Origin of the sequence: Leclercia sp. LSNIH1 (assembly GCF_002902985.1) — a bacterium.
Lineage (GTDB): Bacteria > Pseudomonadota > Gammaproteobacteria > Enterobacterales > Enterobacteriaceae > Enterobacter.
Window position 1 is genome coordinate 3,137,915 of the sequence record NZ_CP026167.1, and the last position, 54,341, is coordinate 3,192,255.

The following is a 54,341-nucleotide window of genomic DNA, read 5'->3' on the forward strand; positions in this document are numbered from 1 at the left end:
GAAATGATGGGCCTGATGAAAGCCCAGGATGCCACTGCCCTTAATGCGATGGCGGCAGCGTCCGGCACCGATCTGACGGGCTATCAGGCGCAGCTGAAAACCACCCACCTGTTCTACACCCCGCAGGAGAACCTGGCGTTTGTCACCTCACCGGAGCTGGCAAAAACCATGCAGCGCGTGGCGGCCTTCTCCTTTGATAAAGGGCTACTGGGTGAGGGGGCGCAGAGCGCCGATTTCATCGGGATGCGTTTCCCGGGGGACGTTACCCAGGGCGATGCGGGCAACGTAAAGCTGCGCTTTGATGACAGCTTCGTGAAAATGGCCGCCGCAGGCCAGCTGTGATGAGTGACGGAGTTTCCATGCGACAGATTAATCGCCATCCCACCTCCGGCATGCGGCTGATGCTTGTGATGTTGCCGTTTGTCCTGCTGCTGGCGGCCTACTTTTTCGGCTCAGCGGTGCGGCTGGACGCCAACCCACACGACAAGCTGCTGCCCGGCCTGCAACAGATGCTGGATGCGATCTCCCGGATGGCCTTCACCCCGGACAAGCGCAGCGGCGAGTACCTGTTCTGGGTCGATACCCTGGTGAGCCTGGCCCGGCTGCTGGTGGGGCTGGCGATTGCGTCGCTTATTGGCCTCTGCATTGGCGTCACCGCCGGGGTCTTCCCCATGTGGCGCGCCTCGCTCTCGCCGCTGATGACGGTGCTGTCGATGATCCCGCCTCTGGCGATTTTGCCGGTGCTGTTTATCGTCTTCGGCCTGGATGAGCTGTCGAAAATCATGCTGATTGTGATCGGCATTACCCCGATGCTGGCCCGGGATCTGGAGCACCGCGCCTGTGAAATCCCACCGGAAATTCTGATCAAAGCCCAGACGCTGGGGGCCAACAGCTGGACCCTGGTGCTGCGGGTGGTACTGCCGCAGCTGCTCTCGCGCCTGCTCACCTCCCTGCGCCTGCTGCTCGGTTCCGCGTGGTTATTCCTTATCTCAGCGGAGGCCATCTCTTCGACTGCCGGGCTGGGATACCGCATTTTCCTCGTGCGCCGCTATATGGCCATGGATGTGATTATCCCTTACGTCCTGTGGATCACGCTGCTGGCCTGGCTGATGGATCTGGCCCTGCGCCAGCTGCACAAGCGCTGTTTCCCGTGGGCAGAAGGAGGCAAAGCATGAGTTTTATCACCATCAACAATATCTGGCAGGAGTATGGCGACCACGTGGTGCTGGAGCGTCTGAATCTGCAGATCAAAGAGGGCGAGTTCTGCTCGATGGTCGGCGCGTCCGGCTGCGGGAAATCGACCTTTCTGCGCCTGCTCCTCGGCCAGGAAAAACCGAGCCGGGGCACTATCACCCTCGACGGTAAACGCCTGGTCGCCGAGCCGGACAGTCACCGGGGCGTGGTGTTCCAGCGTTACTCCGTCTTTCCGCACCTCAGCGTGCTGGATAATGTCGCCATCGGCCTCGAACTGCCGCAATCTCCGCTGCTCGGACGGCTGTTTGGTGCGAAAAAACGCGCTGCGCGGGAACAGGCGGCAGAGATGCTGAAAAAAGTGGGGCTTGGTCATGCGCTGGATAAATATCCGGCGCAGCTCTCCGGCGGGATGCAGCAGCGCCTCGCCATCGCCCAGGCTTTTATCATGCAACCCCGCGTACTGCTGCTTGATGAGCCCTTTGGCGCGCTCGATCCGGGCATCCGCAAAGAGATGCATGCGCTGCTGCTGCAGCTGTGGGGCGAAACCCGCATGACGGTCTTTATGGTCACCCACGATCTCTCCGAAGGCTTCAACCTCGGCACCCGCCTGCTGGTATTCGACAAAGTGCGCCTCGATCCGCAGGCCCCGAATGCCTACGGGGCGCGCATTACCTACGATATTCCGCTCAACGAGACACGGCTCTCCAGCCTGAGCGGTTCAACTCCCGACAACGTTTATGCCTTAAGGGGTTAATGCTATGACGACGACTTTACGTGAAGAGATCCTGCCGGGCGGCGGCCACCTCTCCTTTGTGCTTAAGCGCGGGCAGATCCTGCGCATGACCGACCCCGACGGCGGGGCGAACGTCAGCCTGATGATGCTCAACGCCCATGAGAAGAGCGAGCGCCTGAACCTGCCGGACACCCTGAAAGGCCAGCACACCGCGCGCCTGACCGCCGGGCACAGCTTCTACTCCGACATGGGCCGCGTCCTGGCGGGCATTACCGCCGATACCTGCGGCTGGCACGACCCGTTTGGCGGCGTACTCAATGCCGCCGAAGCCACCGAGAAATATGGCCAGGGGCGCTATCAGGAGCTGCGCAACGGCTTCTTTCGCAACGGCACCGACAACCTGCTGGTGGAGATGGGCAAGTGGGATCTCAATCTCGAAGATCTGCTGATGGTGGTCAACTTCTTCAGCAAGGTGACGGTGGACGACCACGGCCAGTTCAGCTTCCACAGCGGCCATTCACAGCCGGGCAGCTACGTGGAGCTGTTCGCCCCGATGGACACCCTGGTGGTGATGACCGCGCTGCAACATCCGATGGACCCGTCCAGAGAGTACGCCCCGCGTCCGGTGCAGCTGAGCTGGCGGCAGGCGGAAGATGAAGACGCGGCGATAAACGCGCTGCTGACGCGCCCTGAAAACGGCCGCGCCATCACCAATACCCAACTTTTCGCCCTGTAAGGAGCCTCATGATGACAGTCGCCAGCGAAAAAGATGTGCAACATGCCAGCTTCCGCCATGTGATCCCGGCGGGGGAGCCCTACCTGTTTGAAGTGAAAAAAGGCCAGACCCTGCGCCTGCTGGATCTGGAGGGCAACCAGGCGGTGGATACGCTGTTCTATAACGCCGATAACCCGCGGGAGCGCTACGATGCCCAGCGCACCCTGCGCCGGCAGAACAACGCGTATCTGACCACCGGGAGCATACTCTACTCCAACCTCGGCAACCCGCTGCTGACCATCGTGGCGGATACCTGCGGACGGCACGACACCCTCGGCGGCGCCTGCGCCCAGGAGAGCAACACCGTGCGTTACGCCCTCGACAAGCGCCATATGCACAGCTGCCGGGATAACTTCCTCTGCGCCTGTCTGCACGATGGCCGCCTGCAAAAGCGCGATATCGGGGCCAACATCAACTTCTTTATGAACGTGCCGGTGACCCCCGAGGGCGGGCTGACCTTTGCCGACGGCATCTCCGCACCGGGTAAATATGTTGAGCTGAAGGCGGAGTGCAACGTCATCGTGCTGATCTCCAACTGCCCGCAGCTGAACAACCCCTGCAACGGCTGGAACCCGACCCCTGCGGAGGTACTGATATGGAACTGACGCCGACACGCTGGCAGCGCCTGCGCCAGACGATCTATCGCCTGTTTGAACTGCGTGCCGGACGGATCCTGCCGTAAACCTTTTTCCCCGTGGACGACCATGCGGTGAGCCAGTTTTCGGCGGGACGACCCGCCACCATTGAGTCTTTACTATGTTGACGAAACTCCTGATTGCCAACCGCGGGGCGATTGCCTGCCGCATTCTGCGCACGCTGCGCGCCATGAAGATCGGCGGCGTGGCGGTCTATTCCGAGGCGGATATCAGCAGCCTGCATATCCGCGAGGCCGACGAAGCCCTGAGCCTGGGCGATGGCCCGGCGGCGAATACCTATCTGGTGAGCGAAAAAATCATCGCTGCGGCGAAAGCGAGCGGTGCCCAGGCGATCCATCCGGGCTACGGTTTTCTCTCAGAGAACGCCGCCTTTGCCGAGGCCTGCGAAGCGGCGGGCATTGCTTTTGTCGGCCCTACGCCGGAGCAGCTGCGCCTCTTTGGCCTGAAACATACTGCCCGCGCCCTGGCGAAAGAACATGGTGTGCCGATGCTGGAAGGCACCGAACTGCTGGCGGATGTGAACGCGGCGCTGGAGGCGGCGGAGCAGGTCGGCTACCCGGTGATGCTGAAAAGCACCGCTGGCGGGGGCGGGATCGGTATGCGCGTCTGCTATACCGCAGCGGAACTTTTTGAGGCCTTCGACGCGGTGGTGCGGCTGGGGAAAAATAACTTCAGCGATGCGGGCGTCTTTATTGAGAAATACATTGAGCGGGCGCGTCATCTGGAAGTCCAGCTCTTCGGCGACGGCAGGGGGGAGGTGATCGCCCTCGGCGTGCGTGACTGCTCGGTGCAGCGGCGTAACCAGAAGGTGCTGGAGGAGACCCCGGCGCCCAACCTGCCGGAGGGCATGGCGGATGCGCTGTGTGAGGCGGCGATTAAGCTGGGCAAAGCGGTCCACTACCGCAGCGCGGGCACGGTGGAGTTCGTCTACGACAGCGACGCCGCCCGGTTCTACTTCCTTGAAGTGAATACCCGGTTGCAGGTGGAGCACGGCGTCACCGAGCAGGTGTGGGGTGTCGATCTGGTACGCTGGATGATTGAACTGGCGGCAGGCACCCTGCCTCCGCTGGCGGCGCTGCGTGATGGCCTGACCCCTGAAGGGCACGCCATCCAGGCGCGGGTTTATGCCGAAGATCCGGGCCGTCAGTTCCAGCCATCGCCCGGCCTGCTTACCGAAGTGGTTTTTCCGGAAGATAACCGCCGCACGCTGCGCATCGACAGCTGGGTGGAATCCGGCTGCGAGGTGCCGCCCTTTTTTGATCCGATGCTGGCAAAAATTATCGCCTGGCAGCCGACGCGTGACGCCGCCATTGAGGCCTTGCATGCGGCGCTGGGAGAGACCCGGCTGTATGGGGTGGAAACCAACCGCAGCTACCTGCAGCAAATTTTAACCTTCACGCCGTTCGCCAGCGGCGAGCCCTGGACCCGTTGCCTGGAAGGGCTGGACTATCACGCCGTCACGCTTGAGGTACTCAGCGCCGGGACGCAAACCACGGTGCAGGACTATCCGGGGCGTACCGGCTACTGGGCGGTAGGGGTACCGCCATCAGGACCGATGGACAGTCGCGCGCTGCGTCTTGGCAACCGGCTGCTCGGCAACGACGAAGGGGCCGCCGGGCTGGAGATCACCCTCAGCGGCCCGACGCTGAAGTTCAACTGCGATGCCCAGCTGGCGGTGACCGGGGCGGAGATCGCCCTTACCCTGGATGGCGAACCCCTTGAGACCAACCGGATCTACCGGGTGCAGAGCGGCATGACCCTGCGGATGGGGGATATTCGCGGTGACGGCGTGCGCAGCTATCTCTGCCTGCGCGGCGGATTTAACGTGCCGGACTATCTCGGCAGCAAAAGCACCTTTACCCTGGGGCAGTTTGGCGGCCACGCCGGGCGCGCGCTGCGTACCGGTGACGTGCTGCACATTTCGCCCTTAACCGCCCCATGCCCGGCGCAGACGCTGCCCCCGGCGCTCTGCACCACGCTTGAGCCTGTGCGTACCCTGCGGGTGATCTATGGCCCGCACGGCGCGCCGGAGTATTTCACCCCGGCTTACATGACCACCTTCTTCGCCACCGACTGGGAAGTGCACTTCAACTCCAGCCGTACCGGGGTGCGCCTGATCGGGCCTAAGCCTGAGTGGGTGCGCGAGAGCGGCGGCGAGGCGGGACTGCATCCGTCGAACATCCACGACAACCCCTATGCTATCGGCGCGGTGGACTTTACCGGGGATATGCCGGTGATCCTCGGCCCGGATGGCCCAAGCCTGGGCGGGTTTGTCTGCCCGGTCACCATCATCGAAGCCGATCTGCACGCCATCGGGCAGCTGAAAGCGGGGGATAAGGTGCGCTTTGTTCCCGTGGATATCGCCACCGCCCGGCAGCTTGCCCAGGCGCAGGCGGCCCAGATCGCCAGCCTGCACCCACTGGATGTGGCGTGGCAGCCCTCCGAACCCGCCTCGCCGGTGGTGCTGGAGCAGGGGCAGGCTGATAAACGGCTGGTGGCGCGGCTCTCCGGTGATACACACCTGCTGCTGGAGATTGGCGATCCGGAGCTGGATCTGGTCCTGCGTTTTCGCGCCCACGCCCTGATGCAGGCTCTGGAGGCGCGGGCGCTGGATGGGGTTATCGACCTGACGCCAGGCATCCGCTCCCTGCAAATTCACTACCAGCCGGAGGCGCTGAGCCTGGCGAGCCTGCTGGATACCGTGGCCGGGCTGTGGCAGGCGGTGTGCGAGCAGGATGCGCTTGAGGTGCCGTCGCGCATCGTCTGGCTGCCGCTCTCCTGGGACGATCCGGCCTGTCAGAAAGCCATCGACAAATACATGACCACCGTGCGCCGGGATGCGCCCTGGTGTCCAAGTAACCTGGAGTTTATCCGCCGCATTAACGATCTGGCGAACGTCGATGAGGTCTATAAAACGGTATTCGACGCCAGCTATCTGGTGATGGGCCTGGGGGATGTCTATCTCGGCGCCCCGGTGGCGACCCCGCTCGATCCGCGTCATCGTCTGGTCACCACCAAGTACAACCCGGCCCGCACCTGGACGGCGGAAAACTCGGTGGGGATCGGCGGGGCCTATCTCTGTGTCTACGGCATGGAGGGGCCGGGCGGATATCAGTTTGTCGGGCGCACCTTGCAGATGTGGAGCCGCTATCACGCCGTAGAGGATTTCGGCGGCAAGCCCTGGCTGCTGCGCTTCTTTGACCAGATCCGCTTCTATCCGGTCTCTGCCGACGAGCTGCTCACCATCCGCCGCGATTTCCCGCTGGGGCGCTACCCGCTGCGCATTGAGCACACCAGCCTGAAGCTGGCGGAGTATCAGCAGTTTCTCGCTGACGAAGCGCAGGAGATTGACGCGTTTCGCGCCCATCAGCAGGAGGCCTTTAACGCTGAGCGCGAGCGCTGGATCGCCAACGGCCAGGCGCATTTCGACAGCAGCGATCTGCTGGCGGATGAGGGCGATGATGCCCCGCTGCAGCCGGGTCAGGCGGGCATCGACAGCCCGGTCTCCGGCAACCTGTGGCAGGTGAGCGTGGAGGTGGGCAAGGCGGTCCGCGAGGGGGATGTGCTGGTGGTGCTGGAGTCGATGAAGATGGAGATCCCGCTCCTTGCCACCCAGGACGGAATTGTCAGTCAGGTGCGCGTCCAGCCGGGCTCCCCGGTACGGGCGGGTCAGTGTGTGGTGGTCCTGGAGAAAACAGCATGACACATCCATTTGATTTACGTCTCGATGTACTGACGCAGGCTTACCGCGAGGGCCGCCTCACTCCGCGGGAGGTGATTAACACCCTGCGCGAGCGGGCGCTGGCGCTAAACCCTGAGTTCAACGCCTTTATCTATCTGCTCACCTCCGAGGAGCTGGAGCCGTATCTGGCCGCGCTTGAGGATCAATCCCCGCAGACGCTGCCCCTCTACGGCGTGCCCTTTGCTATTAAAGACAATATCGATCTGGCGGGCATCGTCACCACCGCCGCCTGCCCGGCGTTTGCATACCGGGCTGAGCAGGATGCCACTATCGTCGGCCAGCTGATCGCCCTGGGGGCAATCCCGCTGGGGAAAACCAACCTCGATCAGTTCGCTACCGGCTTAAACGGCACACGCTCGCCGTATGGCCCATGTCGTAACAGTGTCAATGCGGATTATCCATCCGGGGGCTCCAGCGCGGGGTCGTCGCTGGCGGTGGCGCTGGGGCTGGCGAGTTTTGCTCTCGGCACCGACACGGCCGGGAGCGGGCGCGTGCCCGCCGCGCTGAATAATCTGGTCGGGCTTAAGGCCACCAAAGGGTTACTCTCCACCGCCGGGGTGGTGCCTGCCTGCCGCACCCTGGACTGCGTGACCTTCTTTACCGCCACGGCGGAAGAGGCCAGCCAGCTGCTGGCGCTGACGGCGGTGAAAGATCCGCGGGACGACTACAGCCGCGCCAATCCAGCCTGGAACGGCGCCCAGGCTTTTGGTCTGCCTGAGGCCGGGTTCCGCTTCGGCGTACCGGATCGGCTGGAGTTCCTTGGCTGCACCGAGAGCGAAGCGCTGTATCACGCCGCAAAAGCGCGGTTGATCGCCCTCGGTGGCGTGCCGGTGACCATCGACTTTTCGCCGTTTCTGGCGGCAGCGACGCTGCTCTATAACGGCCCGTGGGTGGCGGAGCGCTATCACGTGGCGGGGGCGCTGATTGCGCAGCAACCGAATGCAGTGCTGCCGGTGATCCGCGATGTGCTGAGCAAAGCGCCCGGTACCGATGCGGTCGCGGCCTTTGACGCCCAGTATCAGCTTCAGCATTTCAAACGCTTGTGCGATGAGGTCATGGCGACGCTTGACTGCGTGCTCACGCCCACCTATCCACGCCCGGTGACGCTGGCCGAGCTGGCGGAGGAGCCGGTAAAGCGCAATTCCGAGCTGGGGATTTATACCAACTTTATGAACCTGCTGGACTATGCCGCCGTGGCGGTGCCTGCCGGGTTCATGGCGAATGGCCTGCCCTCAGGCGTGACGCTGTTTGGCCGGGCCTTTACCGACCAGTATCTGCTGAGCCTTGCCGGGGCGTTACAACGTTACCAGAATCTGCTGTTACCCGGCGATCGTGCGTTACAGGCGACGGCACCCACGACCACGGCCAGCCACGATCGCCTGCCGGTGGTGGTTTGCGGGGCTCATCTGGACGGGCTGGCGCTGAATCACCAGCTGCGCCAGCGCGGGGCAACCTTACGTGAAACCACCCGCAGCGCACCGCACTATCGCCTTTTTGCCCTCGCCGACGGGAAACGGCCTGGCATGGTGCGCGACCGCGAACAGGGGGCAGCGATTGCCTTGGAAGTGTGGGATCTGCCCCATGCCGAGGTGGGATCGTTTCTGGCGGGCATCCCGGCTCCGCTGGGACTGGGGAAAGTAGAGCTGGAGGACGGGCGCTGGTTAACCGGGTTTATCTGTGAGGAGTACGGCTTGCAGGGGGCAGAGGATATTACCGCTTTCGGCGGCTGGAGAGCCTGGCTTACTCACCAGCAGTAAGCCAGGGGAGGATTAACGGAAAAGTGGTTTTTCGGCGACCGGGGTCAGCAGGCCGGATTGCCACTCAGCCAGCGTCAACTGTGCTAGTTTGCCCAGCGCGCGGTAGAACGGGTGGCCTGCGTTTTCGACAAACACGGAAAGAAAGCGCGTGCTCCAGGGCAGCAGATGCCAGGCCAGCAGTTGGTCGAGCTCTGCATCCCGGCCCGTTTCTGCCAGCCATGCCGCCATCAGCAGCAGGGTGCCAAAGTGATCTTCCGGCTCGTTGTTCGCCATCTCAAACACGATGCCGTTTTCCCGCATCCACTGGCGCAGCGCCAGGGTGGAATCCCCGAACAGCACGCTCTCTCGATCCAGCCAGACCGAGCCCCAAGGCGGCGCGGGCAGCGCCCACGGACCCAGAAACAGCCGTTGCCAGGCGGTACGCAAGGGTTCATCGGCAGGCTGGCAAAGCTCGTCGGCAATGGGGGCCAACAGGCACTCATCCAGCGGCCAGTCCTGCTGCCAGTCGTTGTGGGTTAAGGCCGTGACCAGCGGCGCGGCTTCGGGGCTATCCGGAGCGTAGTAAAACAGCGCGCCCAACACACGGGCAGTAAAGGCAAACGACTCTCTCATGACTTCATCCTTCATTTGCGCGGGTTGCCCCGCGCTGACACAGTAATTGGCTACGCCTTTTCAATTTGCACCAGATTGGTGTGCTGCGGATTGCCCTTCGCCAGAGGAGACGGACGATGGGTGGTCAGCGTGTTGATGCATGAGCCGTGGTCAATGCGATCCCCGGTCATGTTGGCATCGTGCCAGGCACCCTGGCCCATTGCGCTGACGCCCGGCATAATGCGCGGCGTGACTTTCGCCGGAATACGCAACTCACCGCGGGCATTATAAACCCGCACCATGTCGCCGTTTTTGATCCCACGCGTTTTGGCATCCACCGGATTGAGCCACACCTCCTGACGGCAGGCGGCCTGCAGCACATCGACGTTGCCGTAGCTGGAGTGGGTGCGGGCTTTGAAGTGGAAGCCAAACAGCTGTAACGGAAACTGGCTGCGGTCAGGATCGTCCCAGCCTTCGAAGGTGGAGGCGTAGATCGGCAGCGGACTGATGATTTCATCTTTTTCCAGCTGCCAGGTGCGGGCAATATCGGCCAGCCTGCTGGAGTAGATCTCGATTTTGCCTGACGGCGTTTTAAGCGGATTAGCCGCCGGATCGTCGCGGAATTTTTTATAGGCGACGAAATGCCCGTTCGGATCTTTACGCTTGTAGATGCCCATCGCTTTTAATTCCTCATAAGAGGGAAGCTGCGGATCTTTCGCCACCATCTTCGCGTAGAGATATTGTAACCATTCGGCCTGGGTCCGGCCTTCGGTAAAGCGCTGATAGACATCCGGACCGAGGCGCTTCGCCACCTCGCTCATGATCCAGTAGATAGGCTTACGTTCGAATTTTGGCGCGGTCACCGGCTGGAGGAAGATGAGATAACCCATGTTCCCGGCATAGTCGTTGGGAATGATATCCTCCTGCTCGACGGTCATCAGATCCGGCAGCAGCAGATCGGCATATTTCGCCGACGAGGTCATAAAATTGTCAATGACTACAATCATTTCGCATTTACTTTCATCCTGCAAAATGTCGTGGGTTTTATTGATGTCCGAATGCTGGTTAATGAGGGTGTTACCGGCATAGTTCCAGATGAACTTGATCGGCACGTCGAGCTTATCTTTGCCGCGCACCCCGTCGCGGGTGGCGGTCATCTCCGGCCCGCGGGCGATGGCGTCGGTCCAGCTGAAGCAGGAGATTTGCGTTTTGACCGGATTCTCCGGGAGCGGCATCCGCTCAATGGTGATGGTGTAGGTGGATTCACGCGCGCCGCTGTTGCCGCCATTTATGCCGACGTTGCCGGTGAGGATAGGGAGCATGGCGATGGCCCGGGAGGTAAGCTCGCCGTTGGCCTGGCGCTGCGGCCCCCAGCCCTGGCAGATATATGCCGGTTTCGCGGTGCTAATTTCCCGGGCCAGCTTAATGATACGATCGGCGGGAATGCCGGTGATGCGCGAGGCCCACTCCGGGGTTTTGGCGGTGGCATCGTCGCCCTCACCAAGGATATAGGCCTTATAGTGGCCGTTGGCAGGCGCGCCTTCCGGCAGGGTGGTTTCGTCGTAACCGACGCAGTATTTATCGAGGAAGGGCTGGTCGACGAGATTTTCGTTAATCAGCACCCAGGCGATGCCCGCCACCAGCGCGGCATCGGTTCCCGGACGAATCGGGATCCACTCATCCTCACGCCCGGCGGCGGTGTCGGTGTAGCGGGGATCGATGACGATCATGCGCGCATTCGAACGTTCGCGCGCCTGTTCGAGGTAATAGGTGATCCCCCCGCCGCTCATGCGAGTTTCCGCCGGGTTATTGCCAAACATCACCACCAGCTTGCTGTTTTCGATATCCGAGGTGCTGTTGCCCTCGTTGCTGCCGTAGGTGTAGGGCATCGCGCAGGCGATCTGCGCCGTGCTGTAGGTACCATAATGGCTCAAAAAACCGCCATAGCAGTTCATCAGTCGGGCCACCAGAGAGGCGTAAGGCGAGGAGCGGGTGATATTGCCGCCGACAATACCGGAAGAGTAATTAATGTAGACCGCTTCGTTGCCGTATTTAGCGACCACGTCGCGCAGGCTGGTGGTGAGCAGATCCAGAGCGTCATCCCAGGAGATGCGTTCAAATTTCCCTTCACCGCGTTTGCCCACGCGTTTCATGGGATAGTTCAGGCGATCGGGATGATTGATGCGTCGACGAATCGAGCGTCCGCGCAGGCAGGCGCGCACCTGATGGTTGCCATAGGTGTCGTCGCCGGTGTTGTCCGTTTCAACCCAGTACACTTCATCGTCACGCACGTGCAGCCGCAGCGCGCAGCGGCTGCCGCAGTTGACCGAGCAAGCGCCCCAGACCACTTTATCTGCGCGTGTCTGCTGTACTGCCGCGGCTGCGGGGCGTAAACCAAAGGGTAATGACAGGCCGCCTGCGGCAAGCGCAAGGGATCCGATGGCGGTCGATTTGACGAGGGTACGGCGGCTGATCCCGCCGCTATGCTCACTATCTGACATGACTCACTCCATTACGTTCGTCGTTTGAAAACTGATTTCAGCCGTGATGACGATCGGGCTAATGAAAGTGAGTGTTACCCATTAAGGGGGAGGTAATATTAATGTACATCAAAACAAACGAAATTCCCCCGCGCAAACGGGGGGGAATATTCACTGTGGCTCGCGCGGTGCAGGGGCCTGATTACCGCCTCCGCTTACCGGAAAGTTGCCGCTGCTGGTGCGGGTATAGAGGATTTTAAGGGTGTCATTGGCGCAGTGGCCTACCACTTCGGCGTCGGGTTTGTCGGCCTGATCGTTTGGCACAATGTTCAGCATAAAACCGCTCTCCGGCACGCCATTATTGATGATCCGCTGCTGAATATCGCTTTTGATGCGCTCGCAGTTATCGGGTGCCGCCAGCGCGGCCGGGGCAATGCCCGCCAGCAAAAGTGCAGTAATCCAGGGTAACCGTTTCATATCTGCCTCCTTACGACTGTGTGTGACTATAATAGTAGCAGGGATAGTGTAAACGTTTGTATTTGCTACACTGCCCGGGATCCTCTTCTGCTATTGGTAGGTCATGTGAATAAACACGCGCTTATGGTTCTCCTGGCGGCTCTGTTGACGGGGTGTGATAACACCGCCGCGCCGCTGTCGTTTACGCCAGAGATGGCGAGCTTTTCTAACGAATTTGATTTTGATCCCCTGCGCGGGCCGGTGAAAGATTTCAGCCAGACGCTCTTCAATGATAAAGGGGAAGTGGCCAAGCGCGTCAGCGGCACGCTCTCTACGGAAGGCTGCTTCGACAGCCTGGAGCTGCACGATCTGGAGGCGAACACCGGCATCGCCCTGGTGCTGGACGCCAACTACTATCTGGATGCGCAAACCCAGCAGAAAAAGCTGCGGCTACAGGGCAAATGCCAGCTGGCGGAACTGCCCGCATCGGGGATTTCATGGGATACCGATGACAACGGTTTTATCGTCAGCGCCCACGGCAAAGATATGGAAGTGAGCTATCGCTACGATGCAGAGGGTTATCCACTCGGTAAAACCACCGTCTCCGGGGAGCAGCAGCTCTCCATTACGGCCACACCGGCGGCGGACAAGCGCAAGAAACTGGACTACACCTCGGTGAGCCAGCTAAATGATAAGCGGCTGGGCAAGGTGAAACAGACCTGCGATTACGATCGCCACGACAACCCGGTGGCGTGCGAGCTGGTAGTGGTCGATGAGAGCGTCAAGCCGGCAGTCTCGCGCAAGTACACCATCAAAAACACGATTGAGTACTATTAAACACCGCGCAGGAGGCTGCGCGGTGCTTTCAGGCAGAATCAGGGGGCCAGGGCGCGGCCAGTGCGGCGGTCAAGGCAGCGCAGGGTGTTGGGCTCCCAGTAGGCGTTCACATTGGCGCTCTGCTGGCATTTATCCCGGGCGTCAAAAGCGACATCCTCTTTATCCCACTCTTTTTCCACGCGGCTGTTCACCTTATGGCGCAGGCTGCGGGTATCGTTCCACTGCTCTTTATCCATGGCGGCATTTTGACGGCTCTGGGCGCTGTCGCCGGATTCAATAATCAGTTTGCTGGTGTTGGCGGATACTGGCGCGATGAAAACAGCAGCCAGCAGGGCAGCCAGGCAGAGGCGTGTGCTCATTTTACGCATAGCGATTTCCTTGTAGACGGTGGACGTTCGACGACTCCACCGGAGTTTTTACATCAGTCCATTTTGAGGGCATACCCACATCAGGCGTGTGGAAGGGTTCCTTTCACATTCGGGTATGATACCTCATCACACATCAGACAACGTTAAATATGTTTAAAACAACTTTGCTCTTTTTTGCCACCGCGCTCTGCGAAATTCTCGGCTGTTTTCTGCCGTGGCTCTGGCTGAAGAAAGGCGCCTCGGTGCTGCTGTTGATTCCCGCGGGCGCTGCCTTGGTGCTGTTTGTCTGGTTACTCACCCTGCATCCCGCAGCAAGCGGGCGCGTCTATGCCGCTTATGGCGGCGTCTATGTCTGCACAGCGCTGTTGTGGTTGCGGGTGGTCGATGGCGTAAAACTAAGCCTCTACGACTGGGTTGGGGCGCTGGTGGCGCTGTGCGGCATGCTCATTATCGTGGCAGGTTGGGGGCGCGCATGAGCGTCCAATATGTGATCCAGCGACGGTTTTTTGATCTTTATACTTGTATGGTAGTAGGGTAATTGCGTAGATTTCCGGCATCACAATAAAAGATGTAAGGAACCGGAAAATGAAGATTGTAGGGGCTGAAGTATTTGTCACCTGTCCAGGGCGTAACTTTGTCACGCTGAAAATTACCACCGACGAGGGGATTGTCGGCCTGGGTGACGCTACCCTCAATGGCCGCGAGCTTTCTGTCGCGTCATATCTGAAAGATCATCTCTGTCCGCAGCTGATTGGCCGGGATGCCCATCGTATCGAAGATATCTGGCAGTTCTTCTATAAAGGCGCGTACTGGCGTCGCGGTCCGGTCACCATGTCGGCGATTTCAGCCATCGACATGGCGCTGTGGGACATCAAAGCCAAAGCCGCCAATATGCCGCTGTATCAGCTGCTGGGCGGCGCCTCCCGTGAAGGGGTGATGGTCTATTGCCATACCACCGGTCACACCATTGATGATGTACTGGAAGATTACGCCCGCCATAAAGAGATGGGATTCAAGGCCATCCGCGTACAGTGCGGCGTGCCGGGAATGAAAACCACCTACGGCATGTCAAAAGGGAAGGGGCTGGCGTATGAACCCGCCACCAAAGGCAACTGGCCGGAAGAGCAGCTCTGGTCAACAGAAAAGTACCTCGATTTTACGCCAAAACTGTTTGACGCCGTGCGCAACAAATATGGTTTTAATGAACATCTGCTGCACGACATGCACCACCGCCTGACGCCGATCGAAGCCGCGCGTTTCGGTAAGAGCATTGAGCAGTACCGCATGTTCTGGATGGAAGACCCAACCCCGGCAGAGAACCAGGAGTGCTTCCGTCTGATTCGTCAGCACACCGTCACTCCGATTGCGGTGGGCGAAGTGTTCAACAGCATCTGGGACTGCAAGCAGCTGATCGAAGAGCAGCTGATCGACTATATCCGCACCACCATCACCCATGCGGGCGGTATTACCGGAATGCGTCGGATCGCCGATTTTGCCTCGCTCTATCAGGTACGCACCGGCTCTCACGGTCCTTCCGATCTGTCGCCGATTTGCCACGCGGCGGCGCTGCACTTCGACCTGTGGGTACCCAACTTTGGCGTACAAGAGTACATGGGCTATTCCGAGCAGATGCTGGAGGTTTTTAACACCAACTGGACCTTTGAAGACGGCTATATGCATCCGGGCGATAAGCCGGGCCTGGGCATTGAGTTTGATGAAAAACGGGCAGCGAAATATCCCTACGATCCCGCTTATCTGCCCGTTGCACGTCTTGAAGATGGCACGCTGTGGAACTGGTAAAGGAGCAAAAAATGAAAAGTATCGTTATTCAACAACCGAATTCTCTGGCTCTCGAAGAGCGTCCGTTACCCGCCCCTGCGGCAGGCGAAGTACGCGTCAAAGTGAAGCTGGCCGGGATCTGCGGTTCCGACAGCCATATCTATCGCGGCCACAATCCTTTCGCCAAATATCCCCGGGTGATCGGCCATGAGTTCTTCGGCGTCATCGATGCTGTCGGCGAGGGCGTCGACACCGCACGCCTGGGCCAGCGCGTCTCGGTTGATCCGGTGATCAGCTGCGGCCACTGCTACCCATGCTCGGTAGGCAAACCGAACGTCTGCACTTCGCTGGTGGTGCTGGGTGTGCATCGCGATGGCGGCTTCAGTGAATACGCCGTGGTACCCGCTAAAAATGCCTGGGTCATTCCGGATGCCGTCAGCGATGAACATGCGGTGATGGTTGAGCCATTCACTATCGCGGCCAACGTCACCGGCCACGTCAGCCCGACCGGGCAGGATGTGGCGCTCATTTACGGCGCCGGACCGATGGGGCTGGTCACCGTCCAGGCGCTGAAGGGCGTCTACAAGGTGAAACAGGTCATTGTGGTCGATCGCATCGACGAGCGTCTGGCGATGGCCCAGCGTAGCGGGGCGGACTGGGTGATTAACAACGGCAACCAGTCTCTGCAGGCGGTGCTGGAAGAGAAGGGCATTAAACCCACGCTGATTATTGATGCGGCCTGCCACCCTTCTATTTTGCAGGAAGCGGTCAATCTGGCTTCGCCGGGCGCGCGCATTGTGCTTATGGGCTTCTCCAGCGAGCCGAGCCAGGTTGCGCAGCAGGGGATCACCGGTAAAGAGCTTTCTATATTCTCGTCACGTCTGAACGCCAATAAATTCCCGGTGGTCATCGACTGGCTGGAGAAAGGGCTTATCGACCCTGACAAACTCATTACGCATCGCTTTGCGTATCACCACGTTAAAGACGCCATTGAACTGTTTGAGAAAGACCAGCGGCAGTGCTGCAAGGTATTACTGACGTTCTCTGAATAATAATACTGAATGCGGTTTAGCGGTACGCATCTTACCCTTTTGAGATTGCCAATATGACTCAAGTACAACATGAAAGATCCACATCTGACCTGATAAGAGCCGCCGTCTCCGGATGGCTGGGTACCGCGTTAGAGTTTATGGATTTTCAGCGCTAAGATGGGTATGTCTAGGATATTTAAAGATATTATGCAGCAGTCCTGTCGCTGTGGGGCATGGTTGGGGCAAAGTCGCTTAATTTTGAGCTCAACAATGCGATCTGGTCCAGGTTGTTTTCCTCCATCCACTTCCCGTAAACCTGAAATACCATCTGTGCATCGGCATGCCCCATCTGGTTAGCAATGAAGTTCGGGTTTGCTCCTGCAGAAAGCGACCAGCACGCATAGGTGTGTCTCGACTGATACGATTTACGGTGGCGAAGGCCGGCTCTTTTCATCGCCGCATCCCACGAGTTCCCTATGGAGTTGATAGAGAAGTGCTTACCGTAATTCCCGGCCCTGGCTGTCAGGGAGGGCAGGAAAACAAACGTGCACTTATTGAACTCTTTCTTTCCGTACTCCCTCAGCTTAACTGCTACGTTATGCTCCTGAGAGAGGCGGGTCATTTCATACTGGCTTTTGAATGCCTCGAGTGCAGGTTCGATCAGGTGCACAACCCGATTAGTGCCAGCATTGGTTTTCGGCAGCGTGAAGATCCCTTTCTGTGTCAGGCTTCTTCTGACGGTGATTGTTCCCGCTTTCAGGTCCACATCCTCCCAGGCAAGTCCGCACAGTTCACCCGGCCGCAATCCGGTGTAAACGGCGATAGCCCACAGATTCTTGCTCTGCTGATGGTGGCAGGCGTCAATCAGGCGAGGGAACTCCTCTCGGGTGATGGGGTCAGGATCCGGACGGGACTCACGCAGGGGAGCCACACCGTTCATTGGTGACTTTGAAATGTAGCCATTTTCAACCGCAAACTGGAAGATACCGAACAACACGGTCATGTAGTTGTTCACAGTAACAGCGGATCGACCCCGCTTCGGAGTTTTATGCCCCTGCTTCATGATCTGGAAACCCGTCAGCAGCTCCTTCCGGACTTCCAGCATGCTCTCTTTGGTGATTGAGGTGAGGAGGGTGTCAGGCCCAATAATAGCCATAACATTTGTGATGACTCGACCGTAAGTGTTGAGCGATGATTCAGCCACCTCCATTTCCTTCAGTGCAAGCCATCTCCCGGACAGTTCCCCGATTGTTACTTCTTGCCTTGCTTCCCCGAACCGCGCCAGGTTCTGGGAGGAGGGGAACTGCTGGGCATAATTGAAGGTTCCGGTTTTGATGGCGTAGCAGATCGACGTCCGTAACTCGCCGGCCACTTTTCTGTTTTTGGGGGTGTCAGCCACCCCCAGGCTTTCACGCACTCTGACCCCTTTGTAGATGAACCACAGCCTGAGCGTGCCGCCGTGGTTTTCCACTCCTGTTGGGTATTTCATAACGATTCCTCGTTGGTTGATGGTCAGAGTATTTAAGCAGATTGTCGCCGCGGTTTCGCTGAGGCCTGACGCTCAATCCAGCGGTCGATCTCATCCAGGTTGTAAAAACACGGGCTGTTATCCCACGGACTACAGTCAAAAGAGACGTGTTTGTATTCTTTCCCCTCCAGAAAAGTCTTCTCCCGCGCCTTCTTCAGCGTTCCCTTTTTAATCCCCTTCAGAGCTATCAACTGCTCCTCAGACACCCATTTCCCGGGCGATACCATCATGATTACTTCGCTCATACCTTTCTCCACTTAAACTGAACGCCGGGGCGACCTGGCTATTTCTCCGCACCCGGCACAGCCATCAGCTGTTTTAGGTTTCTCGGTGATATTTCAATATCAGGCTGCCTGCCCGGGTAAGGATCGCAGGCGGCGCATGCCGGTCATCGCCGTGGCAACGTAACTCGCCTTACGGTTCACCACCTCCACCCAGACCTTTACGCCTTCAACCCGCACTGTGTACGTCTCCCGCATTTTGCTGCGCCCGTAATCGCCGTAGCGCTCCTGATGGGCTGCCAGGGCGATGTCGCAGGCCTGACGCGCCAGCGGTGACTGTGTGCTGCGGTTAATCAGTTTCATGGCCGGCTCCTTCGATACGCTTAAACTCGATCACCCAGACCCACGGGTTGGCCTGCCAGCTGCCCGGCGCGGTATCTTCTTCTTGTTCGAAGGATTTACCGCGTACTGATTTCCATAAAGATTCGATTGACTCCCGCGGGCTGTGCACGCAAAAAGTACCGTCGCTGCTCAGGTGGTAATCGCGCCAGAACTGGTGGTCATCATCCCTATCCTTTGGCACTGGTATGATTCCTTCAGCAATGCAATCGGCATCACTGATGCTGTTCAACCGCTCGATCCGCACATCGGTAATCTCCAGCAGAATCCGGCTGGCCCAGCGCGGCATGTGGATGGATGGGGTCCAGCGCTTCACTTTGCATTTCGCCCCGTCGTCAGTGTCTGCCCGATAAACAAGCCGCTCCCCACAATCACCGAAAGTCTCCCGCACCCAGATGCGATCGCCTGGCCTTCCGTATGGGCATTTGGCGTGAGCGAAGTTGCGGTTTGTTTCCCGCTCGTCACTCCCGGCACCGTATAAAGCGCCGTTCCAGGAAAAGCCTGATCTTTCCGTTAGCTCAGGCTGCGGCTTAACAGACCGCCGGGTCTGCGTCTTCCGGCCGCCCAAGAGTGCCCGCACCATCTGACCGTTGAAAATCATTCCGCGTTCTGTAATTTTCGTCATGTCGTTACCGGGAGGGCGAACCCTCCCGCCTCCCTTAGGCCACGTATTCCGGTTTCATATCTGCCAGGGTGATGCTGAACTTATCGTGCAGTTCGTCGCCCATATGACGTTTCGCTGCTGCCAGCACGCGCTCTGCTTCTGCGAACTGCTCAACTGCGCCCGGCTCGCCCGGTTGTGGCAGAGAGTTGATCGCCGCCTCGACCGCATTACGGTGCTTTACCAGGTGGTAGCGGCGCGTAGCCTTGTTCTTCAGTTCGGTGAACAGGGTGGTTCCAAGCGCAGTTTTCGCTTCGTTGATTTCATTGCCGACGGCTGTGGCGGCTTCCAGCGTTTCAGCAGCATCAATGCGATCCCGGAACTCATCGGCCATAGCGTCAACGTTTGCCGCCGATTCCTGCGCGCTTTGAGTGGTTGTTACGGTGTCACCTTTGATGTCAGCCAGGCTCACGCGCTGGGCGGGGGCCGGGTTGATCTCCTTCTCGGCGCGCTGCTCCACCTCATCTGGGGTGTACACGCCCAGAACGACCGCAGGGCAGTACAGGCGCGCCCAATACTTGAGGGCCAGATACGCGATCTGCTGTTTAGGGTTCGAAATCCACAGTGGAGAATTACGTGTAATCACGCTGGACAGGAAGACCGGCTCGCCCCAGGTGATCTCACTTTCGCCGCGAATGACGGCACCCACACGAACCGACAGGCCCTGTTCGTCGGCGCTGGTCCAGCCGCGCACCATTTCTTTCTTGTCGTACGTCCCGCCGCCTTTTGCAGGCTTCTTCACGATCTCTTCGCGGCTACTGGCGCATTTCGACCAATCGCCCTCGTACTCATAGTGGAAGCGGCCCACAATGGCGTTAGAACTGGAGATCACCGCGTTTACCAGCTGCGCTTCGTACCCCAGCACGCCGTTGGCCAGGTGCGTTTTCTGCGCCACTGCGTACGGGTTCATCCCCCACTGCATAGCCTGCATGATGATGGCCATGCAGTCGGCTGGGTTGCCGCGAAGATGTTCAGGAACCGTTACAGCAGCCTGAGCCATCAAACCGGCAACGGCCTGCAGCTGGGTTAATGCCTGCACGTTGAAGATGGCATTGCTGGCAGAGATAGTGTTTGGAGCCTGCTGCTCCGCGGTTACGATATTCATGTTTTCCATCGTCATTCCCCTTATGCCTGAGTACGCAGCGCTTCAAGGCGGCGCAGGTCGAAGTCGTTCAGTTCGTCGGTGTAGTCTTCGGTGATCGGCGCTGGCCACTCGCCAGTGTCGAACGCGTTGGCGATGCGGTTCATCGTCTGGCGATACTCGAGCATGCCCAGCTCTATCAGCTCCTCGCTGGCCTCGACGATGGCGATCCAGTGGTAACCTTCGTCTTTGTTGACGAAAATCCAGAAGAACTGGTCCAGGGCAGCGGTCTGCATGTACATGGCTGCGCTGAGGTGATAATCGCGGTCAATGATTTCCCGGTGCAGACGGGCGCGCAGGCCGGACTGCTTCACGTTCCACATGCTGATGGTTTTAAGGTCGGCGCCGACACGAACGCCGTCGATGTCGATTTCCAGATCCGGGCGTACACGGATTTCCAGCCCGGTCTCTTCGTCAATACCGAAATAGCTCGTCTCAACAGCGCGATCAGGGTGCAGCAGCAGTTTCCCGGCGGTCGGGTGTTCGTACAGCGCTTTCTGAATGGCCAGCGCCGTTTCCATCTGCTGGAGGGTCACCAGAATTTTGTCACCCGGGTTCTCGCGCCACGCGTCCAGCAGTTCGTCAGCGAATACCGCATCCGGCTTCACGGACTTCACCGCCTGGATCATCTCTGCTTTGGTGCCGGACACTTTCAGCGGTGCTGGTTTCTGGGCTTCCTGCGCCACCAGGTCAGGGTTTATGATCGCCAACTGCTCCAGCAGCGCGTCACGGCTGCCGCTGGTTTTCACCGGCGCAGGCAGGGTGGCGTTGTACTCTTTGATGCAGGCCTTCATTGCGGCAGCGGTATGCTTTGTGCCGTTCTCAATGCGCTGGTATTCCTCAGGCAATTGCTCATACGCTGCGTAGGTTTCCTCAACCGATGCGCCCAGCGGCAGCTGTGCTGGCAGGGTTGCGTTGTGCTCTTCCAGCAGCGCTTTGATATCGTCAGCGCTCAGCAGCGCCGGCAGGCTGGCGTTGTGTTCGTCGATAAAGGCGCGCAGGGTCGCCGCAGTGGTGAACGCCCCCTCCGGGATCACCGGCTCCACGCTGAACTCTTCGTCGAGGTTTTCTGGCTGCAGCGCCAGCGCATGCACCAGGTTGCCCATATCCAGCACTTTTGAACCTTCACGCGGGATGGTCTTGGCGACATGGCGCGCGTTGAAGTACATCAGGCTGACGCGAGCATCCTTCACCTGGGTGCTGCTGATCCCGTTCGCTGCGTGATAAACGTTATTCGGCAAACCTTCATAGCGGCCCGGTTCGAAGTAAGCTGGATATTCGACAGCTGGTTCTGGTTGTTGCGCTTTTGGCTCGCTCTGATTCGCTTTTGGCGCGTTTTGATGCGCAGAATCGTCATTCTGATGCGCGTTTTCCGTTTTCTTGTTTACATCCGCCTCATCATGGTTTGCCAGAGTCGGCGCCGCGGCGGCCAGAACCTCAGCCGCACTCAGGGCAACTGTTTGCGGATCAGCTGCATCAGCGCTTTCGCCTGGTGGTAACGCGTCACCAGCTTCTCCTTCCTGCGGGTTAGTCTCTTCCATCTGCACATCGCTGGTGGTCTCCTCATTAATTGGTGAACGGACATCATTTTCTGGTTGTTTATCGCTCATCAGACCTTCGATGGAGAACATGCCGCCGCCGAGGTTCGCAACCTGTGGCTGGCTGTCGGCAGCATTTGCCCACTTAGGCAGGGATTGCGTTTCCGCTTCATCTTCATCAGCAAGTTGTTGCTCACCGGCTTCTACCCATTTCGGCAATGCGTTTTGCTGTTCGGCGGCTTGAGTGTCCTCTTCCGATTCGATGGACGGCAGAGGTAGAAGCTCAGTCGCTTGGCAGAACTCAGCCGTCATGGTCTTATTCACGAACTCCAGATGAACAACTGGCGTCAGGTGGATATTCTCCGGCGCGATGCGCATCAGGTTGAAGATGGCCGCGCGGTTGACCGCCAGAACGCCTGGCTGGTTGCGCAGGATTTTGCTCCATGATTTCCAAGGTTCTTCTTTGTTCGCGACAATCTCTTTAGCGCGGCGGTGGATGCTGCCGGGGATTTCCAGATGGTTGAAGTCCATCGGCAGAAGGGCACAGGCGATCTCCAGATCGAGGGTGTCCAGGGTGTGATGCGCATCTGCGCCGCGGTCAGTTACATACCCGCCGTCGGCATTGGTGCCTGCATCTGTGCGCTGCACGTGGCTGATGCGATTACCTGCGGACCATTCGCGCGTCAGGATCCCGCGGTCAATATATGGGGTGGCTACCCAGGCTTTAGTGAACTGCAGCAGCAGAGCCAATTCATGGCGCTTATCCATGCTGAACACTTTTCGAATAGCATTCGTATAGCGCCACAGGTCTTTGGTATCGAAAGCCTTAATCTCAGAGCAGCTTTCAGCAGCAAGCAGAAGCGTCTGGACATAGCTATTGTCGGTATCCATCTCCAGCGCATACAGTTCCGCATGTTCACCGCGGGTGACATGATGGCGCAGTTCGTCCACCGTCAGTTGAGCCAGCAGTTGTTGACGGAATGGCAGTTTGCAAACCGCGTAACGAGTAAACTCATCGCCGTTTTTGAGTACCCGCAGGCCGTTCTCATACCAATAAGGCTCATCAGGAGTATCAGTGGCGGTTACCGCTGCGACCGGCTGATTCTCATCGCTGGTGGCGCTGTCCAGGACGATGGTGGTTTCGCTCTGAGAGGCGGCGCCCGGGATCACGTTCCAGGTGCGCTGGTCGTCGGCCAGGGTGTAGCGCTCGCACCAAGTGTAATCAATCACGCCTTCTTCTGGCAGGTCGTCAACAATCGGCATATCGGTGCGTACAGGCTTGGCGTAGTCCTTACCGCGGCCAGTTTCGATGCCAGCTTCTTCCAGCTCGACATCAAGCGTCAGGGCGGCGCGGGCTTCACTTTTCGCAGTAAACCAGATCACTGCATCTTGCTTCCCTGACTTCTGAGTGGCCTTAACCAGGTAGAAAAATTCCATGTCAGATCCTCATTTTTGGATGTAAGATCCCCGGGCCAGAGATAGCGCCCATTGGGTGTGTTTTTGGTTTTGGTATAAATTCCGGTGTACTTTGGTCGGTGGCACCGGACGTAGACCCCGCCTTGCGCGGGTTTTACGTTAGGCTTCGTGGGCCATCTGGTCGTACGAAGCGCAACGCACAGGACAGTAATCACGTTGTTCGCGCGCCAGCTGGGCGCCGCGGATGAAGAGCAATTCGTTTTTAACTTCTTTCCCTTGCTCGATTGGTTTGCGGCAGTACGTGCATTTCTTCTCTTGCATGACTCCCTCCGTTAATGGCTCAGGCCATTCCCCACGCCATTCAGAAAAACTTCGACCAGCAGATCGGTGGTGTAAGTGCGCTCAATACCACGATGCAGGTAGAGCTTTCCGCGCTTATTGGCTGATGCCGTCCAGGTGCTGTCTTTGTGCTTTACGAGCATGCCGGGCAGAACTGCGCCGCGGTTGACCGTCTGGGTGCCATAGTGCTGATGAACCATGATGATTCCCTCTCATTTGCCCTTGTCGCCAGGCTGGCGGAACATTTCTTTAACCTGATGCGCGTTAATCACTCCACCTCATCCGACTATTCATATGCCGTCGGCGGCTACTTCGTGGGCTCCATGCCTGGGTGGTTCGTGGTGCGTCTTGGTGATACTAGTAAATCACCACTTTACTATCCGGTCAAGCGTTGAAGTGATAAAAGGTACAGCGTTGCTTTACTTGGGTGGTTTGGGATATGAAATTGCGTGATTGAAGACAAAAAAAATCCCGACGCTAAGGTCAGGATCATGGAGTCCGGGGTGGGGATTGATGGCGGAGCTGGTGGATGAGGGTACAAAAAACCCGGCGCGGTGGCCGGGTTTTTTTTATCTAATATTCCTGAAAATAACAAGTGGTGTCATACCATATGAATTACTACTCCGTCCGGCTAATCCTCTTATACCGGACAGCATCCCGTGAATGCCGTCTTTCATTGAATTTGGCTCAAAAGATAAAGTATCTATTTCATCTTCTTCCGCTTCGGGAAGTGCGTCAATGAAACCAATCACATACCACTCGCCTGGCAGACTCGAACCATATTTCAAAACCATATCATCTGGATTAATCGTCAAGTAGTCACGATTTATGGTCATCCAAATTGTTTGGCCAGCTTCGTTAATGAAATCAACCTGCAAAGTGTTTGGAACGATATTTAAAACCTCTTTCATCATTCCAAATGTTACACCAGGGGCAATGAATTGTTCTTCAACATTAAAATTGGATTTTTTGGCTTTCGGCGGCAACTTTGGCTGTTCCATTTCCATCATCTTTGCGATAAATGGAACGCTTTTTTGGAGAACTGAGATGTCAAAAATTCTCATTCTACCCTTACACAAAACAGTGCTCCCTAGGCGCTCTCCATTGAGGTCTTTTCTTATCAGCCCGTTTTCATCAAGTTTATCAAGAAGGTTGATTGGGAGAGTCCAGGATGCATCAAAACTTTTTTCTTGAGTTTGGTTTATGGTTTCTTCAACGCCGGTTTTGGCCTTGACAATCCTTAAGTCAAACCCCGCGTCGGACATAGATTTATCAATTTCTGCCGTTATATGCTTAATGGAGGTTACGACACCTGGACCATGCATCTGAGCGAGAAGGGAAGATGCGCGTTGATTATCGACATAAAGAAAATCATATAGTGAATCGGTGCTTTGTTGCTCTTGCTCCATTTTGCCATTCCTCTTTTGCTCTTTCTTTTTTTTCAGCAATTTTCCGTTGCTTTTCATCTATCTCATCAAAAAGTTGAACAAGCTCATCCTCGACCTCGTTAGGCACGCTGGGCTTGGCTTGTTTAAATAATTTTTTGAGCATGATGAACCCCCAAAGAGAACTGACAGCTTAAATTATGTTCTCTTTACGTTGCTAAAGCAACTTCCTACCCACCAAACAGGAGTTCCATAAAGCACTCCTTCACCCAAGCGTCTCGTCAGGCCACTACCAGCTATGCGCCGACCAGAACACCTTAATCCCCTTGCGACCTAATCCGCCCCTTCATGTACTTCTCATACAGCTCGTCCAGTTCCTTCAGGCGGATCGCGAAGATGCGGAGCATGTTCTGCTGCTCTTCTTCCGGCAGCTGGCGATAGAGCTCCAGTAGGCGCTGTTCGTCAGGCTTAAGGCCGTCTTTCTCACCAACGTCCTCGCCGAGCAGCCATGGCACAGACACGCCAGCAGCGTCAGCAACGGCCAGGGCCGACTCTTTGCTTATCTTGCCGGTTCGGAACCATCCGGTGACCGCTTGCTTACTGACATTGGCTACCTTGGCCATCTCTGTTTTGGAGAAGCCTTTGCCGTTCAATTCAGTCAGCCTGGAAATAAGGCTCTCGTTAGGATCTTTTTTATTCATGCGTGGATTGTAAACAATAGCTTTACCAGTTGGTAGGCAGGCGTGTATTGACTCAATGGTAAATTGGTGCTTTACTTTGCTCACTTAAGGAGGTCCTATGACTGGTATTGAAAATGCAATTCTCCGATCTGGCTCGGCCAGCGCGCTTGGCGCTTTAATCGGCGTTTCAAAAATGGCCGTTTCGTTGTGGCGCCGTAAAGGCATTCCTGCTGAAAGAGTGCTGCCAGTGTTTGAGGCCACCGGCGTAACTCCCCACGAACTGCGCCCCGATCTCTACCCAAACCCCACTGATGGTTTACCAAAGTAGGAGCACTAACAATGCAAACACAATCTTTTCAACAGAATAACAGAGCGCAAACAGAACGCCTGATATTCCAATATCACTTCAGCGGGGAATCAGGTGATAGCGTTGATCACCGTGCCATCTGTTCTGCTGTTCGTGCCTGGGCGGCAGCAGAGGGCCGCGTCGCGGTTGCCATGGCAATCAAAGAGGCTGCTGAGGAGGCTGAGCTGGCTGGGGTCGACACCTCCGGCAATTCCGACGTGTGGAATGTGAAGCTGTTTCGTTGGCTGGACCATGCAGAGAAATCAACTTCCTACCGCGCGAACGTCGAGCAGCTGGCACCGGTGATCCTTGCTGTCTTACCCCTGGCCTATCGTGATCGCGTTGTTCGGAACGACGATGTTGCGCTTCGAATCGCCAGAACGGTGAAGGAGGACGCCGAGGCTATTCAGGCCGTCATGCTCAAAGCGCCAAAGCAGGTTCGGCTGAAGGAGATCAGCGAAAAGATTGTCGCCAGCTTCTACTTGGATGGCCCGGACTCTGTGGCGCCATTGATGGCGATGGTGACGACGATGCTGGGGGCTGTATGACGGGATCTAAAAAGGCGAAAGCCGCGGTGCTCGAACACCAACGGCTTTCTGATGCAAATACGGGACGTAAATGCGAGGTCATTATGGCAAATGCATGTACAAAACACCAGGCGAAAGGGGCATAGCCATGTCGAATGTCGCTTACGCCGATTTTGCGGCACGCAGTGCCGTCAGGAGCAACCGGATGGAGAACCAGAAGACCGGATTCATCCCGTTGTACCGGAGTGTATTGAAGAAGCCCTGGGCGAAAGATGTGTTCCTGCGCACGCTGTGGGAAAACCTTCTGTTGGGCGCTGCCCGTCAGCCTTATACGGCAAACTTTAAAGGCCGTCAGTGGCCGCTGCAAACCGGACAACTGGTGACCACGTCAGCCGATCTCGGGCTGAAATTATGTGATCGGGCAGGGGAGCCAACAAGCCGTCACGCAGTGGAGAGAATGCTGGCACTTTTCGTCAAGGAAGGGATGATTTCTACTGCGGGAGAGAAGCGAAAAGGCACCGTGATAACCATCACAAATTACATGCTTTATGCTCAAAAAATGGACAATTTACCCGCGCATTTGGCCGAGCATAACGGCGAGCATTACGCCGCGCATGAGGAACCCAGCAACGGCGGTGCTTCCGGTAGTGATGCCGCGCATTTAGCCGCGCATGAGGCCGCGCAATTCGCCGCGCATCATGAACAACAAGGTAATAACAACAATATAAATATTAAAAGATCCTCGTCCCGGAATTCTGCCGAATCCCGAAACGAAGCGATCGAAAAATTTCTTTCTCGCCATCCTGAAGCCGTAGACGGAATTTACACCCCCTCCGGTAAATCATGGGGAACGGCTGATGACCTGAAAGCAGCCCGTTGGATTTATGCCCAGCTGCTGACGGTCAACCCAAGCCTCAGTGAGCCGAAATGGGTTGAGTGGGCCAATACCATCCGTCTGATGCGCCAGCAGGACAACCGCACTCACTACGAAATTTGCGAGCTACTCAAGTGGGTCAGCAAGGATAGCTTCTGGAAGACCAACATCCTGAGCCCATCCAGCCTGCGAAAGCAGTGGGACCAGCTAAGCACCAAACGCCTGAACAACCCATCCGGGGTCCGGCCAGCAGCCCAGGGCATCGACTTCAACAATACAGACTGGATCAACGAGGTGTTCGATGGAAAGACTATCTGAGCAGCTGGCGAACTGCGATCGCGAAAGCTTTCGCCGCATCGCCCATAACATGCCTGAAGCCCCGGCAGAACGCCCGCAGGTTGAGCAGACGGCTGAAATCTTCAACTCCCTGTTCAGCGCGCTGCGTGCTGCATTTCCGGCAGCAATGGCTGCTTTCCGTGAGCAGAGCGAGTTCAACGAACTGCGCCGCCAGTGGGTGATGGCATTTCAGGAGAACGGGATCACTACCATGGCACAGGTGGCCGCAGGCATGCGGATTGCCCGCCGCCAGGAGAAGCCATTCCTGCCGTCACCCGGTCAGTTTGTTGCCTGGTGCAAAGAGGGGCGCTGCCTGCTCGGGTTCAGCGTTGATGACGTGATGACTGAGTACTGGAAATGGCGCCGCCTGGTCTTCCGGTTCCCGACCAGCGAGCAGTACCCATGGCCAGCACCAGTTCTGTATCACATCTGCATTGAGCTGCGCCGCCAGAGTACCGATCGCCAGATGACCGAGAGCGAGATGCGCCAGGCCGCCGGCAAGGTCCTGGCTGGATGGGAAGAGCGCGTTGCAGCAGGTAAGCCGGTACCGCCGATCCGCCGCGCTATCGCCGCTCCGGCCAAGGCCAGCGGACCCACGCCAGCAGAAATGCTGAAAGCCCAATATGCGCAGCGCAAAGCCGCTGGTCTGATTTAACAGGAGATCCCTATGGCTAAACCTAAAACGCATAGCGAGCGCACCCTGTTCATCGCCTGGATTATCGAGCTGGTGAAAAAGCATGGCCGCGCAACGACTAACGATATCGCCGCCATGTTCGGCCTGCATCGCACTACTGCCGAGAAATACATTCGGGCTGCCATAGAGCAGGGCCATCTTATCCGCCACGGGCGCAGCGGCGTCTTCCGCGACCAGCGGGCAGTTATCGACTTTGACATGGAACGTTATACGCACCGAGGAGCATCCCATGAGTGATTCACTGAGCAACAAAGAGCTGGTGGCCGTTGGTCATCACCTGGCGAAGGCGCTGAGCAGCGACACGCCAATCATGGACATCGCGAAGATTGTTTCGCGCCTGGCCGAACGCCTGGACTGCACCACCGCGGCGCTGCATGCCACGCGCGCCCAGCGCGATCAACTGGGTGCGGAGAACGGCAAGATGCTGCGCCTGCTCACCGACATCAGTGAAAACCACCTGGAATATTTGTCCGAAGGTGAAGACTGCATGATGGCTGGAGTTCCATTGGATTATGTCTCTGAAATCAACACCTACGTATCGCGGGACGTAAACGCCGAGAATCCTTTCAAACAGACCGACGCCTTCCTGGCTGAAGTGCGGGCGCAGGGGGCAGAGGGTTTCATCGATTTCTGCGGTGAAGAAAACTCCGTGTTTGTTGAGTCAAAAGCTTATTACCGCTCGCTGTCGGATGCGGTTGCAGAGTTCGCCGAACAACTTCGCTTGGGAGCATCCCAATGAGCAACGCTATCGTCGCAAACCTGACCGATGAGGTGATCAATGCCGCTTTCAAGAATACCAACTTCGGGCGCGATGACTTCCGCACCATCCTCGCTGAAACGGTCCTGAAACGTGCAGCAGGGTATCACTCAGGATGGACTGCAACCACTATCTGCAAACATCTTAAGTTGCTTGGTAAGCAAGAAATGCCGACCAAACTCGGGCTGAGATTCGCTTTCAATCACTACTACAAACCATGTGTGCGTGAGGCACTGATGCCTGCTGGGGAGGCAGCCCAATGAGCTACGTCTTCCTGATTATGGTTTTATCAAGCCAGAGCATGAACATGCAGGTCGAACCGATGGAGAGCATGGCTCAGTGCCAGGCGGCCATAAAAGCGCTAGCCGTTGCAGACCGGGAACGCTCCTGGAATGAAACGTCACCGCGTATCAACAACATCAAATGCGTTGAGGTGAACTGATGGAGCAGATGCTGCAATACGCGACAAAGCGGATCGTCCAACTGGAAAGCCTGCTGTTGGTGGATGTCGCCGAAACCGTCTGGCCTGCCGAAGTGGGCATGGTTTACGGCCAGATTGAAAACGCCGGGGATCTCCCGGCGCATCACCAGCGCCGCCTGAAGCATCACATCAACCGCATGTGGCTGGAGAAAATGCCGGTACCGGCCATCGTTACTGCGGCCCGGTCGCTGGCTGCCGCCATGGAGGAATACGCGTGAGAGAAATCATCGTTGATAACTTTGCCGGCGGCGGCGGGGCGAGTACGGGCATTGAGCTGGCGATCGGCCGCAGCGTGGACATTGCCATCAACCACGACCCCAACGCCGTGGCGATGCACACCACCAACCACCCGGACACGCTGCACTACTGCGAATCCGTTTTTGATGTAAACCCCCTGGTGGCGACCGCTAGTCGCCCGGTGGGGCTGGCGTGGTTCTCACCGGACTGTCGCCACTTCTCGAAGGCCAAAGGCTCAAAGCCGGTGGAGAAAGAGATTCGCGGGCTGGCGTGGATCGTCATTCGCTGGGCGCTGGCGGTACGGCCACGAGTGATGATGCTGGAGAACGTGGAGGAGTTCAAAACGTGGGGGCCGCTTATCGTATCGGCTGACGCCGGTCAGCGCCCGGATCCTGACCGCGCCGGAGAAACTTTCGAGGCGTTCTGCGGCATGCTCTCAGGCGGTATCCCCGCCGGGCATCCGGCGCTGGCGGAGTGCTGCGAGTTCCTGGGCATTGCCGCCGACGGCGAGCTGGCGCAGCAGCTGGTGGCCGGGCTTGGTTATGCCGTTGATCACCGAGAGCTGCGTGCCTGCGACTTTGGCGCGCCGACCATCCGGAAGCGGTTCTTCATGGTAATGCGCTGCGACGGCGTGCCGGTGACCTGGCCGGTGCCGACCCACGGGGATCCGAAAACGCCAGCAGTGCAGGGTGGCAAGCTGGCGCCATGGCGTACCGCGGCGGAATGTATCGACTGGTCTATTCCGGCACAGTCCATCTTCGACCGTAAGAAGCCGCTGGCGGAGAACACGCTTAAGCGTATCGCGCGCGGCATCCAGCGCTTCGTGATTGATAGCGCCTCGCCGTTTATCGTGAAGTGCAACCACACCACGACGAAAGGGAAATACGACTGCTTCCGCGGACAGTCGCTGGCGGAACCGCTGCAGACCATCACAAAAACGCACGGCTATGCGATCGCGGTACCGACGGTAACACCGTTCCTGGCGGGTAGCGGAGGCAGTGAGTACCAGGCGAAGCCACGACCGCTGGATAAACCCATGCATACCATCCTGAAAGAGTCACGGGCATGTGTTGTAGCGCCGGTCATCGCCCGGCAATTCGGTGCCAGCATTGGACATCGCGCTGACGAACCGAGCGCCACGATCACCGCCGGTGGCGGCAAGTTCGGGTTGGTGGCTGCTAATCTGGTTAAGCACTTCGGCGGGAACTACCAGGGCGCTGGCGTGGCTTTGGACGAACCGGTCCACACGGTCACCACCACCGATCATCACGCCGTTGTCGCTGCGCACCTGATGGTTAATAACACTGGGCACCCTGGCGGTGCTGCTGACCAACCTGCTCATACTGTCACAACGGGTAATCACCACGCTGCGGTCACGTCGCACCTGGTAATGCTGCGCGGGACCTGCCGGGATGGCCGGGTGGTTGATGCGCCAGCGCCGGGGTTAACCGCGGGCGGCCTGCATGTCGGGAATGTTGAAACCAGCCTGGCGACGGGTGGCTATGACGAGCAGCGCGCGGCGCAGGTGCTGGCATTCCTGCGGGAGTATTGCGGCGTGGATTCTGACGGGCTGGTGACTGTGGATGGCGTGGTGTATCGCATCGTGGATATCGGCATGCGCATGCTGCAGCCAGCGGAACTGTACCGCGCCCAGGGCTTTCCGGAGTGGTACATCATCGACCAGGACTACCGCGGCGTGAAGTACGCGAAGGATAAGCAGGTGGCCCGCTGCGGCAACGCCGTGCCGCCGCCGTTCGCTGAAGCGCTGGTAAGGGTGAATTTGCCGGAGATGTGCGAACAACGGGAGTGGGCTGCTTAAAGATAATATTAATAGAGGACTTATTTCAACTTGAAAACGCCGGGCATTGCCCGGCGAATCAATTGTCCTTATTTGCCAGAGAACCTTCTCCAGATACTTTGGCAAATGCCAAAAGACAAAGCTAAGAACATAAGACCAGACCAACGTTCTATCCCTTCCGCCATCACCAGCATAGCTATTCCGATACCTGCAAGCGGAATAGCAGCGATAACAAAAAGAATAATGCCACAAATAAATTGGCTTACAGTGGGCTCTTGAGACATGTTAACACCTTTAATGAAGGAAACCGTTGACGCGCAATTTCTTATAGTTTTTATGTAGTTCCATTTAGGGAAGGTGCGAACAAGTTCCTGATATGAGATCATCATATTCATCCGGAGCGCATCCCAGAGGGACATCATGAGCCATCAACTCACCTTCGCCGATAGTGAATTCAGCACTAAGCGCCGTCAGACCCGAAAAGAGATTTTCCTCTCCCGCATGGAGCAGATTCTGCCATGGCAGAATATGACCGCTGTCATCGAGCCGTTTTATCCCAAGGCGGGCAATGGCCGACGGCCCTATCCGCTGGAGACCATGCTGCGTATTCACTGCATGCAGCATTGGTACAACCTGAGCGACGGTGCCATGGAAGATGCCCTGTACGAAATCGCCTCCATGCGCCTGTTTGCCCGATTATCCCTGGATAGCGCCCTGCCGGATCGCACCACCATCATGAATTTCCGCCACCTGCTCGAGCAGCATCAACTGGCCCGTCAATTGTTCAAGACCATCAATCGCTGGCTGGCCGAAGCAGGCGTCATGATGACCCAAGGCACTTTGGTGGATGCCACCATCATTGAGGCACCCAGCTCTACCAAGAACAAAGAGCAGCAACGCGATCCGGAGATGCATCAGACCAAGAAAGGCAATCAGTGGCACTTTGGCATGAAGGCCCACATTGGTGTCGATGCCAAGAGTGGCCTGACCCACAGCCTAGTCACCACCGCGGCCAACGAGCATGACCTCAATCAGCTGGGTAATCTGCTTCATGGAGAGGAGCAATTTGTCTCAGCCGATGCCGGCTACCAAGGAGCGCCACAGCGCGAGGAGCTGGCCGAGGTGGATGTGGACTGGCTGATCGCCGAGCGTCCCGGCAAGGTAAAAACCTTGAAGCAGCATCCGCGCAAGAACAAAACGGCCATCAACATCGAATACATGAAAGCCAGCATCCGTGCCAAGGTGGAGCACCCGTTTCGCATCATCAAGCGGCAGTTCGGCTTCGTGAAAGCCAGATACAAGGGGCTGCTGAAAAACGATAACCAACTGGCGATGTTATTCACCCTGGCCAACCTGTTTCGGGTGGACCAAATGATACGTCAGTGGGAGAGATCTCAGTAAAAACCGGAAATAACGCCAGAAATGGTGGAAAAAATAGCCTAAATAGGCTGATTCGATGTGTTTGCGGGAAAAAAATCGGCCCAGATCCGCGAAATTTTAATCAGCGAGTCAGCTTGGGAAGAAATGACCTGCTTATTCGCACCTTCCTTAGCACTTGGCTTTTATCATTTGCTGTACTTTCCATAGACGTGAAACGCAAATTAAATAAATCTACTCATATATTCAATTCACCAGTTTTGGTGGGGCAACCATTTCGCTCGAGCGCACAACTTCCCATACAAACAATATGGGAATCCCCATATCGACGGCCAGGGCCTCTCCGGAGGCCTTTTTCGCGCCCGGCGCATAGGTGATTTGCACATGATCGATAATACCGATCGATACAAGAATATTGATCTATTAAATCGATCAGTTAATAACCGGCGACCGGCAACAAATTATCAACCTGACAAAAAGTGTCACCCCATTAAATTATCCATAAAAGCTGCTTCACCCCTCGCCCAGAGGAGGTGAGAGTTTTTTAATCAGGTATTTACCCCGGTGCTCTCTGTGCCGCCAAAGTGTTAAAAAATAAGGTCGGTTTTTACACGGAAGTAGCGTAAAAATTTATTTAAATCAATAAGATGAATGGACTTGCACAGGCATGTATTTCATGTGCATACTTAAGCCAAACGAATAAATACTGTTTATACATACAGTATTTTGTTGTATGGTTAAGATGCTACAGAGAAAAATGAATTTTTCTTCCGGCGAACCTATTAGGAAATTTGCGCCATTTGGTATTTTGGCTCTGTGGAGTGGAGTTCTCCCCGCCGGGAGAGGGTATTTGGTGATAGCAAAGTGAGGAGGTCGATGTGAAAGAAAAGCAGGAGCAGGGTGACTGGTACGACATTATCAGGCGTTCAGACGGCAAGCTTATTGGATCTATGCCGTTTGAAAGCCGATGTCTCGTCTACACCAGGAATGGTCTGGTGTCGTGCCGCCCGCTGCTGGAGGACGAAGGGATCTTCAATCTGTCGTCCGGAACCCGTTTTCTTCGCCGCCTCGGCTACCGCGTCAATCAACCCTCTGATATTATGATATCAACGGACTGAACACCCGTTGACCTGATGCGCCACGGAGAACACCATGGCGCAGTTACAACTCATCAAGAATTCTGCAGGAACCCTGATCCCCGCATCGCCGGAGACCAGCGAATTACTGCAATCAAAAATCAAGCTCGGCGCCGTGCTGGTGGCCGACTTCAAACAGGTCCGTAACCCGGCCTTCCACCGTCGCTTCTTCGCTCTGCTGAATCTCGGCTTCGAATACTGGGAGCCAACCGGCGGGGCTATCTCCTCCAACGAACGCAAGCTGGTGACCGGCTACGCCAAATATCTGGCTTCGTTCGGTGGGAGTGAAACCGCGTTGCTGGATGCTGCCGAGCAATATCTCGAGCAGGTGGGCAGCCGCCGCATCACCAATGGCATCAGCCTGTGCAAATCCTTCGACGCGTATCGCGCCTGGGTCACCATCGAATCCGGCCACTACGACACCATCCAGCTCCCTGACGGCACCCTCCGGAAACACCCCCGCAGTATCGCCTTCGCAAATATGGACGAGACCGAGTTTCAGCAGCTCTACAGAGCCGTGCTCGATGTTCTGTGGCGCTGGATATTGTCGCGCGCATTCAGGGACCAGCGCGAGGCCGAGAACGCCGCTGCGCAGCTGATGAGCTTCGGGAGCTGACCAGATGGCGAAATCATGGTTCCACTACACGGAATGCACAACCGAGCAGGCCGATGAACTTCAGCGGCAGTACCAGCGCCGCGGCGTAGCCGTTAAGCGCAGCCTCAATCCTGATTACCTCACCTGGACCGTCAGCGTAGAGCGGCAGGAGGTTACGTACCTCGAGTCCACGCCGCGTACGTTCCGCCAAAAGGTCTGGGGGTGAGCATGGCTGATTTACGCAAAGAAGCACGCGGACGTGAATGCCAGGTGCGTATCCCCGGTGTGTGCAATGGCAACCCCGAAACGTCCATTCTGGCGCATATCCGCCTGGCTGGGCTGTGCGGCACCGGCCTTAAGCCGCCTGACCTGATCGCCACCATCGCATGCAGCAACTGTCACGACGAAATAGACCGCCGCACCCACCTGGTTGATGCGGATTATGCAAAGGGGTGCGCGCTGGAAGGCATGGCCCGCACGCAGGTTATCTGGTTGAAAGAGGGAAAAGTAAAAGCATGAGCGAATATCGAATCAGCCTGCCGTGGCCTCCAAGCAACAACCGCTATTACCGGCACAATCGCGGGCGAACCCACATCAGCACAGAAGGGCAGGCCTACCGAGACCGCGTAGCCCAGATCATCAAAGACGAGATGCTGGATATCGGCATCACATCCCCGGTAAAGATCTGCATTGAGTGCCATATGCCTGACCGCCGCCGCCGCGATCTGGACAACCTGCAGAAGGCGGCATTCGATGCGCTGACTAAAGCCGGGTTCTGGGAAGACGATCAACTGGTCGAAGACTACCGCGTTAAACGCATGCCGATCGTCAAAGGCGGAAAACTAGAACTGACTGTTACTGAGCTGGAGGCTGCATGAAGTGCAAAGTAGATGGTTGCGAACGAGAAGCCACATACATTCAGCAGTGCGTATGCCAAAAGCACTATTTCCGGATGATGCGGTATGGGACTTACGACCTCATCAAATCGGGGAAAAGGAAAGATCGGTCTCAAAACGATAAGGGCTATCAAATGCTTCACCGCCCTGGTCATCCGCTAGCAATGGCAAATGGTGCAGTCTACGAGCATCGAGCGGTTATTTACGCAAAGTACGGAGAAAGCCTTCCTGATTGCGAGCTTTGCGGGAAAGGCCTTAACTGGAAAATTGTACATATAGACCATATCGATGAAGTGGTTACGAACAATGACGAATCGAACCTAAGGCCACTTTGTGGGACTTGCAATACGCGCAGAAGCAGTCCGCCAGCGCACACCAGAAAAGATGCCATAGCGGTCACATACCTTGGTGAAACTAAGACGGCAAATGAATGGGCAAGAGATCCAAGAATAAGCGTAAGCAATGGCACCATTGTCCGCCGTAAGAAGCGGGGGATGACTGATTTTGACTGCCTTTTTGCGCCGAAGATAACCCATAACGGTAACGTGCCGGTTAAGCCGCCAACCCCACCCAAATACACGAGGAAAAACAGCATCGCTATCGAATGGGATGGGGAAACGAAAACCCCTTCTGAATGGGCTAATGACCCAAGAGTGTCCCTTACAGACGGAACCATTCGTAGCAGGGCAAGGGCGGGTATGTCGGCCTTCGATTGCTTGTTCAAGCCTGCATCCAGGACAGGGAAGAAAAAACTCAAAGAACTGAAAAAGCAGGTGGCCGCATGAAACCAGAACTGATCGCACTACTTCGCCTGCGCTGGAAGCGTCTTCGCATTTACCGCCGCCCGGGAACGGTGCTGGTGGACTACCGCATTCTTCGTAACTTTATTCGCATTTACCAGGTGGCAGGAGCCGTAGCATGAACCTCGAAAACACAGTGAAACACCACTTCGCAAAGTCCACGATGATCAGCGACTCCCCGCGCGCTACTGCATCAGATTCATTGACTGGCACTGATATCATGGCTGCCATGGGTATGACGCAGGAACGGGCCGCACTGGGTTACAGCGCTTTCCTCGGAAAGATGGGGATCAGCAATAACGACCGGGAGCGGGCGATCGCGCTGCTGGCTGAATACGCGCTTACCAAATGCGACAAGGTGGCCGCACTGCGCAAACTGGAAGCCGGAGTTAAGCCACTAGTGATGCGCCAGCTGGCCGCGTTCGCCTTTGAAGATTACTCGCGCAGCGCCGCCAGCGTGAAGCAATGCGAGTGCTGTGCCGGGGCCGGCTTCATCCAAGCCGACGTATTCACCAATAAATTCCGCAAGCCGGAAGGCAAGATGACCGTGGCTGGAATGGTGAAGGTCAAAGAGTCCGCCAGGGTGCTCTGCAAAAAATGCAATGGAACAGGCCAGGTCAGCGCGGCATGCAGCGACTGCCGCGGACGCGGAAAAGCGGTAAGCAAAGAACTGACCGATCAGCAGGGTGTTCCGGTTCTGGCCAACTGCAAGCGTTGTGGCGGGAGAGGGTACGAGCGGATCCCTTCAACAGAGGCATACGCGGCCATCTTCCTGATCACTGATGCGATTAGCCTGGATACCTGGAAGAAATCGGTTAAGCCATTTTACGACCTGCTGATTACGAAATTCGATATCGAAGAAGCCTGGGCCGAAGCGCAACTGAAACAGATAACGCGATAGCACTCCCGGAAATAGCTTACGTTTCAAGCGTGAGCTATTTACTTTTCCCGAATCTGTGTTAATTTCTTTCTAACGATGGGCTTTGTATGTCCAGAGTTAAAAATTCTGAACCTCGCTACGGCGGGGTTTTTTATTATTAAGTAACTTGTAAGTTAAATGTATCTTTTAAGATGCAAGCAACGTAGAGTGCCCGGGTGGTGAATCCCCCTTAGCGGTGGGGCGACTAGGCAAAACGAGTCGGGTTTGTAAAACGCGGTTCTGTGGTCTAGCGCAGAGTCACCGGGAGGCACCCGGCACCACGACCTCCGTATCATCTCTTCCCAGGGCTGTCGATTGGCGGCCTTTTTGTTTTACATGATTCTGGTCTTCATAGTATCGCCGGTCTTTTTCGTTCATACCGAATAAATAAACAGATAAAGTTAGCTTTATCGCAGGAAAGCGATTAGGCTGCGCCTGTGGTGAATCCCCCTAAGCGGTGGGGCGACTAGACTGGGAGGTGAATGACGCGATTCTGTGGTCTAGCATAGAGTCACCGGGAGGCACCCGGCACTACAGTTCCATTACCACAGTTTTTAAGGCTGCCGATTGGCAGCCTTTTTGTTTTACCTGACCCTAACCAGCACAGCACTGCTGGTCTTTTTGTTCATACTGAATAAATATACAGATATAAATAGCTTTATGGCAGGAAGAAGACTAGGCTGTGCCTGTGATGAATCCCCCTATGCGGCGGGGCGACTAGACTGGCAGGTGAGTAGAACGCGGTTCTGTGGTCTGGCGCAGAGTCACCGGGAGGCACCCGGCATCACACCCACTCATGCACTTCTTTGTCCGGCCCTGATGTAAGTTATGTGGCGCACAGCAAGCCTGGATTCCGGTTTACATATCAGATAATGTCATCTTGATGAGTTCTGTCAGAGCTTGCAGAGGACAATGATTATGGAGGAAGGATTTTACTGGATACAGCACCAAGGGAAGGTCCAGGTTGCCTACTACACCCACGGAGAAACCGAAGACCTTGAAACGGGTAAGACCGTAACCGGTATCTGGCACCTGACGCAGGGGGATCCCATTTGTGATAATGGTGAAGCAGAAGTTCTGGAAGGTCCTCTTACACCATCATGAGATCGTTAGTCGTTTCGGAATTTGATGAAGGTAGTCGTTATTCGAATGCGTTCCCTGTAATTACAATTTAGGCGAATTTGGAATAACGCTCCTATTAACTGGCATCATCGCACTCCTGTAACCAGACTTAGTTTTCTGCTTACGACTGAAAGGAGCGAAATATGCCAATTAACCATGCTGAATGCATCGAGGCCTGCTACAAATGCGCGGCTGCCTGTGATTATTGTGCTGCTTCATGTCTGAAAGAAGAACAAGTGGATATGATGCGTGAGTGCATAAGACTCGATATGCAGTGCGCGAATATTTGTCGGCTCGCAGCGCAATTTATGACCTTTGATAGTGAATTTGCCAAATCGCTATGCCGTGTCTGCGCAGAAGTCTGTCAGAAATGCGGTGAAGAATGTGGGAAGCACGAAGCAGAACATTGTCAGAAATGCTCTGAAGCTTGCCTTCGTTGCGCAGAAGCGTGCCGCTCGATGGCTTAATGGAACTTGCTTCCAGTTTTCTGTTTGAGCATCGACACTTTAGAATTCTGACAAACTTTTGCTATTGTTAAGAGTCAGGTGAATCCCCCTGTGCGGCGGGGCAATCCAGTTAACTGCTAAGTGCAGATATGCTTGCGGCTCGTATAACTGGTAACGAGTCACCGGGAGGCACCCGGCACCTGTCTTAGTATCAATACCTGGGTTTAGTATTGCCTGCTTGCAAAAGCAGGCTTTTTTTATATGCGCTTCGTTAGTAGTGCTATTATTTAATCGTAACCAAGTCATAACCATTAACCGGAGCTCCTGACCGGTCAGTAATGCTGCTCGACACAGTTGCAATACGGATGGTGGCTGGGGAACATACCTACCTACTTAGATTTAAACTCAGTTAGGCCCGCTGAAAATGCGGGCCTTTTTTTATCTCAGGCTCCCGGAACTCCCATCACTCGTCTTGTCGTTAATTCGTCCGGAGAGCCTGATCCCAACTACACACAGCACCCCGGAATTATCGGAGGTGAGAGATGTTTCGAATGGACAAAATAACCACCGGCGCAGCTTATGGCGCCTCTGCGGGGAGCGTGTTGAACGGCATTCTTAACGCATACAGCCCTGAGCAGTGGAACGCCATTGGCGTACTGGTGGGCATAGTAGTTGCTGTTCTTACGTACCTGACAAATTTGTACTTCAAAATCCGCGAAGAAAACCGTCGCAACAGGAGCCGGCATGAACCCGACATTGAGGAATAAGCTGATGGCCGCGATTGCTGGCGGTTCGGGAGCCATCACGATTGCAGCGGTTATGCTGGGCAATGCTGGCGGACTGGAAGGGCGAAGGTATTACGCATACCAGGATGTGGTTGGCATATGGACCGTATGCGACGGACACACTGGAGCTGACGTTCGGCGCGGTTACCGCTATACCAACCGGGAATGCGATGCCCTATTGCAGTCAGACCTGCGCAAGGTGGCAGCGGCCATCGATCCGTTGATTAAGGTTCGTATCCCTGAGACCACCAGAGCGGCGCTTTACTCGTTCACCTATAACGTGGGCGCTGGCGCGTTTGGCAAATCAACGCTGCTGAAAAAGCTGAACTCCGGTGATGTAGCTGGTGCCTGCAAAGAGCTGCAGCGCTGGACGTACGCTGGCGGGCAACAGTGGAAAGGCTTGATCACCCGACGCGAGATAGAGCGCTCAGTCTGCGAGTGGCAGCAAAAGCCGCAGCTGTTTGACGGTGGCGCCGGGCCGCTTAACCCGGGTACTCCACCATCAGCCCCGGGAGTGTTCTGATGAAACTCCACTATCTCATTGCGATCGCAATATTCATTCTCTGCCTGTTCGGCGGGGCATGCTGGTCAGCCTGGCATTACAGCGATAAGGCCAGCCGGGAAAAGGCGCGGGCGGATAGCGCAGAACAACAGGCCGAATCGGCAAACATCGTCACCGCCAACGTGATTCAGGCCGTGAACATCATCAACGCTATTTCAGAGGCCAATCAGGATGCCAAGAACCAGATCGCACTGGAGTCACAGAGAGCCCAGGCAGATATCAAAGTGGCTGTTGCGAATGATGATTGCGCTCGTCAGCCTGTGCCTGCTGCAGCTGCTAACCGGCTGCGGCAATTCGCGGACAGTCTACGTACCGGCTCCGGTAGTGCCGCTTCCGGCAAGCCTGACAGCTGAGACGCAACAGCCAGCCATTCCCGAACCGCTGACCTACGGGGCCAGCCTGGATTTGAATGTGAGCCTTCTGTCGGCGCTGGGCCAGTGCAACATCGATAAGGCCAGTATCAGGAAGGTTGAAGCATTGCGTGCCTCGCAATATTAGTTCTAAGCTCATTCTGGAGAGCTTATAGTCAGGAAATAAGTTATTGAGTAGCTAGATCTAAATCATAGATGTTAGTGAAAAAGATTGGTATTGTTCAAATATCACTCTCCACAAATGGATATTCACATGCTGTCATTAATATTTGGTGCTGGTGCAAGTTACGGCTCAGAAGCTAAAGGTGTTCCTACCCCTCCTCAAGGTGATTACTTATTCGGTGAACTTGAAAAGCTAAATGGGGCTTATTCAAGGCTGCCCGAAGAAATAAAGCATGAATTTCGTGAGAAGGGTTTTGAGCAAGGCATGCTTGTTGTACCAAACGACAGTTCGATAATTAATCCTTTGCAAAAAGAGTTAGCTTTATATTTATCTGCGTTTAAACCAAGCGAAAAGAATGTTTACGTCAAGTTGTTTAGGATGTTAGGTGGTTTAGTTAATGAAATTCATCTGATGACATTAAATTATGATTTGTTGATAGAGCAATCACTTGCAATTTCTGGAGCCAAATATGTGCGTTATGGAGTACATGAGGGAGAAGTTTCTTTATTGAAGGTTCATGGTTCCTCTAACTTTGTTCCAGACGTGGGTGAGAATTTTTTAGGGGGGATGACAGCAGTTAATTGCGGTTCTTTCATTAGAACAGATCGCATGGATTTTCTAAATAATCACAATGATATCCAGCACTGGTGTGATAGTCCTAAGTCCGCCTTTTTAAGTCCGATGATGTGCATGTACAACAAAGAAAAAAGAGCGGTGATAAATAAAGAGATGCTTGAGACTTTAAAAAGCGATTTTAATAAGGCAGTAACTGAGTCCGAAACGGTTGTTATTGTAGGTGTTAAATACGTTCAACATGATCATCATATTTGGGATGCGATTTTAGATTCAAAGGCGGATGTTATTGTTGTTGATCCAAAACCTGATGAAGAATTGATTGGTGAGCTTAATCGGAAGCAAATAAATACAACTATAATTAGGAAGCCTTTTGATGATTGCGTGATGAGATTAGCAGGGTTGATTCGTAGCAAGTTAAGAACGAAAAGTGTCTTATAAGTGCCGTTAAGCACATTGATGTTTGGTGCTATTGATAATCCACGTTTGGGTAAGTCTGAACTAACTTTATTGGTATGTTAATTATGTCATTGTAAAAGCCACTTCCGAGTGGCTTTTTTAATGATTTTAATCCTGAGAGCAAAATTATGGCAAAACCGGACTGGGGCGTGCTTCAGCAACGGTTCCTGTCCGACCATGCCGTAACCGGCGTATCACCGAAGGAGTGGTGTGAAGCGCAGGGACTGAATTATGCAACCGCACGCCGACATATCAAAAAGCCTAATGCGCAAACTGCGCAAAAAACTGCGCAGAAGAAAGTGCGCACTGCGCAAAAGGAAAAGTGCGCAGATGAGCTGGTAGATGATGATGGCTTGACGGCCCAGCAAAGACTTTTCGTCGCAGAATACCTGAAGGATCGCAATGCTACACAGGCAGCTATCCGGGCGGGATACAGTACAAAGACCGCAGATCAAATAGGTCATCAGCTACTTAAGAAAACTTCAGTTGCGCAGGCCATAGAGCGCCAGCAGAAAGCGTCTATTGAGCGCACGCTTGGTAGTGCCGATGAAGTTCTCTCCCAGATGTGGCAACTCGCCACCTTCGACGCAAACCAGCTTTCACAGTATCGTCGCGGTGCCTGCCGATATTGCTGGGGCTTCGGTCATCAATATCAGTGGCGCGATATGGTGGAGTTTGAAGAGAAGAGGCTGGAAGCAACAGAACGCGATAAGCGTGAGCCAGTCGATGTGGGTGGCTATGGCTACGACCACAACCGGGAACCTAACCCTGATTGCCCACGCTGTAATGGCGATGGAATAGGGCAGCCATACTTCGCGGATACCCGGAAACTTTCTCCTGATGCTGCCCTGGCTTATTCCGGCGTAAAGCTGGGTAAGAATGGTGTTGAGATAACAGCTATAAGCCGCGAGCGCATGTATGAAGCCATGATCAAGCGGCTTGGCCTGGCCGATAGCGAGTTTGCGCAGCGTCTGCAGCAGATTGAAATCGAACGTCGGCAACTGGAGGTGGAAAAGCTCCGTAAAGAGCTGGCAGCCGATCCAGATGATGATGTCCCGGCACCAGTTGCAATCAACATTAACGTGGTAGACGCGAGGGTTCGTGATGATAGCGCCGACGCTTAATGTTCCCCAGGCGCGCTTCCTCGCTATGTCGCATAAGTTTAAGGCCTATGTTGCCGGGTTCGGTTCCGGTAAGACGTGGGTTGGCTGCGGCGGCATCTGCAAGGGGATGTGGGAGTTTCCCAAAATCAACCAGGGCTATTTCGCACCGACCTATCCGCAGATCCGCGACATCTTCTACCCGACAGTGGAAGAGGTGGCGTTCGACTGGGGGCTAAAGGTCCAGATTAACGAGAGCAACAAAGAGGTCCATTTCTATGCCGGGCGGCAGTACCGGGGAACCACTATCTGCCGCTCGATGGAGAAACCGGCCACGATCGTCGGGTTTAAAATCGGCAACGCGCTGGTGGATGAGCTGGACGTAATGCCTGCGCTCAAAGCGCAACAGGCCTGGCGGAAGATCATCGCCCGCATGCGTTACAATGTCACCGGCCTGCGTAACGGCATTGACGTCACCACCACGCCGGAGGGGTATAAGTTCGTTTACCAGCAGTTCGTTAAGGCAGTGCGCGATAAGCCTGAGCTGGCAACCTTGTATGGCCTGGTGCAGGCCTCCACGTTCGATAACGAAGCGAACCTGCCGGATGACTATATCCCGTCCTTGCTGGCGAGTTATCCGCCGGAGCTGATTAAGGCCTACCTGCGCGGGCATTTTACTAACCTGACCAGTGGTACCATTTACCACCAGTTCGATCGTACGCTGAATAACTGCACCGACGAAGAGCAGCCGGGCGAGCCGCTGTTTATCGGCATGGACTTCAACGTCGGTAAGATGGCCGCCATCGTTCATGTGAAACGTGAAGGGTTGCCGCGAGCGGTGCGGGAGCTGGTGAAGGTCTATGACACTCCGGCGATGATCAAACGCATTCAGGAAGAGTTCTGGCGCTATGAGGGCGGCCGCTACGTTGCCAGCCGCCAGATCTACATATACCCGGACGCCTCCGGCGACAGCCGCAAATCCAACTGCGCCAGCCTGACCGATATCGCTCAGCTTAAAGAGGCGGGGTTCAGCGTCATGGTTAACGCTTCCAACCCGCCGGTGAAGGATCGTATCAACTCGATGAACGCCATGTTCTGCAATGCGCTGGGCGAACGCCGCTACCTGGTCAACGTCCAGCGCTGCCCGGTCTATACGGAAAGTCTTGAGCAGCAGGTATGGGATAAAAACGGCGAGCCGGACAAAAAGGCGGATAACGATCACCCCAACGATGGTGGCGGGTATTTCATTGTGAAGGATTACCCCATCGTTAAACCAGCATACTCAATCACCATGGATACCACCTTCTGATATGGCTAATAACGACATCACCTGGGTTCGTCCTGAACACCGGGCGGCCAGTGCTGCCTGGAAGAAAATCAGGGACTTCTGCAAAGGGGCGGAGGCGGTAAAAGATCCGGGCAACAACTATCTGCCTTTGCTCGACCCCACAGACAAGAGCTTACGCAACCGCAAGCGCAACGAAGACTACCTGCAGCGGGCGGTCTTCTATGCGATTACTGGTAATACCAAGATTGGCCTCCTCGGGCTGGCCTTCAGAAAGGATCCGACCTTTTCCGCGCCGGAGAAACTGAGCTATCTCCTGAAGAACGCCGACGGCGCTGGCACCAGCATTTACCAGCAGTCGCAGCTGGTGACCGAGAACGTGCTGGAGGTGGCCCGTGACGGGCTTTATGTCGATTACGCTGAGGGCAGTGGCCAGGCCATCATCCTGCGTTATCTGGCCGAGAACATCATCAACTGGCGCACGAAGCGTATCAACGGACGCGATCAACTGGTGCTGGTGGTGCTGCGGGAATGCGTGGAGAAGGAAGATGGTTATGCGTTCAAGGATGAGGTCCAGTATCGCGAGCTGGCGCTCAAAGAGGGGCGTTTCGTCTGTCGTGTGTGGCGTCGCAGCGGGGATGCCGGTTCCGGCGCGTTCGCTGTTACCAGCGAATACCAGCCAAAGCCCAAAGGCAAAGACAGCTGGGACGAAATTCCGTTCACCTTCGTCGGCGCGCAGAACAACGATCCTTCTATCGATGACTCTCCGCTGGCTGCGCTGGTGGAGATAAACCATGGACACTTCCGGAACAGCGCCGATTACGAAGACAGCGTGTGGTTCTCCGGCCAGGTTCAGCCGTACATGACGGGGCTGGATGAAGGATGGCGCGATCACCTGGAGAAGAAGGGGGTCAAAATCGGCTCCCGCTCGCCACTGCTTCTGCCCCGTGAGGGCAGCTTTGGTTATGCCCAGGCTCAGCCCAACATGCTGGCGAAAGAAGCGATGGACAGCAAGCGCGACTACATGGTGCAGCTGGGTGCGCGGCTCATTGAGCAGAACGCAGCGGTGAAGACTGCGACCCAGTCCAGCAGCGAGCAGACATCATCCACATCCGTGCTGGGTATCTGCGTGTCCAACGTATCAGAGGCCTACTCACTGGCCATCGGCTGGTGCGCGAAATATCTGGGCGTCGGCGAGCAGCAGGCGGCCTATGCGATCAACCAGGAGTTCATTGCTAAGGTCGCCGAGTCCGGCATGGTTACCGCTATTGTGAACGCCTGGCAGTCCGGTGCAATCCGCGACACTGATATGGTTCGTGCGCTGCAGAAGCTTGACCTCATCAATCCGGCAGACAGCCCCGACGATATTATTGACGAGCTGCACAACCCCAATCCCACCCTGATCGGCGGTAACAATGGCAACAGTAAATGAAAGGTTACGTGACGAAGCCATAGCCCACACCGTCTGGATCAGCCGCTACAGCACTGGCTTGGCAAACCGCATGGTGAAGCTGCTGAATGACAGTGACGCCGAACTCACCGCGCGCCTGCTGGTGGCGATGGACAGTCTGCCCACCAGTCAGTTTACCGTGGCCCGTCTCGAAAGTTTGCTTGGCAGCGTACGTGAGCTTAACCAGCAGGCCATCGCGGGCATGCAGACCAGCCTGGCGGATGAGCTTCTGCAACTGGCCGGGCACGAAGCGGGCTATCAGCTGAGCCTTTTTGATACGCTGCTGCCGCAGCGGGTGAAAGAGCGGTACCCGCTGCAGGGTATCACGCCTGTGCAGCTATACGCGGCAGCCATGGCCCAGCCCTTTCAGGGACGGTTGCTGAGCGAGTGGGCCGATAATCTGGAAGCCGACCGCATGGCGCGCGTTGTCAATTCAGTGCGCCGTGGCTACCTACTGGGTGATACCACGGAGACGATCGCCCGGCAGGTGCGCGGGATCGCCAGCAAAGGCTATAAGGACGGGGCGCTGCAGCTCAGCCGGACCAATGCCGCCAGTATTACCAAAACGGCTGTGATTCACCTGGCAGCCACGGCGCGGACTAATTTTGCAGAAGCCAACGGCGATGTCCTGAAAGGTAAACAGTGGCTCTCCACGCTGGACAACAAAACCACGCCGACGTGCATCATCCGTGATCGCCTGCGTTACACCCTGGACAACAAACCTGTCGGTCACAAGGTTCCGTATCTGCAGGGGCCGGGGAAAATCCATTTCTGCTGCCGTTCTACGGAAACACTGATTACCAAATCATGGCGTGAGCTCGGGATCGACAGCGAAGAGCTGGATGAAGGCACCCGCGCCAGCATGGACGGGCAGGTGCCGGCGGATACCACCTATTTTGACTGGCTGGCCCGGCAGTCGCCGCAGCGACAGGATGAGATCCTCGGGCCGGAGCGGGCCGCGCTTTACCGCGCTGGCGAGGTAAAGTTCGGGGAGATGTTCACGGACAAAGGCGAATGGATAAGCCTGGCCCGACTGAAAGCGCTCAGTTGATCCCAAAACCTTTTCACACATGGCTGCCTCCGGGCGGCCTTTTTTATTGGGCTAGGCCCATAACATCCCAAGGGGAAACCATGTTAATCCGAAATATGCTCCTGAAATACTACGCACCTGAAGACGATGGCCAGGGCAGCGGGGGTGGCGGTACCGAAATCACCCCAGAAATTCAGAAGCTGATTGATGATCAGGTCGCAGCTCAGGTGACCGGCCTGAAAACCAAAAACTCTGAGCTGCTGGGTACGATCAAGCAGCAGAAAGACAACCTGTCCCGCTATGAAGGCATCGACCCTGATGCCGTGCGCGGCATCCTGCAGCGTTTTTCCGACGACGAAGAGGCAAAGCTGATCGCCGCCGGGAAAATTGACGAGGTGCTGGATAAGCGCACCGAGCGCCTGCGCGCTGATGTCGATAAGCAGATCAAAGCGGCCAATGAACGCGCGGAAAAGGCCGAAGCCTTCTCCGGCAAGTTCCGGGATCGTGTACTGGGTGATGCCATCCGGGCGGCAGCGTCAAAAGCTGGCGCACTGGCGGAAGCATCCGATGACCTGATCCTGCGTGCCAGAGGCACATTCCAGCTCAACGACGAAGGCGAGGCCGTAGCAGTTGATGCGAATGGCGACGTTCTGTTCGGTAAGGACGGCAAAACCCCACTAAGCCCGCTTGAATGGGCGGAGTCGCTCAAGGAGACGGCACCGCACCTGTTCCCGCGTGCAGAAGGTACCGGTGCGGGTGGACACAAGCCAGGCGGTGGTGGCAGCCAGAAACGTTCAGAAATGAGCGCCAGCGAAAAGGCGGACTATATCCGCAAGCATGGCCAGCAGGCCTTCCTCAAACTCCCGAAATAAGAGACTTACTCAATGGCTACAACTGTTAATAACGATCTGGTCATCTATGACGATTTGGCACAGACCGCTTTCCTCGAGCGCCGCCAGGATAATCTGGAAGTGTTTAACACATCTTCCAATGGTGCGATCCTGCTGGATAACGAGCTGATTGAAGGCGACTTCCGCAAGCGCGCTTTCTACAAGGTAGGTGGCTCCATCGAGTCGCGTGATGTGAACTCCGTCGGCAAAGTGAACGGCAAAAAAATCGGTGCAGGCGAAGCGGTATCTGTTAAGGCGCCGTGGAAATACGGTCCGTACGAAACCACTGAAGAGGCATTCAAACGCCGTGGCCGCACGGTGGATGAGTTCTCCGAGGTGATCGGCGTTGATGTGGCTGATGCCACCCTGGAAGGCTACGTGAAATATGGCCTGAAGGCGCTAACGGCTGCAATCGGAGCTAATGCCGATATGGTTGTTACCGCCGATATCGAGACCGACGGAAAGAAAACCCTTACGCGCGGGCTGCGCAAATACGGCGACAAATTTAACCGCGTGGTGCTGTTCGTCATGCACTCCGCTACCTACTTCGACATCGTGGACGAGGCGATCGCCAGCAAGATTTACGAAGAAGCGGGCGTGGTGGTGTACGGCGGCCAGCCGGGCACCCTGGGTAAGCCGGTGCTGGTGACCGATACCATGGATGCCGCCGCCATTCTGGGGCTGGTGGCCGGTGCGGTGACCGTGACCGAATCGCAGGCGCCGGGCTTCCGCTCCTACGACATCAATGATCAGGAAAACCTCGCGGTTGGCTACCGTGCGGAGGGTACGGTGAATGTTGAACTGCTGGGCTACAGCTGGGATACGGCCAAAGGTGAGAACCCGGATCTGACCGCCATCGGCACGGCCGGTAACTGGAAGAAGCATTTCACCAGCAACAAGTCCACTGCAGGCGTGCTGATCAAGCTGGGAACCGCCCCGGGGGAGTAACACTGTCAGCGGATAAAACTTCCGCAACTGCTGACAGTACCGATGCGGTTACCCTTTCCCTGAAATATACGCGTAACGGCGCGGGCGTGTCCGGAGCGGCTGTCGCCTGGTCGTCTACTGGCGGCACGCTGAGCACTGCGGGATCGCAGACCGGCTCTGCCGGTGGCGCCACGGTGAAACTCACCTCTGATACTGCCGGAACGTTCACCGTAACGGGTACGGTCGAAGGTGTGGCACAAACCAGTGAAGAAATCACTTTCACTGCCGCTGCCGGAGAGTAACTGACGGGGCGAAAGCCCCGTTTCTTTGGGTGCAACGATGATCATTACCGATACCACTTCACCAGCCATGAACAGCTACGCGGGCGAGGCGGATTTGAGAGCCTTTGCAGAACTGCGCGACATTACGCTGCCGGAAAAGATCGCGCCGTTGCTCATCAGAGCGATGGATTACCTTGAAGGGCTGGACTGGTCTGGCTGGCGGATCAAACCGAATCAGGCGCTGGCGTGGCCGCGCGCCGGGATCATCCTTGACGGGTACGAGCTGCCTGCCGGTGAGGTACCGCGTCAGGTTGTTACCGCGCAGTGCATGCTGGCGGTCGAGGCGATGGATGGCGATCTGCTGGGCAGCGCGCGTGAGGCTGCGGTGAAGTCCGAGCGCGTGGAGGGTGCCGTAACCACGACCTATGCCGTCGCTGATGGTGAGGTGTTCAGACCTTCTTACCCGGCGGTGATGGCCCTGCTCGGCGATCTGGCGGGTGGTCGTGGCTATGCAGTAAATACTTTTGCGGAGCGTGCATAACATGCCTGTTAACTACACCCGCATGAGAACCACCAGCACGCGCCTGCTCACTGAAAACGGCGCGGCGTACCCGGTAAAGCGCAAGGGTGTCATGACGGTCACCGGCGGCGTTGAACATCGCGAGCCGGATAAGAGCTTCACTGCTATCGGCGTGCGGACTGAGTATAAACCCGGCGAAATTGACGGCACGGTCATCATAAACGGCGACACGCGCATTGTGTTTACTGCTGATACCGAGCTGCGCACCGGTGACATGGTGGATGTGGACGGCAAATGGTACCGCATTGAAAAGCCCAACCCGGTTAAGCCTGGCAAATTGCTGCTGTGCTACCGGGCCCAGCTGAGGGCATAGCATGTCAGATAACCAGGCGTTTATGGTGTCCATTAATGCGTTCGTTAGCCAGGCAAAGGAGCGACAGGAGGAAGTGGTGCGCGTGGTCGGCATCAAAATCCTGGCGCGGCTGGTGCAGATGTCGCCTGTCGGCAATCCAGAGCTGTGGGCAGTCAACCAGACGGCGGCGGCCTATAACGCGGCGGTCTCCGAGAACAACAGCCAACTGCGGCAGAATCCGGGCAACCTGACTAAAGCAGGGCGGCTGCGGCCGGGTCGTAAGGTTAACGACAGCATGGACCTAAAGGCACCGCCGGGCTATACGGGCGGGCGTTTTCGCGGCAACTGGCAGGTGTCGTTTGACCAGCGGGCAACGGGCGAGACAGGGCGCATCGATAAGGCTGGCCACGAGACGATCGCCGCAGGTAACCTGGTGCTGGAGCAGTTCAAAGTCGGTACCACAGCGGTCTATTTCTGCAACAACGTCCCGTACGCCTACCCGCTGGAGATGGGGCATTCGAGTCAGGCGCCTGGCGGCATGGTGCGAATCACCGCCGCCGAGTTCCAGCGGTACTTCAGCGAGGCAGTCAGCGAGGTTAAAAATGATACCGGACATCACAACGGCGCTTGAGGCGATGCTGGGTCTGTGGTCTGACGGCGAGGGCGTGCCGGTAGCGTGGGATAACATTCAGTTCGACCCGCCAGGCGACGGACTGTATCTGATCTCCCACGATCTGCCTGCGCAGCCGTACAGCATCGATATGGCTGGTGGCTGCCGGGTCTACCCCGGCGTGTATCAGGTCACTGTCGTCGCGCCAGCGGGTGGCGGCAAATCACAGGTCAGAGCGCTGGCCCGCCGCGTCGCCGGGCTGTTCCCGGAGAATAAGGAAATTCCCGGCGACGGCTTTACCGCCTGGGTGACATCACCGCCCGCCATCTACCCCGGCATACCGGACGGCGTGTCCTACTCCATCCCCGTCAGCATCAACTACCGGGCTGATATCTCAGCCTGATCATCCCCTCCGGCTCTGCCGGTTTTATATTTCTACACGGAGAATCCCTATGGGCTTCGCATTACCCAATGGTGCCACGGTATTCGTCGGCTCGAAACTCGCCACGCCTGTGGCGGTAACGGGCGTGAGCAATGCCGCAGGCGCCGTCTTTACCGTTGCAAACGGCCACGGCCTCGCTGTTGGCGATGTGGTGCTGGTTTCCAGCGGCTGGGCACTGATTGACAGCCTGGTGGCGCGTGTCACCGCGCAGACGACCACCAGCGTGACGATCGGGGTGATTAACAGCACCGATACCAACTTCTTCCCGGCTGGCTCGGGTGCTGGTTCACTCAGCAAAGTATCCGAGTGGACTGAAATCCCGCAGATCACCGAGGTTGCACAGTCCGGCGGCGATCAGCAGTACACGCAGATCCAGTTCCTTGCCGATGACCGTCAGCGCAACCTGGCGACCTACAAGGCGGCCAAGTCGCAGACCTTCACCATGGCGCACGACTCCACGCTGCCGATTTACAGCGTGCTGTCAGCTGCCGATCGTTCCGGCGATACACTGCCGCTGCGCATGTACGTACCAAAGGCAAAAGAGATGCGATACTGGTCCGGAAAAGCTTCTTTTGATCCACAGCCGACCACTGCCGTAAACAACGTCGAAACGGTACAGCCTGCATTTGCTATCCAGTCCCGCGATATCACCTTCTACAAAGACGCCGCTCCGCAGGCGGCTGTCTGATTCACCCTTTAACAGGCCCGTCAGCGGGCCTTTCTTTCTGCCGAGGAACACATGGCCACTAAATTCCAGCTTCAGCCCAAACCCACGTTTAAAGCCAACGTCACGATCCCGCGCGCCGGTGATGATGACGGCATGCTTACGTTTACTTTCCGCCACAAGCCGCTTAAGGAGCTGGCCGCACTGGAGACGCTGGAAGGTAAGACCGCCATCGATTTTCTGGTGGAGATCACCGAAGGCTGGGCACTGCCTGACGCGTTCAGCCAGGAAAATCTTGAAGTGCTGCTGGACAACTATCCGGGCGCAATGAAAGCGATCGTCGGCACCTATTACCGCGAACTGACGGGTAACCGCGAAAAAAACTAATAGCGGTTGCCTCGGCATTTTATACGCCTGAACCCTCCACCGAAGACCTGGCCGCGTTCGGCCTGAGTGCTGATGACTACACCGAAGAAGAGCAGACCGTTGAGGTATGGCCGGACGTCTGGCCCGCGTTCGCTGTCTTCCAGTCAATGGGCACCCAGTGGCGCACGGGCATGGGCGGCATCACCGGGCTGGATTACAACGTGCTGCCCTGGCTGATGAAGCTTAATGGTGTGGAGGATGAGGCAACCGCGTTAACGGATATCCGCGTAATGGAAAGCGCGGCGCTGAAGATTGTCCATCAGGGGGCTTAATGTCTGATATTGCAACGATTTCGCTCCGGGTGAATACCGCCGAGCTGGAGCGCGGCAACAAGGCGCTGGACGATTTCCAACAGACGGCTGGCGGCGCCGCAAATAAGGCCGATGATCTGAACTCGGTATTTCGCGCGGGTGCATCCGATCAGAAAAAGAATACCCAGAGCCTGAAAGAGCAGCAGCAGGAGCTGCAGAATCTGCTGAATAAAATCAGTCCGGTGAACAGGGCGCTGGATGAGCTGGACAACCTGCAGGAAAGCCTGAGCAGGTTCCGTAAGAGCGGACTGGTGCCTGATGAGGATTACTCCCGCTACAACAGCGTCCTGGAAACTACCCGGGAGAAACTCGGCAGGGTCATGGAGGCCGAGACTGCTGAAGGGCAGGAACGGTTAAAGCAGGCGCAGGAGACGCAGCGCGCCACCGCCGCGCAGGAAAACTTCCTCAGATCCATTACTGACCAGGCGGCGACTTTCCGCGCCAGTAAGGCGGACATGGCCGAGTACCGGGCAGCGCAAATGGGGATCGCCGAGGAGGCCGCCCCGGTTATCGCAAGGCTGCGTGAGCAGGAGCTTGCCGTACAGCAGGAGGCTACTCAGCGCCAGATTGCCGCCAGCCAGTCCCGGATGGTTAAGCAGGCCATTGCTGAAATGGAAGCGGCGGAAAGGGCTGAAGCGGCGGAGCTCAGGCGCAACCAAAGTATTCGTGATTCGTTCATCTCTTCGCTTCAGGAGCAGGCCAACGCAATAGGTAAAACGCGCACTGAAATACTGGAAATGAAAGCCGCGCAGCTGGGTGTGTCGCAGCAGGCGGCTCCGTTCATTGCAAAACTGAGCGAGCAGGAAAGAGTTTTCAAAAGTGGGACGCTCACCGCCGGGCAATACCATCAGGCCCTGAGAATGCTACCTGCGCAGTTCACTGACATTGCCACTTCTATCGCTGGTGGCATGCCTTTGTGGATGGTGCTGATCCAGCAGGGCGGGCAGATTAGCGATTCGTTCGGCGGCATCGGTGGGCTGTTCCAGTTTATCAAGGAAGAACTCCTGGGGATAAAAAGCGCTTCTGATGATTCGTCCGAGTCGCTTTCAGAGAACGCCAATGCGCTGGCAGAAAATGCGGAACATGGCAGGGGGCTTCTCTCGTTTCTTACTCCCGCCAGAGTTGCTATCGGCGGGCTGGTCGGTGTCGCTTCGCTGCTGGCGATAGCATGGTACAAAGGCTCGCAGGAGGCGACCGAGTTCAATAAGCAACTCATTTTAACCGGAGATTATGCAGGCAAAACAACAGGCCAGCTAAGGCTCCTGTCGAAGCAGATCGCTGATGATGCAGGCGTTACGCCTGGTGAAGCAGCCAGTACACTCGCAAAAGTAGTCGGCACCGGGCAGTTTGATGGCAGAAAGCTTGAGATCGTCGCCAGAACAGCTGCAGCAATGGAAGATGCAGTAGGGCAGTCAGTTGATGAAACAATAAAAAGCTTCCAGAAGCTTTATGACTCACCCACAAAGGCCTCAGAAGAGCTGAATAAGCAGCTGCATTATCTTACTGCATCGCAGTTCGATTACCTGTCCGCGCTTGAGCGCAGAGGGGACCAGGAAGAGGCTGGTGAATATGCTGCCGAGCTGTACAGCAAAGCGGAGCAGCAGCGTAGCCAGCAGGTGCTGGATAACCTCGGGCTGATTGATCGGGTTGTCCGCAGCGTATCCGATACATGGAAGGGGTACTGGGATGCTGCTTTAGGAATTGGGCGTAAAGAAACCACTGCCGACCAGCTGGAAGTGGTGCAAAAGCGCATCAAGGAACTTACAGACGGCTCCCGGCCAGGCGTTTTTGGTCTGGGCAACATAGGTGATGGCGGGGCGTCCAGTAAAGAGCTGGCCGCCCTGCGCCAGCAGGAAAAAGAACTGCAATTTGTTATCAAGTCTCAGGAGGGATATAACCAGGCAAGGGCTGAGCTTAATAAGATTAACAGTGACGGCATTGAGGCTCAGGGCATTGTTAATAAATATCTTGATGCGGGAACGACCGCTGCCGAAAAGCGCGCCCTTGCGGAGAAGGCTCTTGAAAAGGCTATTCAGGAGAGAAACAAAGCCGTTAAAGCTACTCAGTTCCTGCCTGAAAATCAGCGGGTAAA

General features: G+C 56.4%; 66 protein-coding genes and 2 pseudogenes (2 of these 68 running past the window's edge). 52 read left to right on the forward strand and 16 right to left on the reverse strand.

The genetic code is table 11. The features are described from left to right. The 7 genes from C2U54_RS15625 to atzF all read left to right on the forward strand — a co-directional run. Positions 1-342, forward strand: the end of a protein-coding gene (locus tag C2U54_RS15625) for a putative urea ABC transporter substrate-binding protein (RefSeq protein ID WP_103179468.1). Its footprint begins 717 nt before the window's first position; the window shows 342 of its 1,059 coding nt (coding positions 718-1,059); its start codon lies beyond the left edge, outside the window; it ends in the stop codon at positions 340-342. Positions 343-359: 17 nt separating this feature from the next. Beyond that, positions 360-1,175 carry an ABC transporter permease gene (locus tag C2U54_RS15630; protein WP_103179469.1) on the forward strand — a complete coding sequence of 272 codons (816 nt, stop codon included), beginning with the start codon at positions 360-362 and terminating at the stop codon, positions 1,173-1,175. Continuing rightward, the gene (locus tag C2U54_RS15635; protein ID WP_103179470.1) at positions 1,172-1,948 is read left to right on the forward strand and encodes an ABC transporter ATP-binding protein; all 777 of its coding nucleotides are present in this window, start codon (positions 1,172-1,174) and stop codon (positions 1,946-1,948) included. Before C2U54_RS15630 ends, C2U54_RS15635 begins: the two co-directional genes overlap by 4 nt. A 4-nt stretch (positions 1,949-1,952) precedes the next feature. Then, on the forward strand, positions 1,953-2,663 hold the full coding sequence (locus C2U54_RS15640; protein ID WP_103179471.1) for an urea amidolyase associated protein UAAP1: 711 nt from the start codon (positions 1,953-1,955) through the stop codon (positions 2,661-2,663). An 8-nt stretch (positions 2,664-2,671) separates the two neighbouring features. After that, positions 2,672-3,307 (forward strand): urea amidolyase associated protein UAAP2, encoded by a 636-nt coding sequence (locus tag C2U54_RS15645; protein ID WP_103179472.1) that lies wholly within the window; start codon positions 2,672-2,674, stop codon positions 3,305-3,307. A 151-nt stretch (positions 3,308-3,458) separates the two neighbouring features. Beyond that, positions 3,459-7,061, forward strand: a complete 3,603-nt coding sequence (gene uca, locus C2U54_RS15650) for an urea carboxylase (protein WP_103179473.1) — start codon at positions 3,459-3,461, stop codon at positions 7,059-7,061. Continuing rightward, complete coding sequence (atzF, locus tag C2U54_RS15655) at positions 7,058-8,857, forward strand: allophanate hydrolase (protein ID WP_103179474.1); 1,800 nt, start codon at positions 7,058-7,060, stop codon at positions 8,855-8,857. Before uca ends, atzF begins: the two co-directional genes overlap by 4 nt. Positions 8,858-8,869: 12 nt before the next feature. Here the strand turns inward: atzF and dmsD are convergent, their stop codons facing one another. The 3 genes from dmsD to C2U54_RS15670 all read right to left on the reverse strand — a co-directional run bounded on the left by dmsD (position 8,870) and on the right by C2U54_RS15670 (position 12,405). Continuing rightward, positions 8,870-9,484: a Tat proofreading chaperone DmsD gene (dmsD, locus tag C2U54_RS15660; protein WP_103179475.1), complete on the reverse strand. Its 615-nt coding sequence runs from the start codon at positions 9,482-9,484 to the stop codon at positions 8,870-8,872. Between the two features lie 35 nt (positions 9,485-9,519). Next, entirely contained in the window at positions 9,520-11,949 is a 2,430-nt protein-coding gene (gene ynfE, locus C2U54_RS15665; RefSeq protein ID WP_103179476.1) for a selenate/tellurate reductase subunit YnfE, read from the reverse strand. Positions 11,950-12,099: 150 nt separating this feature from the next. Then, positions 12,100-12,405 (reverse strand): DUF1161 domain-containing protein, encoded by a 306-nt coding sequence (locus tag C2U54_RS15670; RefSeq protein WP_103179477.1) that lies wholly within the window; start codon positions 12,403-12,405, stop codon positions 12,100-12,102. Between the two features lie 105 nt (positions 12,406-12,510). Here C2U54_RS15670 and C2U54_RS15675 point away from each other — a divergent pair, with 105 nt between their 5' ends. Continuing rightward, a complete protein-coding gene (locus C2U54_RS15675; protein ID WP_103179478.1) occupies positions 12,511-13,221 on the forward strand; it encodes a YnfC family lipoprotein in 711 nt (236 codons plus the stop codon). 38 nt (positions 13,222-13,259) lie between these two features. Here the strand turns inward: C2U54_RS15675 and C2U54_RS15680 are convergent, their stop codons facing one another. After that, complete coding sequence (locus C2U54_RS15680; protein ID WP_103179479.1) at positions 13,260-13,589, reverse strand: DUF1283 family protein; 330 nt, start codon at positions 13,587-13,589, stop codon at positions 13,260-13,262. Between the two features lie 149 nt (positions 13,590-13,738). Here C2U54_RS15680 and C2U54_RS15685 point away from each other — a divergent pair, with 149 nt between their 5' ends. The 3 genes from C2U54_RS15685 (at position 13,739) to C2U54_RS15695 (ending at position 16,420) form a co-directional block, all read left to right on the forward strand. Next, positions 13,739-14,065, forward strand: a complete 327-nt coding sequence (locus tag C2U54_RS15685) for a YnfA family protein (RefSeq protein WP_103179480.1) — start codon at positions 13,739-13,741, stop codon at positions 14,063-14,065. Positions 14,066-14,174: 109 nt separating this feature from the next. Then, the gene (manD, locus tag C2U54_RS15690) at positions 14,175-15,389 is read left to right on the forward strand and encodes a D-mannonate dehydratase ManD (RefSeq protein ID WP_103179481.1); all 1,215 of its coding nucleotides are present in this window, start codon (positions 14,175-14,177) and stop codon (positions 15,387-15,389) included. An 11-nt stretch (positions 15,390-15,400) separates the two neighbouring features. Then, entirely contained in the window at positions 15,401-16,420 is a 1,020-nt protein-coding gene (locus C2U54_RS15695) for a Zn-dependent oxidoreductase (RefSeq protein WP_103179482.1), read from the forward strand. Between the two features lie 184 nt (positions 16,421-16,604). Here C2U54_RS15695 and C2U54_RS15700 read toward each other — a convergent pair whose 3' ends face one another. The 8 genes and pseudogenes from C2U54_RS15700 to C2U54_RS15730 form a co-directional block, all read right to left on the reverse strand. Then, on the reverse strand, positions 16,605-17,888 hold the full coding sequence (locus tag C2U54_RS15700) for a tyrosine-type recombinase/integrase (RefSeq protein ID WP_103179483.1): 1,284 nt from the start codon (positions 17,886-17,888) through the stop codon (positions 16,605-16,607). Positions 17,889-17,920: 32 nt separating this feature from the next. Continuing rightward, positions 17,921-18,172, reverse strand: coding sequence for an excisionase family protein (gene xisR / locus C2U54_RS15705; RefSeq protein WP_032617963.1), 252 nt, complete (start codon positions 18,170-18,172; stop codon positions 17,921-17,923). Positions 18,173-18,271: 99 nt separating this feature from the next. After that, entirely contained in the window at positions 18,272-18,511 is a 240-nt protein-coding gene (locus tag C2U54_RS15710) for a DUF4060 family protein (RefSeq protein ID WP_103179484.1), read from the reverse strand. Further along, positions 18,498-19,172 (reverse strand): hypothetical protein, encoded by a 675-nt coding sequence (locus tag C2U54_RS15715; protein WP_103179485.1) that lies wholly within the window; start codon positions 19,170-19,172, stop codon positions 18,498-18,500. The genes C2U54_RS15710 and C2U54_RS15715 overlap by 14 nt, the downstream gene beginning before the upstream one ends. A 34-nt stretch (positions 19,173-19,206) precedes the next feature. Further along, a complete protein-coding gene (locus C2U54_RS15720; protein ID WP_103179486.1) occupies positions 19,207-20,322 on the reverse strand; it encodes a RecT family recombinase in 1,116 nt (371 codons plus the stop codon). A gap of 11 nt (positions 20,323-20,333) precedes the next feature. Beyond that, on the reverse strand, positions 20,334-23,324 hold the full coding sequence (locus C2U54_RS15725) for a RecE family exodeoxyribonuclease (RefSeq protein ID WP_103179487.1): 2,991 nt from the start codon (positions 23,322-23,324) through the stop codon (positions 20,334-20,336). A 138-nt stretch (positions 23,325-23,462) separates the two neighbouring features. Further along, entirely contained in the window at positions 23,463-23,624 is a 162-nt protein-coding gene (locus C2U54_RS27480) for a YdaE family protein (protein ID WP_168192016.1), read from the reverse strand. An 11-nt stretch (positions 23,625-23,635) separates the two neighbouring features. Next, a pseudogene (locus C2U54_RS15730) lies at positions 23,636-23,851 on the reverse strand (cell division inhibitor protein); the annotation flags it as partial. On the opposite strand from C2U54_RS15730, the gene C2U54_RS27485 reads away from it, so the two are divergent. Further along, positions 23,771-24,037, forward strand: coding sequence for a hypothetical protein (locus C2U54_RS27485; protein ID WP_168191991.1), 267 nt, complete (start codon positions 23,771-23,773; stop codon positions 24,035-24,037). The pseudogene C2U54_RS15730 and the gene C2U54_RS27485 overlap by 81 nt on opposite strands. A 174-nt stretch (positions 24,038-24,211) precedes the next feature. Here C2U54_RS27485 and C2U54_RS15740 read toward each other — a convergent pair whose 3' ends face one another. The 3 genes from C2U54_RS15740 to C2U54_RS15745 all read right to left on the reverse strand — a co-directional run bounded on the left by C2U54_RS15740 (position 24,212) and on the right by C2U54_RS15745 (position 25,812). After that, entirely contained in the window at positions 24,212-25,051 is an 840-nt protein-coding gene (locus C2U54_RS15740; RefSeq protein WP_233210485.1) for a DUF6414 family protein, read from the reverse strand. Beyond that, positions 25,014-25,193 (reverse strand): hypothetical protein, encoded by a 180-nt coding sequence (locus tag C2U54_RS27730; RefSeq protein ID WP_233210484.1) that lies wholly within the window; start codon positions 25,191-25,193, stop codon positions 25,014-25,016. Before C2U54_RS27730 ends, C2U54_RS15740 begins: the two co-directional genes overlap by 38 nt. 151 nt (positions 25,194-25,344) lie before the next feature. Further along, a complete protein-coding gene (locus tag C2U54_RS15745; RefSeq protein ID WP_199184423.1) occupies positions 25,345-25,812 on the reverse strand; it encodes a helix-turn-helix domain-containing protein in 468 nt (155 codons plus the stop codon). Positions 25,813-25,825: 13 nt separating this feature from the next. Here C2U54_RS15745 and C2U54_RS15750 point away from each other — a divergent pair, with 13 nt between their 5' ends. The 10 genes and pseudogenes from C2U54_RS15750 (at position 25,826) to C2U54_RS15795 (ending at position 31,778) form a co-directional block, all read left to right on the forward strand. After that, positions 25,826-26,035 carry a transcriptional regulator gene (locus C2U54_RS15750; protein WP_000145712.1) on the forward strand — a complete coding sequence of 70 codons (210 nt, stop codon included), beginning with the start codon at positions 25,826-25,828 and terminating at the stop codon, positions 26,033-26,035. Between the two features lie 11 nt (positions 26,036-26,046). Then, positions 26,047-26,601: a toxin YdaT family protein gene (locus C2U54_RS15755; protein ID WP_103179492.1), complete on the forward strand. Its 555-nt coding sequence runs from the start codon at positions 26,047-26,049 to the stop codon at positions 26,599-26,601. A gap of 184 nt (positions 26,602-26,785) precedes the next feature. Then, positions 26,786-27,772 carry a replication protein gene (locus C2U54_RS15760; protein WP_103181079.1) on the forward strand — a complete coding sequence of 329 codons (987 nt, stop codon included), beginning with the start codon at positions 26,786-26,788 and terminating at the stop codon, positions 27,770-27,772. Next, entirely contained in the window at positions 27,756-28,445 is a 690-nt protein-coding gene (locus C2U54_RS15765; protein WP_103179493.1) for a replication protein P, read from the forward strand. Before C2U54_RS15760 ends, C2U54_RS15765 begins: the two co-directional genes overlap by 17 nt. 12 nt (positions 28,446-28,457) lie before the next feature. After that, positions 28,458-28,697: pseudogene (locus C2U54_RS15770) on the forward strand (DUF977 family protein); the annotation flags it as partial. A gap of 16 nt (positions 28,698-28,713) precedes the next feature. Further along, positions 28,714-29,223 (forward strand): hypothetical protein, encoded by a 510-nt coding sequence (locus C2U54_RS15775; protein ID WP_103179495.1) that lies wholly within the window; start codon positions 28,714-28,716, stop codon positions 29,221-29,223. Further along, a complete protein-coding gene (locus tag C2U54_RS15780) occupies positions 29,220-29,504 on the forward strand; it encodes a hypothetical protein (RefSeq protein ID WP_231312431.1) in 285 nt (94 codons plus the stop codon). The genes C2U54_RS15775 and C2U54_RS15780 overlap by 4 nt, the downstream gene beginning before the upstream one ends. Then, positions 29,501-29,683: a hypothetical protein gene (locus C2U54_RS15785; protein WP_103179496.1), complete on the forward strand. Its 183-nt coding sequence runs from the start codon at positions 29,501-29,503 to the stop codon at positions 29,681-29,683. The genes C2U54_RS15780 and C2U54_RS15785 overlap by 4 nt, the downstream gene beginning before the upstream one ends. Further along, entirely contained in the window at positions 29,683-29,940 is a 258-nt protein-coding gene (locus C2U54_RS15790) for a hypothetical protein (RefSeq protein WP_103179497.1), read from the forward strand. Before C2U54_RS15785 ends, C2U54_RS15790 begins: the two co-directional genes overlap by 1 nt. Further along, positions 29,937-31,778 carry a DNA cytosine methyltransferase gene (locus C2U54_RS15795; protein WP_103179498.1) on the forward strand — a complete coding sequence of 614 codons (1,842 nt, stop codon included), beginning with the start codon at positions 29,937-29,939 and terminating at the stop codon, positions 31,776-31,778. The genes C2U54_RS15790 and C2U54_RS15795 overlap by 4 nt, the downstream gene beginning before the upstream one ends. A 68-nt stretch (positions 31,779-31,846) precedes the next feature. Here C2U54_RS15795 and C2U54_RS27265 read toward each other — a convergent pair whose 3' ends face one another. Next, complete coding sequence (locus C2U54_RS27265) at positions 31,847-32,041, reverse strand: hypothetical protein (protein ID WP_139156339.1); 195 nt, start codon at positions 32,039-32,041, stop codon at positions 31,847-31,849. Between the two features lie 136 nt (positions 32,042-32,177). Here C2U54_RS27265 and C2U54_RS15805 point away from each other — a divergent pair, with 136 nt between their 5' ends. The 30 genes from C2U54_RS15805 to C2U54_RS15950 form a co-directional block, all read left to right on the forward strand. Further along, positions 32,178-33,158 carry an IS5-like element ISKpn26 family transposase gene (locus C2U54_RS15805; RefSeq protein WP_000019441.1) on the forward strand — a complete coding sequence of 327 codons (981 nt, stop codon included), beginning with the start codon at positions 32,178-32,180 and terminating at the stop codon, positions 33,156-33,158. An 854-nt stretch (positions 33,159-34,012) separates the two neighbouring features. Beyond that, positions 34,013-34,252, forward strand: a complete 240-nt coding sequence (locus C2U54_RS15815; protein ID WP_103179500.1) for a hypothetical protein — start codon at positions 34,013-34,015, stop codon at positions 34,250-34,252. Positions 34,253-34,286: 34 nt separating this feature from the next. Further along, a complete protein-coding gene (locus C2U54_RS15820; protein ID WP_103179501.1) occupies positions 34,287-34,886 on the forward strand; it encodes a DUF1367 family protein in 600 nt (199 codons plus the stop codon). Between the two features lie 4 nt (positions 34,887-34,890). Then, positions 34,891-35,091, forward strand: a complete 201-nt coding sequence (locus C2U54_RS15825) for a hypothetical protein (RefSeq protein ID WP_103179502.1) — start codon at positions 34,891-34,893, stop codon at positions 35,089-35,091. A 2-nt stretch (positions 35,092-35,093) separates the two neighbouring features. Continuing rightward, positions 35,094-35,384 (forward strand): DUF1364 domain-containing protein, encoded by a 291-nt coding sequence (locus C2U54_RS15830; protein WP_103179503.1) that lies wholly within the window; start codon positions 35,094-35,096, stop codon positions 35,382-35,384. Next, complete coding sequence (rusA, locus tag C2U54_RS15835; protein ID WP_103179504.1) at positions 35,381-35,743, forward strand: crossover junction endodeoxyribonuclease RusA; 363 nt, start codon at positions 35,381-35,383, stop codon at positions 35,741-35,743. The genes C2U54_RS15830 and rusA overlap by 4 nt, the downstream gene beginning before the upstream one ends. After that, positions 35,740-36,546 carry an HNH endonuclease signature motif containing protein gene (locus C2U54_RS15840; protein WP_231312428.1) on the forward strand — a complete coding sequence of 269 codons (807 nt, stop codon included), beginning with the start codon at positions 35,740-35,742 and terminating at the stop codon, positions 36,544-36,546. The genes rusA and C2U54_RS15840 overlap by 4 nt, the downstream gene beginning before the upstream one ends. Beyond that, positions 36,543-36,683 carry a YlcG family protein gene (locus C2U54_RS15845; protein ID WP_103179505.1) on the forward strand — a complete coding sequence of 47 codons (141 nt, stop codon included), beginning with the start codon at positions 36,543-36,545 and terminating at the stop codon, positions 36,681-36,683. Before C2U54_RS15840 ends, C2U54_RS15845 begins: the two co-directional genes overlap by 4 nt. After that, the gene (locus tag C2U54_RS15850; protein WP_103179506.1) at positions 36,680-37,462 is read left to right on the forward strand and encodes an antitermination protein; all 783 of its coding nucleotides are present in this window, start codon (positions 36,680-36,682) and stop codon (positions 37,460-37,462) included. The genes C2U54_RS15845 and C2U54_RS15850 overlap by 4 nt, the downstream gene beginning before the upstream one ends. 936 nt (positions 37,463-38,398) lie before the next feature. Continuing rightward, the gene (locus C2U54_RS15855; protein WP_103179507.1) at positions 38,399-38,584 is read left to right on the forward strand and encodes a hypothetical protein; all 186 of its coding nucleotides are present in this window, start codon (positions 38,399-38,401) and stop codon (positions 38,582-38,584) included. A gap of 161 nt (positions 38,585-38,745) precedes the next feature. Next, complete coding sequence (locus C2U54_RS15860) at positions 38,746-39,069, forward strand: four-helix bundle copper-binding protein (RefSeq protein WP_103179202.1); 324 nt, start codon at positions 38,746-38,748, stop codon at positions 39,067-39,069. 521 nt (positions 39,070-39,590) lie between these two features. Then, entirely contained in the window at positions 39,591-39,815 is a 225-nt protein-coding gene (locus C2U54_RS15865; protein WP_103179508.1) for a class II holin family protein, read from the forward strand. Beyond that, positions 39,793-40,356, forward strand: a complete 564-nt coding sequence (locus tag C2U54_RS15870) for a lysozyme (RefSeq protein WP_103179509.1) — start codon at positions 39,793-39,795, stop codon at positions 40,354-40,356. Before C2U54_RS15865 ends, C2U54_RS15870 begins: the two co-directional genes overlap by 23 nt. Before the next feature lie 210 nt (positions 40,357-40,566). After that, positions 40,567-40,893 (forward strand): Rz1-like lysis system protein LysC, encoded by a 327-nt coding sequence (gene lysC / locus C2U54_RS27735; protein ID WP_442786141.1) that lies wholly within the window; start codon positions 40,567-40,569, stop codon positions 40,891-40,893. A gap of 126 nt (positions 40,894-41,019) precedes the next feature. Next, entirely contained in the window at positions 41,020-41,943 is a 924-nt protein-coding gene (locus C2U54_RS15880) for a hypothetical protein (RefSeq protein WP_103179511.1), read from the forward strand. 146 nt (positions 41,944-42,089) lie between these two features. After that, positions 42,090-43,085 (forward strand): terminase small subunit, encoded by a 996-nt coding sequence (locus C2U54_RS15885; RefSeq protein ID WP_103179512.1) that lies wholly within the window; start codon positions 42,090-42,092, stop codon positions 43,083-43,085. Continuing rightward, positions 43,063-44,370, forward strand: a complete 1,308-nt coding sequence (locus C2U54_RS15890) for a terminase large subunit domain-containing protein (protein ID WP_103179513.1) — start codon at positions 43,063-43,065, stop codon at positions 44,368-44,370. Before C2U54_RS15885 ends, C2U54_RS15890 begins: the two co-directional genes overlap by 23 nt. A gap of 1 nt (position 44,371) precedes the next feature. Further along, positions 44,372-45,778, forward strand: coding sequence for a DUF4055 domain-containing protein (locus C2U54_RS15895; protein ID WP_103179514.1), 1,407 nt, complete (start codon positions 44,372-44,374; stop codon positions 45,776-45,778). Continuing rightward, positions 45,762-46,847, forward strand: coding sequence for a hypothetical protein (locus C2U54_RS15900; RefSeq protein WP_103179515.1), 1,086 nt, complete (start codon positions 45,762-45,764; stop codon positions 46,845-46,847). Before C2U54_RS15895 ends, C2U54_RS15900 begins: the two co-directional genes overlap by 17 nt. 80 nt (positions 46,848-46,927) lie before the next feature. Beyond that, entirely contained in the window at positions 46,928-47,698 is a 771-nt protein-coding gene (locus tag C2U54_RS15905; RefSeq protein ID WP_103179516.1) for a hypothetical protein, read from the forward strand. Between the two features lie 12 nt (positions 47,699-47,710). Next, complete coding sequence (locus tag C2U54_RS15910) at positions 47,711-48,664, forward strand: major capsid protein (RefSeq protein WP_103179517.1); 954 nt, start codon at positions 47,711-47,713, stop codon at positions 48,662-48,664. A 2-nt stretch (positions 48,665-48,666) separates the two neighbouring features. Beyond that, positions 48,667-48,945: an Ig-like domain-containing protein gene (locus C2U54_RS27490; protein WP_231313921.1), complete on the forward strand. Its 279-nt coding sequence runs from the start codon at positions 48,667-48,669 to the stop codon at positions 48,943-48,945. Between the two features lie 37 nt (positions 48,946-48,982). Continuing rightward, a complete protein-coding gene (locus tag C2U54_RS15915; protein ID WP_103179518.1) occupies positions 48,983-49,465 on the forward strand; it encodes a DnaT-like ssDNA-binding protein in 483 nt (160 codons plus the stop codon). Between the two features lies 1 nt (position 49,466). Beyond that, positions 49,467-49,817: a hypothetical protein gene (locus C2U54_RS15920; RefSeq protein ID WP_103179519.1), complete on the forward strand. Its 351-nt coding sequence runs from the start codon at positions 49,467-49,469 to the stop codon at positions 49,815-49,817. Between the two features lies 1 nt (position 49,818). Continuing rightward, the gene (locus tag C2U54_RS15925) at positions 49,819-50,427 is read left to right on the forward strand and encodes a hypothetical protein (protein ID WP_103179520.1); all 609 of its coding nucleotides are present in this window, start codon (positions 49,819-49,821) and stop codon (positions 50,425-50,427) included. Next, positions 50,399-50,809: a phage tail terminator-like protein gene (locus C2U54_RS15930; protein WP_103179521.1), complete on the forward strand. Its 411-nt coding sequence runs from the start codon at positions 50,399-50,401 to the stop codon at positions 50,807-50,809. The genes C2U54_RS15925 and C2U54_RS15930 overlap by 29 nt, the downstream gene beginning before the upstream one ends. Positions 50,810-50,858: 49 nt before the next feature. Next, complete coding sequence (locus C2U54_RS15935; protein WP_103179522.1) at positions 50,859-51,536, forward strand: phage tail protein; 678 nt, start codon at positions 50,859-50,861, stop codon at positions 51,534-51,536. A gap of 51 nt (positions 51,537-51,587) precedes the next feature. After that, positions 51,588-51,899: a phage tail assembly chaperone gene (locus C2U54_RS15940; RefSeq protein WP_103179523.1), complete on the forward strand. Its 312-nt coding sequence runs from the start codon at positions 51,588-51,590 to the stop codon at positions 51,897-51,899. Between the two features lie 62 nt (positions 51,900-51,961). Beyond that, positions 51,962-52,210 (forward strand): DUF1799 domain-containing protein, encoded by a 249-nt coding sequence (locus C2U54_RS15945; RefSeq protein ID WP_224214523.1) that lies wholly within the window; start codon positions 51,962-51,964, stop codon positions 52,208-52,210. Beyond that, positions 52,210-54,341: the 5' portion of a phage tail tape measure protein gene (locus C2U54_RS15950; RefSeq protein WP_103179524.1), read on the forward strand. 1,324 nt of this gene lie beyond the right edge of the window; only the first 2,132 of its 3,456 coding nucleotides appear in the window; its start codon is at positions 52,210-52,212; the stop codon falls past the right edge of the window. The genes C2U54_RS15945 and C2U54_RS15950 overlap by 1 nt, the downstream gene beginning before the upstream one ends.

Bases quoted from the DNA above. Each gene is read 5' to 3' on its own strand.
- C2U54_RS15700 (WP_103179483.1), bottom strand. From the start codon at position 17,888: ATGAAATACCCAACAGGAGTGGAAAACCACGGCGGCACGCTCAGGCTG.
- C2U54_RS15830 (WP_103179503.1), top strand. From the start codon at position 35,094: ATGGCTGATTTACGCAAAGAAGCACGCGGACGTGAATGCCAGGTGCGT.
- C2U54_RS15925 (WP_103179520.1), top strand. From the start codon at position 49,819: ATGTCAGATAACCAGGCGTTTATGGTGTCCATTAATGCGTTCGTTAGC.
- C2U54_RS15630 (WP_103179469.1), top strand. From the start codon at position 360: ATGCGACAGATTAATCGCCATCCCACCTCCGGCATGCGGCTGATGCTT.
- C2U54_RS27480 (WP_168192016.1), bottom strand. From the start codon at position 23,624: ATGCAAGAGAAGAAATGCACGTACTGCCGCAAACCAATCGAGCAAGGG.
- C2U54_RS15645 (WP_103179472.1), top strand. From the start codon at position 2,672: ATGATGACAGTCGCCAGCGAAAAAGATGTGCAACATGCCAGCTTCCGC.
- C2U54_RS15780 (WP_231312431.1), top strand. From the start codon at position 29,220: ATGAGCAACGCTATCGTCGCAAACCTGACCGATGAGGTGATCAATGCC.
- C2U54_RS15685 (WP_103179480.1), top strand. From the start codon at position 13,739: ATGTTTAAAACAACTTTGCTCTTTTTTGCCACCGCGCTCTGCGAAATT.
- C2U54_RS15640 (WP_103179471.1), top strand. From the start codon at position 1,953: ATGACGACGACTTTACGTGAAGAGATCCTGCCGGGCGGCGGCCACCTC.
- manD (WP_103179481.1), top strand. From the start codon at position 14,175: ATGAAGATTGTAGGGGCTGAAGTATTTGTCACCTGTCCAGGGCGTAAC.
- C2U54_RS15755 (WP_103179492.1), top strand. From the start codon at position 26,047: ATGCAAACACAATCTTTTCAACAGAATAACAGAGCGCAAACAGAACGC.
- C2U54_RS15920 (WP_103179519.1), top strand. From the start codon at position 49,467: ATGCCTGTTAACTACACCCGCATGAGAACCACCAGCACGCGCCTGCTC.
- C2U54_RS15935 (WP_103179522.1), top strand. From the start codon at position 50,859: ATGGGCTTCGCATTACCCAATGGTGCCACGGTATTCGTCGGCTCGAAA.
- C2U54_RS15775 (WP_103179495.1), top strand. From the start codon at position 28,714: ATGAGTGATTCACTGAGCAACAAAGAGCTGGTGGCCGTTGGTCATCAC.
- C2U54_RS15855 (WP_103179507.1), top strand. From the start codon at position 38,399: ATGGAGGAAGGATTTTACTGGATACAGCACCAAGGGAAGGTCCAGGTT.
- C2U54_RS15695 (WP_103179482.1), top strand. From the start codon at position 15,401: ATGAAAAGTATCGTTATTCAACAACCGAATTCTCTGGCTCTCGAAGAG.
- C2U54_RS15760 (WP_103181079.1), top strand. From the start codon at position 26,786: ATGGAGAACCAGAAGACCGGATTCATCCCGTTGTACCGGAGTGTATTG.
- C2U54_RS15905 (WP_103179516.1), top strand. From the start codon at position 46,928: ATGTTAATCCGAAATATGCTCCTGAAATACTACGCACCTGAAGACGAT.
- C2U54_RS15870 (WP_103179509.1), top strand. From the start codon at position 39,793: ATGAACCCGACATTGAGGAATAAGCTGATGGCCGCGATTGCTGGCGGT.
- C2U54_RS15750 (WP_000145712.1), top strand. From the start codon at position 25,826: ATGACTGGTATTGAAAATGCAATTCTCCGATCTGGCTCGGCCAGCGCG.
- C2U54_RS15785 (WP_103179496.1), top strand. From the start codon at position 29,501: ATGAGCTACGTCTTCCTGATTATGGTTTTATCAAGCCAGAGCATGAAC.
- C2U54_RS15860 (WP_103179202.1), top strand. From the start codon at position 38,746: ATGCCAATTAACCATGCTGAATGCATCGAGGCCTGCTACAAATGCGCG.
- C2U54_RS15885 (WP_103179512.1), top strand. From the start codon at position 42,090: ATGGCAAAACCGGACTGGGGCGTGCTTCAGCAACGGTTCCTGTCCGAC.
- C2U54_RS27730 (WP_233210484.1), bottom strand. From the start codon at position 25,193: ATGCTCAAAAAATTATTTAAACAAGCCAAGCCCAGCGTGCCTAACGAG.
- C2U54_RS15840 (WP_231312428.1), top strand. From the start codon at position 35,740: ATGAAGTGCAAAGTAGATGGTTGCGAACGAGAAGCCACATACATTCAG.
- C2U54_RS15720 (WP_103179486.1), bottom strand. From the start codon at position 20,322: ATGGAAAACATGAATATCGTAACCGCGGAGCAGCAGGCTCCAAACACT.
- lysC (WP_442786141.1), top strand. From the start codon at position 40,567: ATGCCAAGAACCAGATCGCACTGGAGTCACAGAGAGCCCAGGCAGATA.
- C2U54_RS27265 (WP_139156339.1), bottom strand. From the start codon at position 32,041: ATGTCTCAAGAGCCCACTGTAAGCCAATTTATTTGTGGCATTATTCTT.
- C2U54_RS15930 (WP_103179521.1), top strand. From the start codon at position 50,399: ATGATACCGGACATCACAACGGCGCTTGAGGCGATGCTGGGTCTGTGG.
- C2U54_RS15865 (WP_103179508.1), top strand. From the start codon at position 39,591: ATGTTTCGAATGGACAAAATAACCACCGGCGCAGCTTATGGCGCCTCT.
- atzF (WP_103179474.1), top strand. From the start codon at position 7,058: ATGACACATCCATTTGATTTACGTCTCGATGTACTGACGCAGGCTTAC.
- C2U54_RS15715 (WP_103179485.1), bottom strand. From the start codon at position 19,172: ATGACGAAAATTACAGAACGCGGAATGATTTTCAACGGTCAGATGGTG.
- C2U54_RS15670 (WP_103179477.1), bottom strand. From the start codon at position 12,405: ATGAAACGGTTACCCTGGATTACTGCACTTTTGCTGGCGGGCATTGCC.
- C2U54_RS15845 (WP_103179505.1), top strand. From the start codon at position 36,543: ATGAAACCAGAACTGATCGCACTACTTCGCCTGCGCTGGAAGCGTCTT.
- C2U54_RS15940 (WP_103179523.1), top strand. From the start codon at position 51,588: ATGGCCACTAAATTCCAGCTTCAGCCCAAACCCACGTTTAAAGCCAAC.
- C2U54_RS15900 (WP_103179515.1), top strand. From the start codon at position 45,762: ATGGCAACAGTAAATGAAAGGTTACGTGACGAAGCCATAGCCCACACC.
- C2U54_RS15680 (WP_103179479.1), bottom strand. From the start codon at position 13,589: ATGCGTAAAATGAGCACACGCCTCTGCCTGGCTGCCCTGCTGGCTGCT.
- C2U54_RS15710 (WP_103179484.1), bottom strand. From the start codon at position 18,511: ATGAAACTGATTAACCGCAGCACACAGTCACCGCTGGCGCGTCAGGCC.
- C2U54_RS15895 (WP_103179514.1), top strand. From the start codon at position 44,372: ATGGCTAATAACGACATCACCTGGGTTCGTCCTGAACACCGGGCGGCC.
- xisR (WP_032617963.1), bottom strand. From the start codon at position 18,172: ATGAGCGAAGTAATCATGATGGTATCGCCCGGGAAATGGGTGTCTGAG.
- C2U54_RS15740 (WP_233210485.1), bottom strand. From the start codon at position 25,051: ATGGAGCAAGAGCAACAAAGCACCGATTCACTATATGATTTTCTTTAT.
- C2U54_RS15825 (WP_103179502.1), top strand. From the start codon at position 34,891: ATGGCGAAATCATGGTTCCACTACACGGAATGCACAACCGAGCAGGCC.
- rusA (WP_103179504.1), top strand. From the start codon at position 35,381: ATGAGCGAATATCGAATCAGCCTGCCGTGGCCTCCAAGCAACAACCGC.
- C2U54_RS15880 (WP_103179511.1), top strand. From the start codon at position 41,020: ATGCTGTCATTAATATTTGGTGCTGGTGCAAGTTACGGCTCAGAAGCT.
- C2U54_RS15850 (WP_103179506.1), top strand. From the start codon at position 36,680: ATGAACCTCGAAAACACAGTGAAACACCACTTCGCAAAGTCCACGATG.
- C2U54_RS15790 (WP_103179497.1), top strand. From the start codon at position 29,683: ATGGAGCAGATGCTGCAATACGCGACAAAGCGGATCGTCCAACTGGAA.
- C2U54_RS15820 (WP_103179501.1), top strand. From the start codon at position 34,287: ATGGCGCAGTTACAACTCATCAAGAATTCTGCAGGAACCCTGATCCCC.
- ynfE (WP_103179476.1), bottom strand. From the start codon at position 11,949: ATGTCAGATAGTGAGCATAGCGGCGGGATCAGCCGCCGTACCCTCGTC.
- uca (WP_103179473.1), top strand. From the start codon at position 3,459: ATGTTGACGAAACTCCTGATTGCCAACCGCGGGGCGATTGCCTGCCGC.
- C2U54_RS15725 (WP_103179487.1), bottom strand. From the start codon at position 23,324: ATGGAATTTTTCTACCTGGTTAAGGCCACTCAGAAGTCAGGGAAGCAA.
- C2U54_RS15635 (WP_103179470.1), top strand. From the start codon at position 1,172: ATGAGTTTTATCACCATCAACAATATCTGGCAGGAGTATGGCGACCAC.
- dmsD (WP_103179475.1), bottom strand. From the start codon at position 9,484: ATGAAGGATGAAGTCATGAGAGAGTCGTTTGCCTTTACTGCCCGTGTG.
- C2U54_RS15805 (WP_000019441.1), top strand. From the start codon at position 32,178: ATGAGCCATCAACTCACCTTCGCCGATAGTGAATTCAGCACTAAGCGC.
- C2U54_RS15915 (WP_103179518.1), top strand. From the start codon at position 48,983: ATGATCATTACCGATACCACTTCACCAGCCATGAACAGCTACGCGGGC.
- C2U54_RS15765 (WP_103179493.1), top strand. From the start codon at position 27,756: ATGGAAAGACTATCTGAGCAGCTGGCGAACTGCGATCGCGAAAGCTTT.
- C2U54_RS15910 (WP_103179517.1), top strand. From the start codon at position 47,711: ATGGCTACAACTGTTAATAACGATCTGGTCATCTATGACGATTTGGCA.